This window comes from Kitasatospora sp. GP30 (assembly GCF_029892145.1).
Lineage (GTDB): Bacteria > Actinomycetota > Actinomycetes > Streptomycetales > Streptomycetaceae > Kitasatospora > Kitasatospora acidiphila.
In genome coordinates, this window is record NZ_JARZAH010000027.1 from 55,879 (window position 1) to 102,587 (window position 46,709).

General features: G+C 72.8%; 41 protein-coding genes and 3 pseudogenes (1 of these 44 running past the window's edge). 22 read left to right on the forward strand and 22 right to left on the reverse strand.

Annotated features, from left to right (window positions below; genetic code table 11):
- The 12 genes and pseudogenes from P3T35_RS28630 to P3T35_RS28685 all read left to right on the forward strand — a co-directional run.
- Positions 1–460 carry the 3' portion of a DUF5995 family protein gene (locus P3T35_RS28630; protein WP_280708323.1) on the forward strand. 266 nt of this gene lie to the left of the window's left edge, so 460 of the gene's 726 nt are visible here — the last part of the coding sequence; its start codon lies beyond the left edge, outside the window; the stop codon is at positions 458–460.
- Positions 461–497: 37 nt separating this feature from the next.
- Positions 498–1,149: pseudogene (locus P3T35_RS28635) on the forward strand (solute carrier family 23 protein); the annotation flags it as partial.
- 151 nt (positions 1,150–1,300) lie between these two features.
- On the forward strand, positions 1,301–2,152 hold the full coding sequence (locus tag P3T35_RS28640) for an NAD(P)H-binding protein (protein ID WP_101378542.1): 852 nt from the start codon (positions 1,301–1,303) through the stop codon (positions 2,150–2,152).
- 152 nt (positions 2,153–2,304) lie between these two features.
- On the forward strand, positions 2,305–2,607 hold the full coding sequence (locus P3T35_RS28645) for a GNAT family N-acetyltransferase (RefSeq protein ID WP_101378541.1): 303 nt from the start codon (positions 2,305–2,307) through the stop codon (positions 2,605–2,607).
- Between the two features lie 166 nt (positions 2,608–2,773).
- Positions 2,774–4,321: an FAD-binding oxidoreductase gene (locus P3T35_RS28650; protein ID WP_101378540.1), complete on the forward strand. Its 1,548-nt coding sequence runs from the start codon at positions 2,774–2,776 to the stop codon at positions 4,319–4,321.
- 125 nt (positions 4,322–4,446) lie between these two features.
- Positions 4,447–5,979 (forward strand): AMP-binding protein, encoded by a 1,533-nt coding sequence (locus tag P3T35_RS28655; protein ID WP_101378539.1) that lies wholly within the window; start codon positions 4,447–4,449, stop codon positions 5,977–5,979.
- A 409-nt stretch (positions 5,980–6,388) separates the two neighbouring features.
- Complete coding sequence (locus P3T35_RS28660) at positions 6,389–7,915, forward strand: IPT/TIG domain-containing protein (RefSeq protein ID WP_101378538.1); 1,527 nt, start codon at positions 6,389–6,391, stop codon at positions 7,913–7,915.
- A 17-nt stretch (positions 7,916–7,932) separates the two neighbouring features.
- Positions 7,933–8,994, forward strand: coding sequence for a 3-oxoacyl-[acyl-carrier-protein] synthase III C-terminal domain-containing protein (locus tag P3T35_RS28665; RefSeq protein WP_280708327.1), 1,062 nt, complete (start codon positions 7,933–7,935; stop codon positions 8,992–8,994).
- A 39-nt stretch (positions 8,995–9,033) separates the two neighbouring features.
- A complete protein-coding gene (locus P3T35_RS28670) occupies positions 9,034–9,330 on the forward strand; it encodes a phosphopantetheine-binding protein (RefSeq protein WP_101378536.1) in 297 nt (98 codons plus the stop codon).
- The gene (locus tag P3T35_RS28675; protein ID WP_101378535.1) at positions 9,327–10,550 is read left to right on the forward strand and encodes a beta-ketoacyl-[acyl-carrier-protein] synthase family protein; all 1,224 of its coding nucleotides are present in this window, start codon (positions 9,327–9,329) and stop codon (positions 10,548–10,550) included. Before P3T35_RS28670 ends, P3T35_RS28675 begins: the two co-directional genes overlap by 4 nt.
- Positions 10,551–11,048: 498 nt before the next feature.
- Positions 11,049–11,510 (forward strand): DIP1984 family protein, encoded by a 462-nt coding sequence (locus P3T35_RS28680; RefSeq protein WP_101378534.1) that lies wholly within the window; start codon positions 11,049–11,051, stop codon positions 11,508–11,510.
- A 366-nt stretch (positions 11,511–11,876) separates the two neighbouring features.
- Positions 11,877–12,338, forward strand: a complete 462-nt coding sequence (locus tag P3T35_RS28685; protein ID WP_101378533.1) for an SRPBCC family protein — start codon at positions 11,877–11,879, stop codon at positions 12,336–12,338.
- A 226-nt stretch (positions 12,339–12,564) separates the two neighbouring features.
- Here P3T35_RS28685 and P3T35_RS28690 read toward each other — a convergent pair.
- From P3T35_RS28690 to P3T35_RS28710, 5 genes and pseudogenes are all read right to left on the reverse strand, one after another.
- A pseudogene (locus tag P3T35_RS28690) lies at positions 12,565–12,939 on the reverse strand (class I SAM-dependent methyltransferase); the annotation flags it as partial.
- Between the two features lie 51 nt (positions 12,940–12,990).
- A complete protein-coding gene (locus P3T35_RS28695) occupies positions 12,991–15,093 on the reverse strand; it encodes an HAD-IIB family hydrolase (RefSeq protein ID WP_101378532.1) in 2,103 nt (700 codons plus the stop codon).
- A 39-nt stretch (positions 15,094–15,132) separates the two neighbouring features.
- On the reverse strand, positions 15,133–16,098 hold the full coding sequence (locus tag P3T35_RS28700) for a carbohydrate kinase family protein (RefSeq protein WP_101378531.1): 966 nt from the start codon (positions 16,096–16,098) through the stop codon (positions 15,133–15,135).
- Between the two features lie 88 nt (positions 16,099–16,186).
- Complete coding sequence (locus P3T35_RS28705) at positions 16,187–16,837, reverse strand: NAD(P)-binding domain-containing protein (RefSeq protein WP_101378530.1); 651 nt, start codon at positions 16,835–16,837, stop codon at positions 16,187–16,189.
- An 85-nt stretch (positions 16,838–16,922) separates the two neighbouring features.
- The gene (locus tag P3T35_RS28710; RefSeq protein ID WP_101378529.1) at positions 16,923–17,225 is read right to left on the reverse strand and encodes an antibiotic biosynthesis monooxygenase; all 303 of its coding nucleotides are present in this window, start codon (positions 17,223–17,225) and stop codon (positions 16,923–16,925) included.
- Positions 17,226–17,524: 299 nt separating this feature from the next.
- On the opposite strand from P3T35_RS28710, the gene P3T35_RS28715 reads away from it, so the two are divergent.
- Positions 17,525–19,354, forward strand: coding sequence for a glycoside hydrolase family 15 protein (locus P3T35_RS28715; RefSeq protein WP_101378528.1), 1,830 nt, complete (start codon positions 17,525–17,527; stop codon positions 19,352–19,354).
- Between the two features lie 26 nt (positions 19,355–19,380).
- On the opposite strand, the gene P3T35_RS28720 is transcribed toward P3T35_RS28715, so the two are convergent.
- From P3T35_RS28720 to adh, 7 genes are all read right to left on the reverse strand, one after another.
- A complete protein-coding gene (locus P3T35_RS28720; protein ID WP_101378527.1) occupies positions 19,381–19,752 on the reverse strand; it encodes a nuclear transport factor 2 family protein in 372 nt (123 codons plus the stop codon).
- Positions 19,753–19,791: 39 nt separating this feature from the next.
- The gene (locus tag P3T35_RS28725; protein ID WP_101378526.1) at positions 19,792–20,700 is read right to left on the reverse strand and encodes an oxidoreductase; all 909 of its coding nucleotides are present in this window, start codon (positions 20,698–20,700) and stop codon (positions 19,792–19,794) included.
- 15 nt (positions 20,701–20,715) lie between these two features.
- Positions 20,716–21,279, reverse strand: coding sequence for an NAD(P)H-dependent oxidoreductase (locus P3T35_RS28730; protein WP_101378525.1), 564 nt, complete (start codon positions 21,277–21,279; stop codon positions 20,716–20,718).
- A gap of 25 nt (positions 21,280–21,304) precedes the next feature.
- On the reverse strand, positions 21,305–21,832 hold the full coding sequence (locus P3T35_RS28735) for a YceI family protein (RefSeq protein ID WP_101378524.1): 528 nt from the start codon (positions 21,830–21,832) through the stop codon (positions 21,305–21,307).
- Between the two features lie 80 nt (positions 21,833–21,912).
- The gene (locus tag P3T35_RS28740) at positions 21,913–22,332 is read right to left on the reverse strand and encodes a nuclear transport factor 2 family protein (protein ID WP_101378523.1); all 420 of its coding nucleotides are present in this window, start codon (positions 22,330–22,332) and stop codon (positions 21,913–21,915) included.
- Positions 22,333–22,462: 130 nt separating this feature from the next.
- The gene (locus tag P3T35_RS28745; RefSeq protein WP_101378522.1) at positions 22,463–22,966 is read right to left on the reverse strand and encodes a MarR family transcriptional regulator; all 504 of its coding nucleotides are present in this window, start codon (positions 22,964–22,966) and stop codon (positions 22,463–22,465) included.
- Positions 22,967–23,115: 149 nt separating this feature from the next.
- A complete protein-coding gene (adh, locus tag P3T35_RS28750) occupies positions 23,116–24,633 on the reverse strand; it encodes an aldehyde dehydrogenase (protein WP_101378521.1) in 1,518 nt (505 codons plus the stop codon).
- A gap of 269 nt (positions 24,634–24,902) precedes the next feature.
- Here adh and P3T35_RS28755 point away from each other — a divergent pair, with 269 nt between their 5' ends.
- Positions 24,903–27,920 (forward strand): BTAD domain-containing putative transcriptional regulator, encoded by a 3,018-nt coding sequence (locus P3T35_RS28755; protein WP_280708336.1) that lies wholly within the window; start codon positions 24,903–24,905, stop codon positions 27,918–27,920.
- A 118-nt stretch (positions 27,921–28,038) separates the two neighbouring features.
- Here P3T35_RS28755 and P3T35_RS28760 read toward each other — a convergent pair whose 3' ends face one another.
- On the reverse strand, positions 28,039–28,245 hold the full coding sequence (locus P3T35_RS28760) for a hypothetical protein (protein WP_101378520.1): 207 nt from the start codon (positions 28,243–28,245) through the stop codon (positions 28,039–28,041).
- Positions 28,246–28,440: 195 nt separating this feature from the next.
- Between P3T35_RS28760 and P3T35_RS28765 the strand changes: the two genes are divergently transcribed.
- Both P3T35_RS28765 and P3T35_RS28770 read left to right on the forward strand, forming a co-directional pair.
- Positions 28,441–29,160, forward strand: coding sequence for a LuxR C-terminal-related transcriptional regulator (locus tag P3T35_RS28765; RefSeq protein WP_280708340.1), 720 nt, complete (start codon positions 28,441–28,443; stop codon positions 29,158–29,160).
- A gap of 257 nt (positions 29,161–29,417) precedes the next feature.
- Positions 29,418–30,692 carry a M20/M25/M40 family metallo-hydrolase gene (locus tag P3T35_RS28770; protein WP_180356265.1) on the forward strand — a complete coding sequence of 425 codons (1,275 nt, stop codon included), beginning with the start codon at positions 29,418–29,420 and terminating at the stop codon, positions 30,690–30,692.
- A gap of 129 nt (positions 30,693–30,821) precedes the next feature.
- Here the strand turns inward: P3T35_RS28770 and P3T35_RS28775 are convergent, their stop codons facing one another.
- Genes P3T35_RS28775 through P3T35_RS28785 form a run of 3 tightly spaced genes read right to left on the reverse strand, consistent with a single transcriptional unit; the run spans position 30,822 to position 33,509 of the window.
- Positions 30,822–31,898, reverse strand: a complete 1,077-nt coding sequence (locus tag P3T35_RS28775; protein ID WP_101378518.1) for an alpha/beta hydrolase — start codon at positions 31,896–31,898, stop codon at positions 30,822–30,824.
- 43 nt (positions 31,899–31,941) lie between these two features.
- The gene (locus P3T35_RS28780) at positions 31,942–33,051 is read right to left on the reverse strand and encodes a DUF5808 domain-containing protein (RefSeq protein WP_143676693.1); all 1,110 of its coding nucleotides are present in this window, start codon (positions 33,049–33,051) and stop codon (positions 31,942–31,944) included.
- A complete protein-coding gene (locus P3T35_RS28785; protein WP_101378516.1) occupies positions 33,051–33,509 on the reverse strand; it encodes a GntR family transcriptional regulator in 459 nt (152 codons plus the stop codon). The genes P3T35_RS28780 and P3T35_RS28785 overlap by 1 nt, the downstream gene beginning before the upstream one ends.
- Before the next feature lie 212 nt (positions 33,510–33,721).
- Here P3T35_RS28785 and P3T35_RS28790 point away from each other — a divergent pair, with 212 nt between their 5' ends.
- Positions 33,722–34,576: an S-methyl-5'-thioadenosine phosphorylase gene (locus tag P3T35_RS28790; protein ID WP_101378515.1), complete on the forward strand. Its 855-nt coding sequence runs from the start codon at positions 33,722–33,724 to the stop codon at positions 34,574–34,576.
- On the opposite strand, the gene P3T35_RS28795 is transcribed toward P3T35_RS28790, so the two are convergent.
- Both P3T35_RS28795 and P3T35_RS28800 read right to left on the reverse strand, forming a co-directional pair.
- Complete coding sequence (locus P3T35_RS28795) at positions 34,542–34,985, reverse strand: hypothetical protein (RefSeq protein ID WP_101378514.1); 444 nt, start codon at positions 34,983–34,985, stop codon at positions 34,542–34,544. The two genes, P3T35_RS28790 and P3T35_RS28795, sit on opposite strands and share 35 nt — an antisense overlap.
- A gap of 38 nt (positions 34,986–35,023) precedes the next feature.
- Entirely contained in the window at positions 35,024–36,151 is a 1,128-nt protein-coding gene (locus P3T35_RS28800; RefSeq protein ID WP_280708354.1) for a molybdopterin-dependent oxidoreductase, read from the reverse strand.
- A gap of 210 nt (positions 36,152–36,361) precedes the next feature.
- On the opposite strand from P3T35_RS28800, the gene P3T35_RS28805 reads away from it, so the two are divergent.
- A complete protein-coding gene (locus P3T35_RS28805; protein WP_280708344.1) occupies positions 36,362–37,801 on the forward strand; it encodes a glycosyltransferase 87 family protein in 1,440 nt (479 codons plus the stop codon).
- Positions 37,802–37,907: 106 nt separating this feature from the next.
- Here P3T35_RS28805 and P3T35_RS28810 read toward each other — a convergent pair whose 3' ends face one another.
- From P3T35_RS28810 to P3T35_RS28820, 3 genes and pseudogenes are all read right to left on the reverse strand, one after another.
- Positions 37,908–38,564: a methyltransferase domain-containing protein gene (locus P3T35_RS28810; RefSeq protein ID WP_101378513.1), complete on the reverse strand. Its 657-nt coding sequence runs from the start codon at positions 38,562–38,564 to the stop codon at positions 37,908–37,910.
- The gene (locus P3T35_RS28815) at positions 38,561–39,250 is read right to left on the reverse strand and encodes a DUF2064 domain-containing protein (protein WP_218976762.1); all 690 of its coding nucleotides are present in this window, start codon (positions 39,248–39,250) and stop codon (positions 38,561–38,563) included. The genes P3T35_RS28810 and P3T35_RS28815 overlap by 4 nt, the downstream gene beginning before the upstream one ends.
- A pseudogene (locus P3T35_RS28820) lies at positions 39,224–39,919 on the reverse strand (glycosyltransferase family 2 protein); the annotation flags it as partial. The gene P3T35_RS28815 and the pseudogene P3T35_RS28820, both read right to left, overlap by 27 nt.
- Before the next feature lie 260 nt (positions 39,920–40,179).
- Here P3T35_RS28820 and P3T35_RS28825 point away from each other — a divergent pair.
- A complete protein-coding gene (locus P3T35_RS28825; RefSeq protein WP_101378512.1) occupies positions 40,180–40,938 on the forward strand; it encodes a response regulator transcription factor in 759 nt (252 codons plus the stop codon).
- Entirely contained in the window at positions 40,935–42,071 is a 1,137-nt protein-coding gene (locus P3T35_RS28830; protein WP_101378511.1) for a HAMP domain-containing sensor histidine kinase, read from the forward strand. Before P3T35_RS28825 ends, P3T35_RS28830 begins: the two co-directional genes overlap by 4 nt.
- A gap of 110 nt (positions 42,072–42,181) precedes the next feature.
- Here P3T35_RS28830 and P3T35_RS28835 read toward each other — a convergent pair whose 3' ends face one another.
- Positions 42,182–43,237, reverse strand: coding sequence for an NAD-dependent epimerase/dehydratase family protein (locus tag P3T35_RS28835; protein ID WP_101378510.1), 1,056 nt, complete (start codon positions 43,235–43,237; stop codon positions 42,182–42,184).
- Positions 43,238–43,374: 137 nt separating this feature from the next.
- Between P3T35_RS28835 and P3T35_RS28840 the strand changes: the two genes are divergently transcribed.
- Positions 43,375–43,752, forward strand: coding sequence for a YciI family protein (locus tag P3T35_RS28840; RefSeq protein ID WP_101378509.1), 378 nt, complete (start codon positions 43,375–43,377; stop codon positions 43,750–43,752).
- Positions 43,753–43,912: 160 nt separating this feature from the next.
- Positions 43,913–46,405 carry a class III lanthionine synthetase LanKC gene (lanKC, locus tag P3T35_RS28845; protein WP_180356263.1) on the forward strand — a complete coding sequence of 831 codons (2,493 nt, stop codon included), beginning with the start codon at positions 43,913–43,915 and terminating at the stop codon, positions 46,403–46,405.
- The last annotated feature ends 304 nt before the right edge of the window (positions 46,406–46,709 follow it).

Here is a 46,709-nt window from a genome sequence, read left to right on the forward strand (position 1 = left end):
GGTCAACGCGGCCTGGCAGCCCCTCTTCGACCTGCGCGACGACCGGCGGATCCTCTCGATCCAGTACGCCCTGGCCGGAATGAACGCGCACATCAACCACGACCTCGCGCTCTCCGTGATCCTCACCTGCAAGGAGCGCCGCACCACGCCCGACACCGCGCCGGTCCACGCCGACTACCTCAAGGTCAACGAGCTGCTGGCCAGGGTGGAGGCCGAGGTGCGGGCCGAATTCGAGCCCGAACTCGTCAAGCTGACGACCGCGGACGCCGAGTCGATCAAGCACATCCTGAGCAGCTTCAGCATCGAGGCCGCGCGGGATGCCTCCTGGGTCTCGGTCCAGCTGCTCTGGCCGCAGCGGGACATTCCGTTCACCTATGACAGGGCCTGCGCCGGAATCGCGGCGAGTACGGGCACGGTGGGGCGCCTGCTGCTCACTCCGGTGCTGTCAGCGCCGAGCTGACGGGTACTCGGAAGTCGGGGCGGGCGACCGGGTGGGGATGATGCTGGTCCTGATGACCGAGAGTTCGGCCGGCATGCTCGCCGTCGGCGAGATCTGCGACCGCCCGGTGGACCGCGCCGTCATCACCCGCGGACTGCGCACCGACGGCGTCGCCACCCTGGTCGGTTCGCTCTTCGGCTCCTGCGCCACCAGCGCGTTCGCTCAGAACGTCGGGGTGGTCTCGCTGCCCAGGGTGCGCAGCCGGTTCGTGGTCGCGGTGGCCGGCGCGGTGCTGGTGGTGCTGGGTGTTCCCCAAGCTCGGCGCGGCCGTCTCGCTGGTGCCGATGCCGATGCCGATGCCGATGCCGATGCCGATGCCGGTGCTCGGGGGCGCCGGGATCGTGCTGTTCGGCACCATCGCGGTGGGCGGTATCCGCTCGCTCGCCAAGATCAACCTGGATGATGCGCGGAACATCGTGATCATCTCGGTCTCGCCGGCGATCGGCGCCATCCCGCTGGCCGCGCCCGATGTCCGGGACCCGCGCGGCCAGTTGGTCACCCCGGGCATCTACCACGACTTCCCGTCCTGGGCGCAGACCATCCTCGGCAGCGGCATCAGCGCGGGCGCTATCACCGCGGTCGTGCTCAACCTGCTCTTCCACCACCTGGGTGCGCGCCGGCGGCGGGAGCGGGTGGCGCCGGCGCCGTAGCCCGACTGCTTCTTCGTGCCTGTGCGGCAAGACACTTGGCGCTTCCGGCCGTACTTGACTCCGGGCTGATGATCCCGCAGGCTGCAGAGTGAGTGAGTATTCACCCACCTCTGCTCCCCGCCTATCGAGAGCCTGATCGAGGAGGACACCAGTGATCGTCGTCACCGGCGCCACCGGCGGCATCGGCCGCCGCCTGGTCGACCAACTGCTGGCCGAGGGCGCCCCGGTTCGCGCCCTGACCAGGAACCCCGCGACCGCCGGCCTGCCGACCGCCGCGCAGACCGTGCGGGCCGACTTCACCGCCGGGCAGCCCCTGGAGCCGCTGCTGGAGGGCGCCGAGGCGCTCTACCTCAACCTCGCGGCCACCGGCGAGCAGGGCACCCAAGCGCTGATCCGGGCCGCCGGGAGCGCCGGGGTCCGCCGGATCGTCTTCAACTCCTCGATGGCCGTCACCGGGCTGGCCGGCCGGCCCAGCCTGATCGGCCAGCTGCACGCGCCGGTCGAGGAGGCGATCCGGGCGACCGGTCTCGAATGGTGCTTCATCCGCGGCGGGATGTACGCGACCAACAGCCTGAACTGGGCGCCCGCCATCCGCGCAACCGGCACCGTGCACGCCCCCTACGGCCAGGCGGTGGTGGCCCCGGTGCACGAGGCTGACGTCGCTGACGTCACCGCCCGCGCCCTGCTCGACCGGGACGGCACCCACAACGGCACGGTGCACACCCTGACCGGCACCCAGCCGCTGACGGTCGCCCAGCAGGTGGAGCAGATCGGGCAGGCCATCGGGCGCGAGCTCGGCTTCGTCGAGGTCGGCGAGGAAGACGCCCTGGAGGCCCAGGTGGCCCATGGGGTGCCGCGCCCCCTCGCCGCCGAGCTGCTGCGGTTCCTGGCTGCCTCGGTCGGCGCGGTGCCCGAGATGACGGACACCATCGAGCAGGTGACGGGCCGGCGGGCGCGCGGCTACGCCGACTGGGCGCGCGACCACGCGGCCGACTTCCGCTGATGCGGCCCCGTGGTCCGATGGCGGTCGCCGAACTCCCGGCCGCCGACGGACCACGGGCTTCCGGCAGCCGTTGGCGCCGGTAGCGCGGCGGCACGGGGACGTCGGCGAAGATGTCCGGTGACGACCACGGCCCAGGTGAGGACGGCACATTGATGGAGATCGAGATCCGGGACGTCGAGGCGAACAGCCGGTTCGAGGCATGGGTGGGCAGCGAGCTCGCGGGCTTCGCCGAGTACGAGCGCGACGAGCGGCTCGTGGTCTACCCGCACACCGTGGTCGACCCCCGCTTCGAGGGCAAGGGCGTCGGCTCCGCGCTGGCGCGGGCGGCCCTGGACGACGCCCGCAGCCGGGGGCTGGCGGTGCGGGCCACCTGCGTGTTCATCCACGGCTGGATGGCGCGCCACCCCGAGTACGCGGATCTCGCCCGCCAGGACGGCAGCCAGGCGTCCGGCTGAGGACCGCCCTGGGCGGCCACCCGGGTGCCCGTTCGGCCCCGAAGCGCCCGGTCCACCGAAGGGCCCAGTCTGACGCGCCCTCATCCGCGCCGCGGGCGAGGATGGCGGCGTTGTCGGCCGCGCGGTGGGCGCGGCGGGATCGGGGCACCCAGGAAGAAGCAGACGCATGACGATCGATCGACGGCGGCTCCTGACCGCGTTGGGCGCCACCGGCGCCATGGTGATGACGGGGGCGCGCGGCACGCCGGCCCAGGCCGCTACCGGGACTCGCACTGGCACCGACCTGCCGCCGGGCATCGACGCCTGGCCGGTCCGGCCCCGGGGGACCGCCGCCGCACCACCCGACTGGAAGGCGCTCAAGGCCCGACTGGGCAGCCGGCTGGTGATGCCCAGCGACCCGTCCTACAGCTACGAGCGGCTCGGCTTCAACGAGTTGAACGACCAGCAGATGCCCGCCGCCGTCGCCCGGTGCGTATCGCCCGGCGATGTCCAGGCCTGCCTCGACGTGGCCCGTGGCCACGGGATCCCGATCGCGGCCCGCAGCGGCGGCCACAGCTACCTCGGCTACAGCGTCCCGAACGGCGGCCTGGTGATCGACCTGCGCTACCTGTGCCAGGTGCGGGTGCGCTCCGACGGCACCGCGCTGGTCGGGGCCGGAGCCCGGCTGATCGAGGTCTACGCGGGGCTCGCCCAGGCCGGCCGGCTGCTCCCGGCCGGCTCCTGCCCCACCGTCGGGGTCGCCGGGCTCACCCAGGGCGGCGGGATCGGCGTGCTGACCCGCAAGTACGGGCTGACCTGCGACCGCCTGACCGCCGCCCAACTGGTCACCGCAGACTCGAAGTTGCTCCTGGCTTCGGCCGAGTCCGAGCCCGACCTGCACTGGGCGCTGCGCGGCGGTGGCGGCGGCAACTTCGGCGTGGTCACCCAGTTCGCCTTCCGCACGGAGCCGGCGCCCCCGCTGACCGTCTTCATCCTGACCTTCCCGGCCGGCTCCGCCGCTGCCGCCATCGGTGCCTGGCAGAGCTGGGCGTCGGCGGCGCCCCCCGAGTTGTGGTCCAGCTGCCAGATCGCCAGCGGCACGCCGCCGACCGTGCGGATCGTCGGCTGCTACGTGGGCGACCAGAGCACCTTGACGCCGCTGATCGACCAACTGGCCAGAGCCGCCGGGGTGCAGCCCACCCGCCTCGTCGAGCCCAAGGACTACCTGGACGCCATGAAGTTCATGGCGGGCTGCGCCAACGACACCATCGAGCAGTGCCACCTGTGGTGGGAGGGCGGCATCCTGCAACGAGCGTCCTTCATCGCCGAATCCCGGATGCTGCCCGCCACTCCGGTGGACGGCGGTAAGGTGGCGGACCTGATGGTCGGGCCGAACGGAATCTCCCTGCTGCTGGACGTACTTGGCGGCGCCGTCGCCGAACTCGCCCCCGACGCAACGGCATTCCCGCACCGCCACTCCCTGGCGAGCGCCCAGATCTACGCGGGCGCCACCCGAGCCGGTTACGCCGCCACCAAGAAGGCGGTCGACGCCGTCCGCGACGGGCTCGCCGCCCTGGGCGCGACGGGCGCCTACGTCAACTACATCGACGACACCCTGCCGCACTGGGGGCAGGCGTACTACGGCAGGAACCTGCCCAAGCTGAAGAGGGTGGCGCGACACTACGACCCGGACCGGGTGTTCGCCTTCCCGCAGTCGGTGGTGAACGGCACCTGACGGTGGTCCCGCTCGTCACGGGTGGCTGAAATGCGTGCGGCAGTGGCTCGAAGTGGCCGCTGCCGTGTCGCACTGCGTGCTTCTGCCGCTACGGTCGGCCCAACGTGAGAGCCGAAGGAGCCACCGTGTACGTTCCCCTCACCGTCCGGGACTTCCTCGACCGGGCGGAGCAGGTCTACCCCGACCGCGTCGCCATCGTCGACGAACCCGAGCAACCGGCGCAACCGCTGGGCGAGCTGACCTACCGTCGGATGGCCGAGCTGGCCCGGGCCCAGGCCGCGCGGCTGGACGAACTGGGCGTGCCCGTCGGCGGACGGGTCGCGGTGATCTCGCAGAACTCGGCCCGGCTGCTCACCGCGTTCTTCGGGATCTCGGGGTGGGGCCGGGTGCTGGTGCCCGTCAACTTCCGGCTGAGCGCCCCCGAGATCGAGTACATCGTGCGGCACAGCGGCGCCGACGTGGTCTACGCCGACCCGTCCTGCGCCCACCTGCTGGACGGGCTGGATGCCGAGCACCGATTCGTGCTCGGCGACGACGCGCAGCTCTACCGCGAGGGGGTGGCACCGCGGCCGTGGGCGCAACCGGACGAGGGCGCCACCGCCACCATCAACTACACCTCCGGAACCACTGCCCGTCCCAAGGGCGTTGAGCTCACCCACCGCAACCTCTGGCTCAACGCGACAGTACTCGGGCTGCACGCGGGGCTCTCGGAGAGGGAAACGTACCTGCACGTTCTCCCTCAGTTCCATGTGAACGGCTGGGGCATGCCTTTCGGCGTGACCGGTCTGGGCGGCCGGCACATCATCCTGCGGCAGGTCGACGGCGCGGAGATCCTGCGCCGGGTCGAGCAGCACGGGGTGACGCTGCTGTGCTGCGCGCCCGCCGTGATCAACACCGTGCTGGACGCCGCCGCCGACTGGGCGGGCGAGATCCCGGGGCGCGACCGGGTGCGGGTGATCTGCGCCGGGGCGCCGCCGCCGACCCGCACCATCGAGCGGGTCGGCGAGGAGCTCGGCTGGGAGTTCCAGCAGTTGTACGGCCTCACCGAGACCGCACCGCTGCTGACCTTCAACCGCACCCGGGCCGAGTGGGACGAGCTGCCGCCCGCCGAGCGGGCCGCCCGGCTCGGCCGTGCCGGGGCGCCGGCGCTCGGGGTCCGGCTCGCGCTGGACGGCGACGGGGAGGTGCTGGCCGCCACCAACCACGCCCTCCAGGGCTACTGGCAGCAACCGGAGGAGACCGCCAAGGCGCAGGAGGGCGGCTGGTTCCACACCGGCGATGGCGGCCGGCTGGACGAGGACGGCTATCTGGTGATCTCGGACCGCAAGAAGGACGTGATCATCTCCGGTGGTGAGAACGTCTCCTCCATCGAGGTCGAGGACGCCCTCTGCGCCCACCCGGCGGTCCGGGAGGCCGCGGTGATCGGCACGCCCGACGAGAAGTGGGGCGAGCTGGTGACCGCCCTGGTGGTGGTGGCCGATGGCGCGCCGCTGACCGAGGCCGAGCTGATCGCCCACTGCCGCACCCGGCTGGCCGGGTACAAGTGCCCCAAGCGGGTCGAGTTCACCGACTCGCTGCCGCGCACGGCCACCGGCAAGCTGCAGAAGTTCAAGATCCGCGAGCCCTACTGGGTCGGCCAGGAGCGGCAGGTGCACTGACCGGGCGGGCCGCCCGGGCCGGGACGGGCCCGGGCGGCGGGCCGCCGGGGCTGGGACCGGTCGGGGCGGCCGGTCAGGACGCCGTCCCCTGGCGGCTGGGACGGCGGACGGGGGAGCGTGGCGGGTGAGCACACGATAGGTGAGCAGGATGCCTCGGATCCAGATCACCCGGCGGCCCACTCAGCCGCGCCCGCGCCCGCCACTCGACCTGCGCACGCCGTCGGGGCGCCCGCTGCCGTACTGAGGCCGGTGTTCGCCCGAACGCGTGAATCCTTGCCGTCTCCGGCTGCTGACGTGTCGTCAGGTATCTGGGCCGGCCCGCCGGGCGCGTACGGTCGACGACGGTCCGCCCCGGTTCAGCGAGCACCCCAGGAGTGAGCATGACACCCCGACCCCGCCCCAGGTCTGCATGACGCTGTCCGCGCTGGCCGCCACCGCCGCGACGCCGCGACCGTCGGGGGAGACCCTGGCACAGCAGACCTGGCGCGTCATCGGCGGCATCTCGCAGCAGCTGCGCGACACCGCGCTGGCGACCCAGGGTGCCTGGCAGGTGGCGTGGCTCGCGCTGAGCCCGGACAACGCGAACATGGCGTACATCGCCAGGACCACCGACGGCTCCAACCAGTTCGCCGTGGTCTCGCGCGGGACGATCGGCAACATCACCGACATCCTGGAGGACCTCGACGTCGGAACCGTGGTCCCGTTCACCGCGAGTGGTTCGCCGACGGCCGTCGCCGTCTCCAAGGGAGCCATGACGGCGTTCACCGAGGTCGCGACCATGGTCTCGATCCCGCCGCCGACCGCGGCCGTGCTGGGCGTGACGCTGCCGGAGAGCGCGTTCGCCTACCAGGGCACCACGCTGGCGCAGGCACTGGCCAACCTGGTCCAGGCGGCGCCCAGCACGCCGAAGCCGACGGTGTACGTGACCGGTCACAGCCTGGGCGGCTGCATCGCCACCATGCTCGCCCCCTACCTGTACACGCAGGCGCAGAGCTGGAAGAACGCACCGCAGTTCGCCGTGGAGACGTTCGCGGCCCCCACCGCCGGCCTGCAGAGCTTCGCGACCTACGTCAACGCGCTGCCGTGGCTCAGCAACACCCACCACTTCAACGCCTGGGACGTGGTGCCGCGGGCCTGGAACGACCTCAAGGAAGTGAACCAGGACAAGTGGTACCCGTCGCCCGGCCCAGCGGGCAACGCCGAGGTGCACGGCCTGTTCGACGTGCTCAACGGACTTCCGAAGGGCAGGCTCTACGTGCAGCCCGGCGTGCAGCAGCAGTGGCCCCAGGACGGGCAGTACTCGCCGCCCGACCAGGCGCCGACCAACAGCACCCTCGCGGACTTCATGTACCAGGTCGACTACCAACACGCCAACAACACCTACCTCAAGCTGCTCCAGGCCCAGTGCATCCCCGCCGGGCCGATCGTGACCGACGTGGTCCCCAACGCCGACGGGACCATGCTCGTCATCAACGGCAGCGGATTCGCCCCGGGCATCGTCGTCGACTTCGGTCCCATCCCGTGCCCCAAGTACACGATGAACCCGGCGGGCACCCAGATCGCCGCCAACGTGCCGGCCGGGGTCGGCATCGTGGACGTCCGGGTCACCAACGTCCTCGGCACCTCGCCCGTCGTGCCGCTCGGTCAGTTCGCCTACGGCGGGCCGGCACCGATGGTGGTCACCGGCATCAGCCCGAACAGCGGTCCGGCGAAGAAGACCACGGTCACCATCACCGGCTCGGGCTTCCCCAAGGACGCCGGCGTGAACTTCAAGGACCGGGCGTCGACGTCGGTCACCTGGGTCTCGGACACCCAGCTCACCGCCACCGCGCCCCTGCAGGTCGACGACAGCCAGACGGTGGACATCACCGTGACGATCGGCGACATCGCCACCCCCACCAGCCCGGCCGACGAGTTCACCTACACGGGCCTTTGAGCCGGATGCACGGGCCTTTGAGCCGACGAACCGGGCCGCCGGCGCTGCGAGCGCACCTGGCAGGCGTCTGTGCCCACCTGCCCGAGCGGTACGTCACCATGGCCGAGCGCGAGGCACAGATCGCGGCCGCCGGACCGTACGCCCCACCAGCGGGCCTGCTGACCCAGCTCACCGGCGTACGGGGCGTCCACCTGCTCGACGACGACCAGCAGGCCTCCGACCTCGCCGTGGCCGCCGCCCGCAAGCTGCTGGCCGAGCAGGGCACCGCCGCCGCCGACATCGACCTCATGATCTTCGCCGCGGCCTCCCAGGACCTGGCCGAGCCGGCCACCGCCCACCTGGTGGCCGCCAAGCTCGGCCTGTCCTGCCCGGTCTTCGACGTGAAGAACGCCTGCAACAGCGTCCTCAACGCGATGCAGACCGCCGAAGCCCTGATCGCCACCGGCCAGTACCGCAGGGTCCTCGTCGCCTGCGGCGAGGCGCTCTCGCTCGCCACTCGGCTGCACCTGCCCGATGCGCAGGCCTTCGCCCGGGCACTGCCGTCCTACGGCTTCTCGGACGCCGGCTGTGCGCTGCTCCTCACCGCCCGGGAAGCCGACCACGACGACCCGCTGCTGGCGACCGGGGTGGTCGCCAGCCGGTTCGCCGCCGACTCCACGGTCTGGTCCTCGGCCACCATTCGCGGCGGCGGAACCATCGAGGCCCGGCAGGCGCCCGATCCGCAGGCCGGCTGGTTCCAGATGGAGAGCAGCCGGATGCGCGAGACCCTGCGTGAGCTGACGTGCCGTCAGGTCCTCCCGCTGCTGGACGAACTCGGCCTGACACTGGACGACTTCGCCTTCGTCGGGGTACACCAGGTAGCCGTCGCCGACCTCGACTACATCTGCGGCCCGGAGGTCGGAGCGCCGCGCGACCGGCTGGTGGTCACCGTCGAGCAGCACGGCAACGTCGCCTCGGCCTCGCTGCCCCTCCAACTCGCCCGTGCCCTGGAAAGCGGGCTGGCCGGCCCGGGCGACCTCATCGCCCTGGTCGGCCTGGCCGCCGGCAGCAGCGCCGGCATCGTGATCATCAGACTCTGACGCCCACTGGCTCACTGGCCCACTGGTAGGGAGAACCGCATGACCGCGCTCTACGAGCCCATCAAGAGCAAGCTCGCCCAGCACTTCAACATCCCCGAAGACACCATCACCCCGGACGCCACCTTCGACGAGCTGGGCCTGGACTCCCTCGGCAAGGTGGAACTGCTCTGCGTGCTGCAGGACGAACTCGGCCTGCGGATCCCCGCCACCGACGCGCTGAGCGCCGGCGACACCACGTTCGGCCAGGCCGTCGCCGCCGTCGAAGCGGCCCAGGCCGACGGGTCCGCGGGCGATACCGCGCAACGTGGCACCACCGCACCCGTGGCCGGAGCATGACCGCCCACGACATCGCCGTCACCGGCCTCGGCCTGGTCACCCCCGGCGGGCCGGACGTCGCGACGACCTGGGAGGCGGTGTGCGAGGGCCGGGCGAGCGCGGCGCTCGATCCGGACCTGGGTGACGTACCCGTGCCGATCAGCTGCCGGGTCCCCGACTTCGAGCCCCGTGCGCTGCTCGGCCGCGAGGCGTGGCGGATGGACCGCTTCGTCCAGCTGGCCCTGGTGGCCGCCCACCAGGCCGTCGCCGACGCCGGGTTGGAGCCGGCCTCGTGGGACGGCGCCCGGGTCGCGGTGGTCGTCGGTGTCGGCGCCGAGAACCGGGAGACCGTCTTCACCGCCTCCCGCAAGATCCTCGAACACGACTACGCGACCATCTCGCCGCTGACCATCCCGAGGGCGACCACCAACGCGGCCGCCGCGGAGATCGGCATCACGCTCGGCGCACACGGCCCGAGCATGGCGGTCACCACCGCATGCGCCTCCGGTGCCACCGCGATCGGCGTCGCCAAGGACCTGCTGGCCGCCGGCCGTTGCGACATCGCGCTGGCCGGCGGAGCCGAAGCCCCGTGCCATCCGCTCGGCTCGCTCGGCTTCTCCCGGATGGGCGCCCTGTCCACCCGCCTGCACGACCCGTCCGCCGCCAGCCGCCCCTTCGACGCCGACCGCGACGGCTTCGTCCTCGCCGAGGGAGCCGGCATCCTCGTCCTGGAGCGCGCCGCCGACGCCCGAGCCCGCCGAGCCCCCGCGCAGGCCTACCTCGCCGGCTACGGCGCCTCGACCGACGGCCACCACTACGCCGCCCCGCACCCCACCGGCCTGGGCATCGAACGGGCCGTCACCGCCGCACTCTCCGACGCCGGCCTGCACCCCACGGACATCCACCACGTCAACGCCCACGGCACCGGCACGCCGATGAACGACCGCATCGAAGCAGCCACCCTCCGGCGGATCTTCCGCGGCCGTCCGCCCGCCGTCACTTCCGCCAAGGGCGCCCTCGGCCACACCCTCGGCGCCGCCGGAGCGATCGAGGCCGCGCTCGCCGTGCTGACCCTGCGGCACCAGACCATCCCACCTACCGCCAACCTGCACCGGCTCGACCCCGCCATCGACCTCGACGTCGTCGCCAAGGAAGCCCGCCACACCCGGGTCGACGCCCTGCTGAGCAACTCCTACGGCTTCGGCGGCCACAACGCCATCCTGGTCCTGAAGCGGGCCTGAAGCGGTCCTGAAGCGGCGGCGGGCCGACGGTGAGCACGGGTGTCGATGGCGCCTGGCTCAGGCGCCTGCCTCAGGACCACGACGGCGAACTGGCCGAGATCCTGCTGTAGACAGACCAGTGCTTGCCGTGATCTGCGACGACATGGACTCGCCCTCTGGGGCGACAGCGCCGGCCGGGGCCGCAATCGGACGCGGCGGCTCCTTGGACTCGTCCCCTCCGAACTGCATGCGCGGCGAGCCGGGCTTTCGGGGCTGTGACCGGACCAGGCGAGTAACTCTCGATATCCCCAGCAGTATCAAGCGCTCTGGGGCTTCAGCCGACGGGGTGCGCGGGATTCGTTCAGAGAGGCCCGAAAGCCATGCCGGATGGTGGCCTACTCGCGGTCGATTGGATCACTCGGGCTGAGCGTCGCAGGGTCAGCTTCGCGAAATGCGGATGCGGGTACGCGGGTCAGTTCCCCATACTTGCCGGGACCGAAGAGGGTGGAGGTGGAAGCGATGAAGCTGGCCGAAGCGCTGACGCAGCGCGCGGACGCGACGCGACGGGTGGAACAGCTGCGGGCGCGGATTGTCGGGAGCGCGCGGTACCAGGAGGGTGAGGTTCCGCCGGAGGACGCGGCGCGGTTGCTGGTGGAGACCGGCGAGGTACTGGACAGCCTGGAGTCGCTGATCCGCCGGATCAACCGGACCAACGCCACGGTGGGGATGCGTGGTGGTGGCTCGCTCACGGACGCGCTGGCCCGCCGGGACGTGCTGCGGCTGCGGCACGCGGTCGTGACCGCGGCAGCGGACGCCTCCGCCGGACGGGGCGGCGGGCGGCAGCTGCGGTCCGAGCTGAAGATGCTCTCCGCCCTGCCGGTCGCCGAGCTTCGCGCGCAGGCGGATCTGCTTGCGCGTGAGATCCGCGAGGTCGACGTCGAGATCCAGCGCACCAACTGGGAGGCGGACCTTCTGGACTGACCGACCGGAGGATGTGGAGCAGGTAGTCGTCACGGAGGCGTGCGCACACCGAGGGTCGGCGGTCAATCCGATCCCTTTCTTGGCGCGCGGAGAGCAGCGCGGGGTTCGACTCCCCGAATGACAGTGCAGCTCTGCACGGCGTACAGGTAACGGTGCACACCGAACAGCACACCACCACGCGCAGATCCGCAACGACGAGGGCGGGAACGGGGCATCCACATCAACCACGAACCGACGGCAGCCGAGGAACCCCATGCCGAGGAGCTTCTCGCATGGCCTGGCGGAACCGGCAGGATGGTGCGATCATCCACCGATCGTTCTCGGTAGCCGACGACGACCCAACCCGGACCGGACAGGGGAGTTGGAGTGCCTAGCACCGAACTGAGCCACAGCTACGACATCGCGGCGACGCCCGCCGCTGTGCTTGCCCATCTGGCGGACCCCGCGAACTACATCGGGCTCTCCCCGCTGCTCGTGGATGTGCGGGACGTGCGGCGCGAGGGCGGGGTCACGCACTATGCGGCCGTCGAACGCTTCCGGTTCTTCGGACTGGTCCGGCACGACAACGTCATCCAGGTCAGCCTGCGCACCGAGGACGCCCGGCTGCCGGATGAGGCGACGGTCAGCGGCGAGGTGGTCAGTCCCGGCGGCGTGCGGATGGACTACCTCTTCGCCGTCACGACCCGGGGCGACGGCGGCTCCCTGGTGGTCGATCGACTGCGCCTGCACGCGCCCTTCGGCCTGCTCCACTATGCGGCCGGGAAGGCCGGAGCAGTGCAAGCCGAGCGCGGCCGAGTACTGGCCCGGCGCCTGGACGGTGGCAACTGAGGCGGGCGGGCCTATGAACCTCGCCAAGCAGGTGCGTGGCCTCATTCGGCCGGTGGCCAAGAGCGTCGAGTAGAACGGCCCGATGGCCGACCAAAGGGCCGGCTGAGACTGTGGTTGAGACTACGAGCGACGTCGGCCCCGACCGCAGCACGGTCTGGGCCGACGTGTGCCCAGGTGGGCAGCGGCGGAGGATACGAGGTTCGAGTAGTCCTGGTTGCCGTCCCGAGTCGTCCAGGTGCATCAGGACGCCGTGGCAGCAGAGCGCGTCGAACACGCCGAGGTCCGTGGGCAGAGTCGCGATGTCCGCCTGCAGGAGACGGACCCGGCCGGCGGTTTCAGGACGCGTCCCGAGTCGCTCGGCGGCGGATGCGAGCATGCCGGCCGACGGGTCGACCCCGGTGACGCGGTGCCCTGCGGAGGCCAGACGGAGCGTCATCTCGCCATCCCCGCAGCCGAGATCCAGGACGCCGGCCGGGGTCCGAGGCAGGTCGGCCCGGAGGCGGCGAGTGACGAGATCGTGCCGCAGCCGACCGCGTCCGGAGGTGTTGTAGTGCGCGTAGGAGCCGCCTACCGCCCCGAAGTCCGTAGTCGGTGACGTCATTCGGGAACCGTACAGAGCAGCGGGAAGCGTTGCAACTGCATATGTGACATTTTATATGCACGGCGTGGTGCGGGCGTTGCGGATTTCGTCGATGATCCGTGCCGCCCAGTCCGCGGGGCGTTCGTGTCCGATGAGGCCGGCGAGGCGGTCCATGCGGGTGCGGCGCTCGGCGGGGGAGAGGTCGAGGGCTCGGGACAGGATGGTGGTGAGGTCCTCAGGGCAGTTCGGGTCGGTGAGCAGGGCCGCGTCGCCCAGTTGGGCTGCGGCTCCCGCGTGGCGGGAGAGCACCAGGGCGCCGGGCGGGTGCGCGCGGTGGCGGAGGAGGGCGGCCTGGGCTGCGATGAACTCCTTTGCCGTGAGGTTCATTCCGTCCTGGAGGGAGGCCACCCAGAGCACGTCGGCTGCGAGGTACTCGTCGATGACCGCCGTGACGGGCAGGTTGCGGGGAACGTACTCCACCGGCTTCCAAGTGGCTTGCTGCCAGGTGCTGTTGACCTGGTTGATGCGCTGTTCGAGGAGGTCGCGGGTGGCGTCGTAGGCGGTGATGCCCGGCTCGGGCGGCGGGCAGACCAGGCGGAAGGTGAGCCGCCCCCGCAGTTCGGGCCGGCAGGCGAGCAACCGGGCGACGGCGTCGACCTTCTGGACAGGGGCCTTGGCGTAGTCGAGGCGTTCGACGGAGAGCACCCGCAGGCCGATCGCCGGCGGTGCCAGCGGCGCGCGGTCGCGGGCCAGCGCCTCGATGGCGGGCCGGTCGATGCCGAGCGGATGGACCGCGGTGTGCGGTCGGCCCGGCTGGTCGGCCAGGGTGTGCCGGAACCGGTCGGCGAAGGCGGCGGTGTGGAACCCCGCCCAGTCCAGGCAGGCCAGTGAGGCCCGTATCTCGGTGGCGGCGGGCAGGGTGGCGAAGACCTCCGGGGGCGGGAACGGTGTGTGGTGGAACAGCCCGGTCCGCAGGTCCGGCCGGGTGGCGCGCAGCAGGCCGGGCACCAGCCAGAGGTTGTAGTCGTGGAGCCAGACGGTGGCGCCGGGGGCCGCGTGGGCGCTGATCCGCTCGGCGAAGCGCGCGTTGACCGCACGGTAGTGGGCCCAGGTGCGTTCGTCATGGACCGAGCGGTCGGGCGCGGACATCAGTACCGGCCACAGCGTCTCCTTGCAGGCCCGGTGGAAGTAGCCGGTCCACTCGGCGGAGGTGAACGGCACGAGGGACAGGGGGAGCCCGGCGGGCGGCGGCGTGTGGGTGGAGCCGGCGTGGCTGCCTGCCAGGGCGGCGACCCAGACACCCGGCAGCCCGTCGGTGAAGGCGCTGGTCAGGGTGGGCAGGATGCCGTTGGGACTGGCGGGCGGACGCCAGTGCGTCCCGGTCCAGCGCAGTGGTGGGCGGTGGTAGCCCACCACGAGCGAGTGCCGCTGCCGGGCGGTGGCGCCGCCGGTGGCGGGCGGCGGCAGCCAACCCATGGCGCGAAGGGCGGTGAGGATACCGGCCGCGCCGTACCCCTCCGGTCGGTGGACGTGCGGGCTGTCCGCAAGGGCGGTGAGCAGGGCGGATTCGGCGCCCTTGACGACGACCGCGTGGGTGCCGAGGCGGAACAGCGACAGGTCGTTCAGGGAGTCCCCGGCGACCAGGACCTCCTCCGCCGCCCAGCCCAGCTTGCGCGCGAGCAGCCGCAGGGCGTTGCCCTTGGAGGCACCCGGGGGCAGGACGTCGAAGTAGCGGGCGGCGGAATACTCCCAGGTGCAGCCCAGCGCCCGGACGGCGTCGGTGAGTTCGGGGGTGAGCGCGGACGGGGTGAGGTGGTAGGAGCACCGGCCGTCCTGGACCACGCCCTCCTGGTAGCGGAGTGCGGGGAAGCGGCGCAGGGCCGCGCGTACCTGCGCCGCGCCCGGCCAGCCGGTGCGCAGCTGTTCCTGCAGGGGGTCCACGGGCGTGAAGTCGGTGCCGTCGATCACGGTTGCGCCCACGTCCGCGATGATCCACCGCGGTCTCGGGACCAGTGGGTCCCGGAGCAGTTCCCGGACGGAGTCCAGGGCGCGGCCGGTGGCGAAGACCACCGTCACTTCGGGATGCCGTTCCAGGGCGTCCCGTAACCGGCGCCGGCTGTCCGGGGAACCGCCGAGTAACGTGCCGTCCAGATCGGTGACCAGAATCCTCGACATCCGATTGACGGTAGCATGACCATCTGCGGTGGCGGGGCGTTAGTGTGACGGTTGGTCAGACATGGGAAGCGTCCCGGGTAGCTCGGTGGAGCGCCCGAGCCGGCGGTCGAGGTCGTCGGCCCGCAGGGCGGCGCTGGAGCCCGGGCCGGTGGTCGCCGCGGCCCCGCAGACCACCGCGGCAGTGAGGCAGTCCGGCAGGCTCCAGCCCGCGAGGAGGCCGTGCACGAATCCGGCGTTGAAGCAGTCGCCCGCCCCGGTGGTATCCACGACCCGGGAGGGAACGGCGGGAACGTCATGGCGCTTGCCGCCCTGGACGGCGGTCGCGCCGTTCGCACCGCGCTTGACGACGAGGACGGGAACCAGCGCGGCGAGCTCCGTGACGGCGTCCTCCACGTCCCCGGCGCCCGTCAGACGAACGGCCTCGGCCGCGTTCGGCGTGAAGACGTCCACCTCGGCCAGGGTCCGGCGGACCGCCGGGTCGCTCAGGGCCGCGGCGGTGTCGTGGCAGTCCATCACCACCACCGTGCCCAGCTCCCGGGCCACCCGCAGCGCCCCGAGTACCGCATCGTCGCACCGGAGTTGGGGCAGTACCAGGAACCGGGGCCGATGCCGGCGCAGCAGCAGCGCGAGCTGCTCGGGAGCGACCGGATCCTGGAAGCTGACCATGGACCGCTCGCCGTCCGCCGCCAGGGCGACCGTCAGACTGCGCACCGGGAAGGGGTGATGACGGAAAGCCGCCTCGTCCAACCCCTCGTGCCTGGCGGCGGCCAGCACCTGCGCGCTGAACGCGTCCGTACCGAAATCGGTGCTCCACACCACGTCACGCCCCAGCCGGCGCAGCGCCATCGCGGGCGAGTACGCCCCGCCGGGCACCAGCGCGAAGCCCTCGGCGAACACCTCGCCCCCCGGGCGCAGCGCATCCGTCAGGCCGTGGAACACCAGGTCGGCGAAGTATGCTCCCACCACGAGCACATCCGGGCGTCGCAGCGCATCGTTGGTCTCCATCCGCTGAGCATCGGCCGCTCGACGGCGGTCAAAACCTCTCCCGGGCGTCCAGGCGAGGCCGGGGGCTGCCGCGGTCGCGCGAGATCCGCTAACTGGCATCCACCGCGGCGCGCGCCTGGGCCAGGTCGACCACCTCGCCGTCGGGCCCGGCCTGATGCAGGTCGCCGCCGGGCGACTCGATGCGGCCGGCGGCGGCCAGGCCGCCGGCCTTGACGGGGTCGAACCCGGCCACGCGGATCAGCCGCTCGGCCGTCGCCGCGGCACTGCCGTCGTCGGTGGCGTAGAAGAGCGCCGCCCGCCGCGGCGCGCGGTTCGCGCTCGCCGCCAGCACGCCCGCGCCGAGGGTGCCGAACGCCTTGACGTAGTGGGCGCCTTCCGGCAGCAGCGCGGCGGCCACCGACCCGGCCGACTGCCCCTCGGGCAGCGACCGCACGATCCGGCCCTTCTCGTCGAACGCGACCGGGTTCGACGGGTCGATCACGACCTTGCCCGCGAGCAGCGGTCGGACCTGCGGGATCAGCTCCCGCATGGCGTCCAGCCAGATGGCGAACACGACCGTGTCCGCGCCCGTGATCGAGTCCGCCACGGTGGCGGCGCGTGCGAGCGGCCCGAGCTCGGCTGCCAGCTCCTCGGCGCGCGACGCGCCCTTCCCCGCCAGGACGACGCTCTCGCCCCCGGCCACCAGCTGCCGGGCGAGCACACCTCCGATGTTGCCGACGCCCACGATTGCGGTGGTCATCTCCAGCCTTCCTCATCCGTTGTCTCAGAGCCTGTGACCAGGCGATTCCCCGGGGGCTACCTTGGTGCTGGAGCAGGTGTGCCGGCTACAGCGGGGTGGCGGCCAGGATGTCGACGTGATCGATGCGCGGCGGGGCGGCGAGCAGGGTGGCGGCGGCCTCGCCCAGGGCTGCGGCGATGCGGCCTCTCAGGTGGTCGTCTCGGCCCTGCTCGTCGGCGAAGGTGTCGAAGATGCCGAAAGCCGTAGGACCGAGTCTGAAAGCGAACCAGGTCACGGTGCCGCTCTCCTGACGTGCCGGCTCCACGGCGTCGGTGAGCATCCGCTCGACCGCTTCGGCGTGTTCGGGGCGTGCTTCGATGCGGGCCAACAGGCCCAGCCGCGAGGTCATGTGCGCTCCAGGACGTCTGAACTGCCCGGTTCGGTACGGCCGGGCCGGTCACGGACGCTACGCCGCCGGACAGGCCTCGGACGGTGCGCCGCGCGCTGCGGGTCGACCGGGTCCGCTGATTCGGACCAACGACGGACCGCCCGCCGCCTGCGCCGCCCGGAGGCGGAGTGGAGCGCCTCCGGACGGGTCCGAGCGTCTGCTCATGGCGCTCCGGGACGGCACCCCGCCTCGCGTAGCGATCTAGTATGAAGAGCAAGCCTTCATCTCCAGGCCCGCGCCGCAGCGGCGGGGAGGCCGACATGGTGTTCGACATGAGTGGTTTCGAGCAGGCGGACAGCAGCCGCTACACACCGATCTCCGAGCACGGCCTGATCGGCGATCTTCGTACGACCGCCCTGGTCGGCACGAACGGCACCATCGACTGGTACTGCTGCCCGCGCTTCGATGCGCCCAGTGTGTTCGGATCCATCCTCGACGCCGATCGGGGCGGGTCGTTCGAGCTGGCCGCCGAGGTCCCGACCCGCACCCGGCAGTTCTACTTCCCCGACACGAACGTGCTGATCACACGGTTCTTCGCGGCGGACGGCGTGGCGGAGATCCAGGACTTCATGCCCGTGACCGACGAGTCGAGCGAGGTGGCCCGGCACCGGCTGATCCGGCGGGTGATCTGCGTGCGGGGAGTCCTCCCGTTCAAGGCACGGATCGCCCCGCGCTTCGGCTACGGCGCCGAAACGCACACCGTGCACCTCGAAGGCCACCAGGCGGTGTTCCGCTCCCCGTCACTGACGCTCGGGCTGACCACCACCGCACCGCTGGAGTGCGACGGCCTGGACGTGTGGTCGCACTTCAAGCTCCTTGAGGGCGAGTCCCACGTGTTCGCCCTCGACCACATCACCGACGAGGTCCCGACCCGGTCGTGTCCGCGTGCCGAGGCGCAGGAGCAGGCTGAGGCGACCATCCGGTTCTGGCGCCGCTGGCTGGCCGGTTCGCGCTACCACGGGCGGTGGCGGGAGATGGTGAACCGCTCCGCGCTGGTGCTGAAGCTGCTCACCTACGCGCCGACCGGTGCGATCGTCGCCGCACCGACCACCAGCCTGCCCGAGCGGGTCGGCGGCGAGCGCAACTGGGACTACCGGTACGTGTGGGTCCGCGACGCCGCGTTCTGCGTCTACGCCTTGCTGCGCCTGGGGTTCACCTCGGAGGCCGAGGCGTTCATGCGGTTTCTCGGCGACCGCATGCGCGGCACCGATGCGACCGGCCCGCTGCAGATCATGTACGGCATCGATGGGCGCAGCGAGCTGCCCGAATACGAGTTGCCGCACCTGGAGGGCCACCTCGGCTCCGCACCGGTCCGGGTCGGCAACGCCGCCACCGGCCAGCTCCAGCTGGACATCTACGGAGCCGTGATCGACTGCGTCTACCTGTACGACAAGTGGGGGCAGCCGATCAGCAGCGCCACCTGGGAGGAGGTCGGCGCGGTGGCGGACTGGCTCTGCGAGCACTGGGACCAGCCCGACGAGGGAATCTGGGAGACCCGCGCGGGCCGCAGGAACTTCGTGTACTCGCGGCTGATGTGCTGGGTGGCGCTGGAGCGGGCGATGCGGATGGCGACCCGCCGCGGCCTGCCGGCGGACCTGCCCCGCTGGCGGGAGTCCCGCGATGCGATCTACCGGCAGATCATGCAGCGCGGCTGGTCGACCGAGCGGGGGGCGTTCGTCCAGTCCCTGGATGACGGTGAGCTGGACGCCTCGCTGCTGATGATGCCGATGGCCAAGTTCATCTCGCCCACCGACCCCAAGTGGCTCTCCACCCTGGACGCGCTCACCACGGACCTGGTCTCCGACTCGCTGGTCTACCGCTACAACCCGACGGCCAGCCCGGACGGCCTGAGCGGCCCGGAGGGCACCTTCTCGATCTGCTCCTTCTGGTACGTGGAGGCACTGGCCCGCGCGGGCCGGCTGGAGGAGGCCCGGCTCGCCTTCGAGAAGATGCTCACCTACGCCAACCACCTCGGCCTGTTCGCCGAAGAGATCGGTCCGACCGGCGAACAACTCGGCAACTTCCCGCAGGCCTTCACCCACCTCTCGTTGATCAGCGCCGCCTTCAACCTCGACCGCGCGCTGGGCTGACGTCCCGCCGGCAGGCATGGCACCGGTCAGGACGGCGGGGGGACCTCGGCGACGATGGTGTAGAGCTCGACGATGACGCCGTCCTTGCAGTGGGCGATGTCCATACCGCTCACGACCGGCGGTCGGCCCGAGGGCCCGTACCGGAAGCCGAGGTGGCCGAGGTCGTCATTGACCGAGACGGGGCCGTCCGGTTGATAGACCCAGCCCGGGTTCTGCTCCTGCAGCTCCTCGGCGCGGCGCGCGAGAGCCTCGCGCCCGCGGACGATGCGGTCGGGCTCGTGCCAGACGACGTCCTGGGCGTAGGTCTCAGCGATCGCCCTGGCCCGGCGGCCGGGGTCGGGTTCGTTGAAGACGTCGAGGAGGTTGCGGCGCATCAGGTCGGCGACGGTGTTGCTCATGAGTGGTCCTCCAGGTCGTGCCGTGGCGGGGGCGGGCGTTCAGGCTCGCCGGTTCGGCGGTGGGAACTCCCGGGCCAGTTCCTTGCGTGACGCCTCGTCGAGCCGCACCGACGCGGTGCCGAGGTTCTCGGCCAGGTGTGTGCGGGTGCGGGTGCCGGGGATGAGCAGGATGTTGGGCGCGAGGTCGAGCAGCCAGGCGAGGGTGAGCTGCGCCGGGGTGGCCCCCAGGCGTCGACCGAGGTCGGCGAGGACGGGGCTGGAGAGGATCCGGTTCTGGACGCCGCGCGGCCACCCGAGCGGGCAGAACGGGACGAACGCGATCCCTCTGCTCGTGCACTCCTGGAGCACGTCGAGGGAGCCGTGGTCCGCGAGGTTGAAGAGGTTCTGGACGCAGGCGATCTCGGTCTGGCCGACGGCCCGCAGCAGGTGCTCCCGCGAGATGTTGCTGAGGCCGATGCCGTCGATCAGGCCCTCCTCGCGGGCCCGGACCAGCTCCGCCAGCTGGGCGTCGAAGCGCGGGCCTGGAGCGGCCGTTCCGTCGACCATGCGCAGGTTCACCGCGGCCAGGCGGTCGGTGCCGAGGGTGGCGAGGTTCTCCTCGATGCCCTCGCGCAGCTGGTGCGGCTCGTCGTAGGGCAGGACGGCGCCCGTCTCGTCACGACGGGCGGCGACCTTGCTGACGATGGCCAGGCCGTCCGGGTAGGGGTGCAGCGCCTCGCGGATCAACTCGTTGACGACGCCGGGGCCGTAGTACTGGGCGGTGTCGATGTGGTTGACGCCGCCGGCGACCGCGGCGCGCAGCACGCGCAGTGCCTCGTCGCGGTCGCGGGGCGGGCCGAAGACGTTGTCGCCGGCCAGTTGCATCGCGCCGTAGCCGATCCGACGCACCCGCCAGGGGCCGAGGGCGTACGAACCTGCGGATGCGGGAGGGGGGTTCTGCTCTGGCATGGCGTCTCCAGCCACTCAGTCGCGCAGCGTCTTCATCGCAGTCGACCAGGCCTCGAGCTCGTCGAACAGCTTGGTGGCCCCGGCGTCGTGGTGCTCGCTGGGCTTGAAGAGCGAGAGGTTCTCGAAGTCGGTGAACAGTGAGAAGGCCAACTGCTGGTGGATGTGCGCGAGTTGGACCGCACTCGCGATGGTGCGCAGGTGCTCGGCGGCGCGGATGCCGCCGACGGTGCCGTACGAGACGAAGGCGGCGGCCTTGTTGTTCCACTCGGCGTAGGCGAAGTCGATCGCGTCCTTCAGCGCGCCGGGGATGGAGTGGTTGTACTCGGGGGTGACGAAGACGTAGCCGTCGAACTCGGCGACCTTGGCCGCCCAGGCCTTGGTGTGCTCGCCCTGGTACCGGCCCATGGACGGTGGCAGCGGCTCGTCCAGGTGGGGCAGCGACCAGTCGGCGAGGTCGACCAGCTCGTACTCGGCGGCGGTGCGGGCGCCCGCGCGGTCGATGACCCAGTCGGCGACCGCCTTGCCGTTGCGGCCGGGGCGGGTGCTGCCGAGGATCACTGCGATCTTGAGAGTGCTCATGGTGTCCACTCCTTCCGCGACTCCGCTAGACGGGGACGTCGCCGGTGCGGCGGGCGCGGATGCTCGCGGTCAGCCGCAGGCGGCGTCCGGCCACGCCCTTGAGCCTGGTCACGCCGTGGGCGTAGCGGTCGACGGTCGCGGTGGCCTCGACGTCGATCTCGTCGCCGTCGACCCCAGCCCTCGCCACGGTGAAGGTGACGGGTGCGCGGACACCGTGGGCGGTAAGCAGCCCCTGCAGGGCCCAGGCGCCGGCCTCGGTCAGCTCGGCCCCGGTCGAGCTGAACGCGATGTCGGGGTAGCCGGCGGTGTCCAGCAGCGCCTTGGACAGGACCTTGCGGTCCCGGTTGCTGTTGCCGGTGTCGAAGCTGGCCGCGTCGGCAACGGCGTCCACCCGGCTGCCGGTGAGCGGCTCGGTGACGGAGACCGTGCCGCCGCGCAGCCGGAAGCTGCCGCGCACGGTACCGAGCCCGAACATGTGCTTGGTGACGAAGGTGATCTCGGAACGGGGGACGTCGATGGCGTAGCATCCCGGCGCCGGCGTTGCGGTGGTCATGATGACCTCCTGTATAACTTGAGCCTTCAAGTCACACTCTAGCCCTTTCGACTTGAAGGCTCAAGTCATCACTCAGCCTTTCAGGCGAGGCCGAGCTGCGCGGCGATGACCGTGCCGGAGGGGTAGCAGTCAAACCGCTTGATCTTGCCGTCGACCAGCTCGAACACGTCGCAGCACGGGGCGTCCATGCGCTTGCCGGTGGGCGGGACGGTGCCGGCGGGCAGCTCCAGCGGGCCGAGGTGGGTGCCCTGCAGGCGCAGCTGCACGACCACCATGTTGTCGGTGACGTAGACCCGCTCCAGCTCGCGGTGCATGTCGGGGAAGGCCTTGGCGTAGACCTCGACCGTCTTCCCGAGCTCCTCGGGACCGCGGTAGGTGAGCGGGATCGACATGTCGGTGAAGGTCCCGTCCTCGGTGAACGCCGCGACCCAGCCGGCGACGTCCTGCTCCTCGGCGACCTGGTAGGCGGCGCGGACGCTCTTCTCGTTGTCCAGTGACATTTCGGTTCTCCTCCACTCGGTGGGGTACCTTGTGAGTTGACTTTAGCATTCAAGTCACTGTCCGGCGCAAGCCCTTGGAGGGGAATGGTTTCGCCGGAGTTGGCTCTAGAAGATCGCTTGATGCATCAAGTCAGCGTGCGGGCGAGTCGATGCGCTGCAGGATCCGCTCGGCGTCCTGGCCGAGCCGGCGCAGGCGCTCACCGGAGAGGTTGTCGACGACCAGGCGGCGGACGTAGGCCACGTGCGCGGGGGCGGCCGATTCGAGCTTGCTCATGCCGGCGGGCAGGAGGATGGCGTTGGTGAACCGTCCGTCGGCCGGATCGGGCTCGCGGCGGACGTATCCGCGGCTCTCCAGCCGCTTGATCATGTGCGAGAGGCGGGACAGCGACGTGCTGGTGTTCTCGGCCAGCACGCTCATGCGCAGGGACCGCTCGGGGGCCTCGGACAGCATCGCCAGGGCCATGTACTCGACCATGCTCAGGTCGGCGTCGCGCTGCAGCTGCGCGTCGATGGCCCATGGCAGCCGGGTCATCAGGCGGACCACCGACAGCCAGGAGGCCAGCTCGCCGGGGTCGAGCCACAGGTCCGCCTGCTCGTCTATCCGCGCCTGGGGCGGCTCGTTCTGGCCGGTCATCCTGAAAGCTTATCAGCCACGCCGTGCGGATGACATGAGTCGGGCTTGCGGCTCCCCAGCTGGCTTTGTCACTTGAATCTTCATGCAGTGTGGGGAGGGCGATGGCGCGGCTCCGGGGATGGAGTCGCCGGAGCCGCGGGGTCGGGTGTCTAGAAGAAGCCGAGCTTCTTGGCGGAGTAGCTGACCAGGAGGTTCTTGGTCTGCTGGTAGTGGTCGAGCATCATCTTGTGGGTCTCGCGGCCGAAGCCGGACTTCTTGTAGCCGCCGAAGGCTGCTGCTGCGGGGTAGGCGTGGTAGCAGTTGGTCCAGACGCGGCCGGCCTTGATTTCGCGGCCCATGCGGTAGGCGGTGTTGCCGTCGCGGGTCCAGACGCCGGCGCCGAGGCCGAAGGGCGTGTCATTGGCGATCTTGAGGGCCTCGTCGACGGAGTCGAACGTGGCGACGGAGACGACCGGGCCGAAGATCTCCTCCTGGAAGATGCGCATCTCGTTGCTGCCGCGGAAGATGGTCGGCTCGATGTAGTAGCCGCCCGGCAGGCCGTCCACGGTGCGGGCGTTGCCGCCGGTCAGGAGCTCGGCGCCCTCGCGCTTGCCGATGTCGATGTACGAGAGGATCTTGCGGAACTGCTCGTCGCTGGCCTGTGCGCCGATCATGGTGGCCGGGTCCAGCGGGCTGCCGGCGGTGATGGCCTTGGTGCGCTCGACGCAGCGGGCCATGAACTCGTCGTAGATCGAGGAGTGGATCAGGGCCCGGGAGGGGCAGGTGCAGACCTCGCCCTGGTTGAGGGCGAACATCACGAAGCCCTCGACGGCCTTGTCCAGGAAGTCGTCGTCGGCGGCGGTGACGTCGGGCAGGAAGATGTTGGGGCTCTTGCCACCCAGTTCCAGCGTGACGGGGATGATGTTCTCGCTGGCGTACTGCATGATGAGGCGTCCGGTGCCGGTCTCGCCGGTGAAGGCGATCTTGGCGATCCGCGGGCTGGAGGCGAGCGGCTTGCCGGCCTCGATGCCGAAGCCGTTGACGACGTTGAGCACACCGGGTGGCAGCAGGTCGGCGATCAGCTCGATGAACACCAGCACGCTGACGGGGGTCTGCTCAGCGGGCTTGATGATCACGCAGTTGCCGGCCGCCAGCGCCGGGGCGAGCTTCCAGGCGGCCATCAGCAGCGGGAAGTTCCACGGGATGATCTGGCCGACCACGCCCAGCGGCTCATGGAAGTGGTACGCCACGGTGTCCTGGTCGATCTCGGCGATGCTGCCCTCCTGGCCGCGGACCACGCCGGCGAAGTACCGGAAGTGGTCGACGGCGAGCGGCAGATCGGCGGCCAGCGATTCACGGATCGGCTTGCCGTTGTCGAAGGTCTCGATGACCGCCAGGCGTTCGAGGTTGGCCTCGATCCGGTCGGCGATCCGGTTCAGCAGGTTGGCCCGCTCGGTGATCGGGGTGCGGCCCCAGGCGTCGGCGGCGCGGTGGGCGGCGTCGAGGGCGAGCTCGATGTCGGCCGCCTGCGAGCGCGCCACCTGGCAGTAGACCTGGCCGTCGACGGGGGAGGTGTTGTCGAAGTACCGGCCGTCGACCGGAGCGACCCAGTCGCCGCCGATGAAGTTGTCGTACGTGGACTTGAGGGAGACCGGGCTGCCTTCGGCGCCGGGCTTTGCGTAGACCATCGCGGCTCTCCTGCACGGGGAGTGACGGGGGATCGACGGCTCGGGCCGTCGCGGGGCGGCGGTCAGTGTGGCGCACGGAGGTTGGTGAAACGTTGGTGCGGAGGGGCGGACAAATCGGCCTTTTCGAACTCCAGTCCGGGCGGCTGCGACCAAAGGGCAGCGGTGACCCGTAAGAGAGAGGGGGGCGGCGGCGCCTGCCGGGATGGTATGAAGCGCAGTACGAACACGCACGGTACGGGGGCTGACGGTTGACGGGGGGTGGCATCGGCGTGGATGAACTGCGCTTTTGCGTGCTGGGGCGGATGCTGGGGGAGCGGGGCGGCGTTCCCGTGGTGCTGGGCAGTCCGCAGCAGCGGGCCGTCCTCGCGGTGCTGCTGCTCACGCCGGGGCACACGGCCAGCACGTCCGACCTGATCGACGCGCTGTGGCCCGACGACCCGCCGAGTCACGCCCGGACCACCGTGCGCACCTACGTGTGGCGGTTGCGCCGGAGCCTGGCCGTCGGAGCGGAACCGGTGGACCAGACGGAGGGGCGGCTGAGCTCCGTCCCCGGCGGCTACCACCTGGACGTGCCCACGGGCTGCGTGGACGCGCTCCGGGCGGAGCGGCTGGTGGCCGAGGCGGGCGGCGCCTCGGCGGGCGGCGCGCCGGAGCGGGCCCGAGCGCTGCTCGGGGAGGCGCTCGCGCTCTGGCAGGGCGAGCCACTGGTCGGCATTCCGGGGCCGTTCGCGGCGCGCCAGCGCAGCCGGCTCGGCGACCTGCGCCTGACGCTGCTGGAGGAGCGCGTCGCGCTCGACATCGCATTGGGTCGCGCCGCCCTGTGCGTCTCGGAACTGACCGCGCTCACCCAGGAGTTCCCGCTGCGGGAGCGGTTCCACGAGCTGCTGATGCGCGCGCTCTGCCAGGCCGGGCGCCAGACCGAGGCCCTGGAGGTGTTCCGGAGCGCGCGCCGGCTGCTGGTCCGGGAACTGGGCGTGGAACCCGGGCGCGACCTGGCCGCCCTGCACGGCCGGATCCTGGACGGCGATCCGGAGCTGACCGGGCGGGCGCCCGCGGTCCGGCCGGGCGGCGGCTCGGGTGCACCGACCGGCCCCGGCGAACCCGAGCCCACCCCGGATCCGGAACGCCCCGATGCGCTCCCCAGACCCGCGCAACTCCCGCCGGACGATGCGGACTTCACCGGACGTGAGGCGGCCGTCGAGGCGCTGTGCGCGGCGCTGACCGCGGCGGCCCCCGGGCGGGACGCGCTGCGGATCGGCGCGGTGGCCGGCATGGGCGGCGTGGGCAAGACCGCCCTGGCGGTGCACGTCGCCCACCGGGTGAAGGAGCACTTCCCCGCCGGGCAGCTCTACGCGGACCTGCGCGGCGACGGCGGGCCGGTCACCCCGGAGGCCGTGCTCACCGCGTTCCTGCGGGCGCTGGGTACCGCGCCCGAGGCGCTGCCCGACGGCCTGGCCGCCAAGTCCGCCCTGTTCCGCTCGCTCACCGATGGCCGGCGGCTCCTGGTGGTGCTGGACAACGCGGTGGACAGCGCGCAGATCCGGCCGCTGCTGCCGGGCGCCGCGGGCTGCGCGGTCCTGGTCACCAGCCGGGCCTGGCTGGCCGGGCTGCCCGGAGCCCGGCAGATCGGGCTGACCGTCTTCGCACCGCAGGAGGCACAGGACCTGCTGGAGCGGATGATCGGCGCCGAGCGGCTGGCCGGCGAGTCCGCCGCCGCCCTGGAACTGGTCACGGCCTGCGGATTCCTGCCGCTCGCCGTCAGGATCGTCGCGGCCCGGCTGGCGGCCCGGCCCAGCTGGACGGTCCGGGTGATGGTCGACCGGCTCAGCGACGAACGGCGCCGGCTCGACGAGTTGCGGGTCGGGGACCTCGCGGTGCAGGCGACCTTCGAGCTGGGCTACCGCCAGCTGACGCCGTACCAGGTGCGGGCGTTCCGGCTGGTCGCCGCGGTGGACTGCAAAGACCTGGGGACCGCCGCCGCGGCCGCGCTGCTCGGCCTGGACGAGCACATCGCCGACGAGCTGCTGGAGTCGCTGGCGGACGTCGCGATGCTGGAGTCGCCGGCCGCCGGGCGGTACCGGTCGCACGAGCTGCTCCGGGCCTTCGCCCGCCGCAAGTCCGAGGCCGGCCACCCGGCGGACACGGTCGCCGGGCGGACCCGGCTGCTGGAGTTCCAACTGGCCACGGCCTGCGCGGCGTTCGAGCAGGTGGTCCCGGGCGACCCGATCCGCGACGCGCTGGACCTGCGCGCCCCCGGGCCGGCCTTCGCTGGTCCGGAGGCCGCCCGGAGCTGGGCGGCACAGGAGACGGACTCGCTCCTGAGCCTGGCCACCCAGGTGGCGACGGCCGTCGCGGGCCGGCCGCCGGGCGAGCAGCAGGCGACCGAGGAACTGCACGCGGCGGTCGGTCTGCTCATCGCGCTGACACCGTTCAACCGCGGTGCCTGGCAGGGCCAGTGGGCGGCGGCCCGGGCCCTGCTGCAGGCGGCCGAACGGCGGGCGGACCGCTGGGCCGAGGGCCGGGCCCGGTTCCTGTGCGGCAACGCCGCCCTGGCAGCCGCCCGGTTGGACGAGGCCGAGCAGCTGACCCGGTCGGCGGCGCAGGCCTGCCGGGAGACCGGCGACACCGTGATCCTGCGTCAGTCCCTCAACGACCTCGGCATGATGGCCCAGTACCGGGGCCACTACGACGAGGCGGCCCGCTGCTACGACGAGGCGATCCTGCTGGCCCGCGCGCTCGGCCACGAGACGGGGGAGAGCGCGACCGTGTTCAACGCCGCCGTCGCCTGGGTGCGCAGCGGGCAGCCCGACCGGGCGGTGCGCGCCTGTCTGGGCGAGCTGGACAAACCGCGGCTGCGCACGGCGGGCGCCGGCCGGGCCCAAGCGCTCTACGTGCTCGGGTTCAGCCTGCACGCCTCGCAGCGGTACGACGAGGCGGCCGAGCGGCTGAGCGAGGCGTTGGCGCTCTGGACCGGGCTGGACCAGACCGGCTGGGTGGCGGCCACCCGCTACCGGTTGGCGGACACCCTGCGCGCGCTGGGCCGCGCCGAGGAGGCACTGCCGCTGGCGCGCGCGGCCGTCGAGGCCTGCCAGGAGGGCCGCAGCGAACGGGAGTCGGGCCAGGCGCTGATGGTGCTGGGGCGGGTGCTGTCGGCGCTCGGCCGGCGTGCCGAGGCGCTGGACTGCGTCGAGCGCGCCCATGGCCTGTTCGCCCGTCTGGGGCTGCCGGAGGAGCGGACCGCTGCGGCCCAACTGGCCGCTGGCGAGCCGGACTTGTCGGCTTACTGAGCCGGCTCGGCGCGCCGGCGTCGAGCGGCCTCAGCCCGCCCCGCGAGGCGGGCCGTCGGACGTTCCGCGCTGCCCGTCCCAGCCGCTCGGTCCCGCAGGGTCGTCACGGCCTAGGAGCTCACCCCGTGGTGCCGCTGTTCCATTCGTCCGTCGGCTGCGGCGACCTGCCGCCGGGGCCCTGCACCATGGCCGTCGCGTGCCCGCTGGGGGCGTGCGCCGAGGCCGCCGCGAGGCTGCCGCCACCGATCAGGACGGCGCCCGCCAGGGCGAAGCCGGCCAGCAGCCGTATGACGCGGGCGGACCTGCGAGGGGTGGTCGACGGCATCGAGAACTCCTTCTCGTTCGGGGGTGCCTGTCGCCGGACCCGTGGGCCCCGGTCGACGTTCCGGAGTCTGGCAGCCCACCCGTCAACGCGCTGTCAACGACAGGCGGCCGGCGCAACCGGGCCGCGTAGACGTGGCACTGACGACCAGCGGCGACTCTTGGTCCAGGCGAGACCGGACTGAAGGAGTGTGAGCACGTGCTGAGTCACGAGCTGGGCCACGCGACCGATGGTGAACAGGCGATGTCCCCGCTGCGGGCGGGCACCAGCGCGAGCAGGGGATCGAGCGTGCTCGTCGAGATCCAGGCGGCCGACCCGATCTCACGGGCCGGCCTGGTGCACCAGCTGCTCCAGCACCCCGCCATCCGCCTCGCCGCGGAGCACACCCCGCCGCCGGCGCGGGCCGCGGCGGTGGCGGTGGTGCTCGTCGACGTCGTCGACGGCCCCGCCGTGGAGGCGATGCGGCGGCTGAGCCAGGAGCGGGCGGGCCGGGTGGTGCTGGTGGCCGGCCGGCTCGGCGAGGTGGGGGCACTGGACGTGGTCGAGTGCGGGGTCGCCGTGGTGCTGTGGCGGCGGCAGGCCGACGCGGAGCAGCTGGCTCGCGGCGTGCTCGCCGCCGCCCGGGGCAACCGGGAGCTGCCCAGCGACCTGCTGAACCAGGTGATCGCCGAGGTCGGTCGGGTGCGGCGCGGCGGTGTTGCCGACTGCCCGGCGACGGACGCCCCGGAGCAGCTGACCGAGCGTGAGGCGGACATCCTGCGGATGGTCGCGGACGGCCTCGACACCGCGCAGATCGCCGCGCGGATGGCCTACTCGGAGCGGACCATCAAGAACATCCTGGCCGGCCTGACCAGCCGGTTCCAGCTGCGCAACCGCGCCCACGCGGTGGCCTACGCGCTGCGCGCCGGCCACATCTGAGCGCGGCCGGCACAGCGGGACCGCGTCCGCGGTGAACCGACCCTGCTCTCGCGCAGCTTCCGCCCCTGCCCGCTTCGCGGGACGAAGGTGAGGGCCTGGCCGTGAGCAGCACCGAACGCGGTCACGAGTACTTCAAAGCCGGCGCAGTGGGAGCGGGCGGCCGGACGGGCCGTGAGGACTCTGGAGTGCAAGAAGGGACAACCGATGGACAGCGCGACGAGCCGGCCCGGCAGCGGGTTGCGGGAGTCGCTCGGCGAGTGGCACCGGTGACCGGCGCGGCGGCGTCGGCGCGGCGGCAGGTGCGGCTCTGGAGCGAGCGGCACCGGGACCGGATCGCCGAGGCGATCGGCACGCTGGTCCGGGTGCCCACCGTGGCACCGGATGAGCCGCTGGCCGCCGGCCTGCTGACGGGCTACCTGCAAGGTGCCCGGTTCACCGTGCGCAGCGAGCCACCGCATTCCGGCCTGCTCGGCCACCCCGACCACACCCCGTCCGCCCTGCCGGAGCCGGCCCCGGCCCGCCCCAACCTGCGCGCTGCGCTGCCGCGGGTGCCCGGGCTGCCCACGGTGCTCTTCTCGGCCCACACCGACGTGCTGCCCGCGCAGCGCCACCCGGAGCCGTGGAGCGGGCGGTTCGACGGCGTGCGGGTGCACGGCCGGGGGAGCGCCGACACCAAGGGCAACATCGTGATGCTGGTGGAGGCCGTGCGCTGCCTGCACGAACTCGGCCTGCCGATGCGGGCCAACGTCGAACTGGACCTGGTGAGCGACGAGCAGGCCGGCGGCAACGGAGCGCTCTCCACCCTGCTGCACGGTGTGCACGCACAGGAGGTGGTGGTCCTCAAACCCACCGGGCTGACGGTGCACCACGGCCACCCCGGCTGCCTGGGCTTCGAGGTCGAGGCCCAGGCGGCCGCCGACGGGCAGGCTCACCGGGTGGACGCGGTGGACGCCTGCCTGGCCGCCCTGGACCGGCTGCGCGCGCTGGAGCGCCGCTGGCTGGAGCAGGCGGCCGGCTGCCCCGGCTTCGAGCGGGCGGCCCGCCCCCTCGAACTCGACGTCAGCGCGCTGGCAGCCGACGCCTCCCACTGGTCCACCCCCGACCGCTGCGGCTTCCGGGCAACCCTGGGCTTCCTGCCCGACCGCACCCGGGCCGAGGCCGCAGCCGAGATCGAGCGGACCGTGCTGACCGGCGCCGACGCCGAGCGGCTGCGGCTCTCCTGGCGCGGCATCCGCCACGACGCCTACCTCGGCGCGAGCGACGGGCCCGCCGCCGAGCAGCTGCGCGCCGCCGTTCGCTGGGCCGGCGGGGCCCCGGGTAACGCGGCCGCCTGGCAGGCGAGTTGTGATGCACGGCTCTACCACCGCTGGTCCCCGGCCGAGACGCTGGTCTTCGGCTGCGGAGACCAGCGGGACGCGCACAGCGACCATGAGTCGATCGATGTCGGCCAGGTCCTCGACGGCCTGGCCACCCTGGTCGGCCACCTGTCCGGAGCGGCGCAGCTGAGCCGCAGCAGCCGCGCCGGCACCTGAACCGGGTTCGGCGGCGCGGCGGCGACCAGCGGCGCCGGCAACTGCCGGTGACCTCACGAGAGAGCAGCGGCCCCGCCGGCCCCCAGGGGTCGGCGGGGCCCGTCGTGCAGCGGACCGAGGACGGGCCGGCTATTCGCCCGACTTCCAGGGGCGGGCGAACTCGTGCAGCGCCGCGACGGCGGCCGGGGCGAGCATCCGGTCGTTCACCGGTGTGCCGGCCGGGTGCAGGAAGTGGTCCAGGCCGTCCAGGGTGCGCAGGCCCGGGCCGGTGGCGTGGGCGCGGGCGAGTGCGGTGAGCAGCGGCGCCGTGGTCGCGCAGGGCACGTTGGCGTCGGCGGTGCCGCAGGTGACGGTGACCCGGGTGCCGGGGCGGATCGCCCGGGCGGCGTCCGGCGGGGAGACGGCGTCGTCGCTGCGGACGAAGCGGGCATTGTTCGGGCCGAAGAGCGCGTTCAGCAGCGAGGCGAGCGGCGGCAGCAGAGCACTCGTGTCGGTGGGGCGCCCGGCCCGGAAGTCGGCGATGGCGGTGGCAATGCCCGCCCTGTTCGCCTGGGCCACCGGCTCGGTCAACTGCCCGGCCGTCACGGCCTCGTCGAGTTGGCCGTCGAGCTGGGCGGCCAGCAGGTCCAGCAGGCGCTCGTCCTGCGGGGCCAGCAGTGCGAGGCCGGCCGGTGCGGGCCGCACCGTCCGGGCGAGGAGCAGTGCCTGCAGTCCGCCCTCGCTGTGGCCGACGACCAGCAGGGCGTGCGGGTCGGCCTCCGGCTGGTCGCGCAGGGTGGTGTAGGCGGCCGTGGCCTGGCGGGTGAAGGCGGCCAGGTCCAGCCGGCCGGGGTCGCCCTGGTAGGCGCCGGCTCCGGTGCGGCCGGTGAAGTACTTGTCGAAGCGCAGCGTCATCACGCCGTCGGCGCCGAGGGTGTCGGCGATCAGCGCCAGGGTGCCGGGGGTGAGGGCGGGCGGCTCGTTGCCGTCGCGGTCCGTCGGGCCGCTGCCGGGCAGCAGCAGGGCGGCGGCCAGGTGGTGTCCGGCCCGGTGGGCGGGCACGTGCAGGGTGCCGTAGGCGGTGGTGCCGTCCACCGTGAACTGCACGTCGCGGTCGGCGGCGGGGACGAGCGCGGCCGGTGCGGCCGCGTTCGCGGTGGGTGCGCCCAGCCCTGTCGCGGTGACCGCGGCCAGCAGGGCAGCGGTCGCTAAGGTGCGCCAACGCATGTGTTTCTCCTGTGAGTTGGGACTGATTTCGGGTTCTGGTAGCTCAGCGGCCGATCAATTGCAGGGTGACGATGAAGACTGCCAGCCCCGCGACCAGTAGCAGGCACCGCGGGTTGCCGAAGTTGATGGTCCAGCCGATGCCGAACCGCTTGGCGACGAAGAGGGACGGGTCCTGCCGGTTGACGTAGAACAGCCCGCCGGCGCGCCAGTAGCGGTCGTCGTCCGGGGCCACCACCCGCGGGTCGGCGGGTTCGCCCGCCGCGCCGTCCCGGGCACCTGTCGCCAGGCGGCTGCCGCCCTGCCCGGTGCGCGCCGCGATCGCGACGACGATGAGCAGGCCGGCCATGATCGGCGCCAGCACGGGGAACGGGGAGAACGAGAGGTCGCCGTGCCAGCTCTGCCAGGCCGCGGCCAGTATGCCCAGGTTGACGCAGGCCCCCAGCACCATGACCGACCCCGCGGTCCGGACGACGAACCGCCGGTGCCGCGCGGCGCTCGCCGCCGGCCGCGCCGGGTCGAGCTCGGCCCGGGAGCGGAGGACCAGCCAGGTCACCAGCAGGAGCAGCCCGGTGAGCGCGAGTTGGATGAAGACCGGCGCGAAGGCGGTGCCGATCGACTTCTCCGCCAACCGGTCGGCGTTCCCGCGGGTGGCGTAGTGCATCGGCAGCCGGTCCGGCATCGACGGGTACTCCACTGCGGCCAGCACCGCGGTGACCGCGGTGACCAGCAGCGCGGGCACGGCCCACCGCCAGGGGTAGCGCACCGGCTCGGTCCGCAGCGAGGTGTCCACGGCGACCACCTGGCGCAGGCCCCCGTACCAGTCCTCGCCGCGCTTGACCGCCCGGATCGCGCGACGAGCACGCAGGTACCCGACCGTGGACACCGCCGCGATCGCCGTCGACGCGCCGGCGAACAGCGGCTTGCTCGGGAACGCGAGGCAGCAGACGAGGTCGGCCACGAGCACCGCCCCGCCGACGCCGCCCACCCACCAGCGGTACGCGCGCCGCTGCTCGGCGACCACCGGGGCGTCGGCGTGCGCGGGCGGGGTCCGCACCCCGAAGGGCAGGGTCGGCCCGGTGAGGGCGGGCATCAGCCACGCCGTCAGCAGGATGACGAAGGGTATGACCACCTGAACGACAGCTGTTCCGGACATCATGCCGGCTCTCCTAGGCCTCTCTGTTCCATGCCGAGCTCTCCACCGCGCCGCTCGCCGACCTGCCCGCCGGGCTGGGCCCCGAAGGAGCCGACCACCCGACCGCACATCGTCAGCACGGCCGCCGCGTCCACCCCTTGCGCCGCCGCCTCGGCGAGCAGCGTCCGCAGCCTGGCCGACCACTCGTCGGCGAAGCCGGGAGGCGGCGGCCCGGAGTGCGGGTCCCGCTGCACCACCGCGCCGCTCTTGCGGTTCAGCCGTAGCAGGCCCTCCTGGCGCAGCAGGTCGTAGGCCTTGTTGACGGTGTGGAAGTTGATGCCGAGGTCGCCGGCCAGCTGCCGGGTCGACGGCAGGGCACTTCCCTCCACCAACTCGCCCACCGCGATGGCCTCGACGACCTGGTCCCGGATCTGCTGGTAGATCGGGACGGCGCTGCTCAGGTCGATGCTCAGGATCACGCCTGACTCCCTGGGGTGTATCTGCTCTATTACTTATAGAACAGACCGTCAGGTGCCTGCAAGGAGGGGAGCGTCAGTGAAGCGTCAAGACGGCCAGGACGGCGGGCGGGCTCCGGCGTTCCGGAACCGTAAGGTCCCGGCACCCGAGTTCCGTTCTGCCCGGCTTCTACAGTGACCTGGATATTCGCCGAGGATGGAGAGGGGCAGAGACGATGGCCGATCAGGATGCGGCACCGCGGGCCGAGCTCGGGGTGATCGGCGGTTCGGGGCTGTACGCGCTGCTGGACGACATGGCCGAGGTGCGGGTGGACACTCCCTACGGGCCGCCGAGCGATGCGCTGTTCGTGGGAGAGGTGGCCGGGCGGCGAGTGGCGTTCCTGCCGCGCCACGGGCGCGGGCACGGCCTGCCGCCGCACCGGATCAACTACCGCGCCAACCTGTGGGCGCTGCACTCCCTAGGGGTGCGCCAGGTGCTCGGCCCGTGCGCGGTGGGCGGCTTGCGGCCGGAGTACGGACCGGGCACGCTGCTGGTGCCCGACCAGTTCGTGGACCGCACCTCGGGGCGGGTGCAGACCTACTACGACGGGCTGCCGCTGCCGGACGGCTCGGTGCCCGAGGTGGTGCACGTGTCGATGGCGGATCCCTACTGTCCGCAGGGGCGCGCGGCGGTCCTGGCGGCTGCCGGCGAGGAGGCCTGGGCGCCGGTGGACGGCGGGACGCTGGTGGTCATCGAGGGCCCGCGGTTCTCCACTCGCGCCGAATCCCGCTGGTTCACCGCCAACGGCTGGTCGGTGGTCGGCATGACCGGCCACCCGGAGGCCGTACTCGCCCGCGAACTCGGCCTCTGCTACACCTCGTTGGCCCTGGTCACCGACCACGACGCGGGCGTGGAGAGCGGCCAGGGCGTCACCCACGCCGAGGTCCTGGAGGTCTTCGCCCGCAACGTCGACCGGCTGCGCACCGTGCTCTTCAAGGCGATCGAGCTGCTGCCGGCGGACCGCGACTGCCCGTGCGGGCATGCGCTGGACGGCCTCACCACCGGCCTGCCCGGGGTGGCGGGTCACTGACCGGTCCGCGCCCGCGCCGCCGCCACCACTGGGCCGCCGCTCCCAGCAGGCCCAGGGCGGCGCAGGCGGCCAGGGCCAGCAGCCAGTTCCGCAGGTAGGGCAGCGGCAGCAGTGACCGGTTGGCGCGCTGAACTCCGGAGCGCAGCACGGCGGGCAGCCCGACCGCGGTGACGGCGGCCGCGACGATCAGCCAGCCGCGCAGCAGCGGCCGCCGCGCCAGCGGGGCGCCCAGGGCGGTGAGCGCCGGCACCCACAGGCCGTCGTGCAGCACCAGCGCACCCACCGCCCAGATCAGGACGTCCAACGGGTCGGTGATGTAAGGGTCGTTGAGCAGGCCGTGCAAGCCGAAACCGATCAGCGCGAGGCCGGCGGTCAGCAGCGTGCCGCGCAGCACGCGCGCCGCAGGCATCCGATGCTTGGACTGATGGAACGTCAAAAAGCGTGCCATCAGAGCACCTCGATCCGGGCGACCCACTTGGTCTGCAGCACACCGGGCCGGTCCGGAGCGATGATCCGGGCCGGGAAGCCATGGTCGGCCGACAGCACCTCACCGTCAACTCCCAGAGCCAGCAAGGTCAGTGGATCATCGGCGTACTGGGCGGGCATCTCCATCACCCGGTACGGTCCGTCGGCCTCCAGTGAGCTGACCCGGATCGCCGAGCCGGGCGGCGCACCGGTCAGCGCGAGCAGGTCGGCCACCCGGACCCCGTGCCAGCGGGCGCTCACGCTCCAGCCCTCCACACAGGCGATCGGCAGGACCGCTTCGTGCTGGGGCAGTTGGCGGAGGTCGGCGAGGGTGAGGCGCAACGGCCGTGGGCCGTCGACCTGGAGGCGCCAGTCGGCGGGAACGGTGACCGTGCCGGCCTGCGCGGCCGTCCGGTTGACCGGCAGGCCGCGCAGGCCGGCACCCGGGCGGCGCGGGGCCAGCAGGTCCAGCGGGCGCAGCCAGGGCACGCTCTGCCCGGCCGTGGTGACGGTCACCGCGCCGACCGCCGTGCCGACGGCGACCAGGAACGCCCGGCGCCCCGGCACCACGGCACGGGCCCGCCGCCAGTGCTCGCCGATCACCGGGGCCTTGACGGCGACGTGCACCAGCAGGCCGCCGGTCGCCAGCCAGCCCAGCCAGAAGTGGGTCTGCCGGAACGGGAACGGCCACGGGTACCACTGCAGCGTGTTGAGCAGACCGGTGAACAGTTCGAGCAGGGTCGCCGCGACCAGGACCGCGATGCCCAGCCGCTCCAGCGCGTGCAACACGCCGCGCACCGGAGGCCACTCGAACAGTCGCGGGTAGACGGTCCAGAGCTTCGCCCCGGCCAGCGGGATCGCGGCGATGCCGCTGGCCACGTGCAGCCCCTGGGTGACCCGGTAGCCGTCCACCGGGCGGGTGGGCAGCAAGTGGGCCAGCCCGTGCGGCGGTTGCTGCAGCACATGGCTGACCAGACCGGTCAGGAAGCAGGTCAGCAGCGCCGCGCCCAGCCAGCGGCCGAGCACCACCGCCGTGCGCGGCTCGTGCAGGGACGAGCGGAACGCCCCGGCGCGGAACGGGCCGCGGCGCGCGGCGGCGGGCCAGGACAGCCGTCGCGGGAGGGACCAGGACAGCCGGCGCGGAACGGACCACGGCGGACGTCGGAGGGCAGGGCGGCGCGGGGCACCGGAAGGCTTGGAATCCACGCTCTCATCGAAGCGCTCCCGGGGCGCCCAAGGGCACTTCGGCGTGCTTACGGATTGCGAACGGCACTCGGGCCGACGGCGCTGCGGCGCCCATCCCGGTGGCAGGGTGGGCCCGTGCCCACTCCACCCACACCCCCTGCGACCAGCCCGCTCGCCCCGGTCACCCCGCTCGCCCCGACCCGCAGCGCGCTGCCCGGCGCCCTCGTCGTCGCCGCGCTCGCCGCCCTGGCCGCCGCGCTGGCCCTGACGATCACCGGGCGCGGCACGCTCGCCCATCCCGCGCCGCTCTACCGCTGGTACACCGTCGACGCGGCGCTGTTCGCCCTCGCGCTGCTGCTGCTCCGGCGGGTGCCGGACCGTCAGGTGGTGCCGCTGGTCCTGGCGGGCAGCGTGGTCGTCGCCGCGCTGGGGCTGCTGGCACCGCCGCGCACCAGCGACGACGCCTACCGCTACGTCTGGGACGGCCGGGTCCAGGCCGCCGGCATCTCACCGTACGCTTACCCGCCCGACGACCCCGCGCTCGCCCGGCTGCGCGATCCGCAGCTGTTCCCGGTCGGCGGCCGGTGCGACGAATGGGACGAGCGGCGCACCGCAGCCGGGGACTGCACCCGGATCAACCGCCCTGCCGTGCACACGATCTACCCGCCGGTGGCGGAGGCCTGGTTCCTGGCCGTGCACCCGTGGGGCGGCGGGATCCGCGGGGCACAGGCGGCCGGCGCGCTGCTCGCCGTCGCGACCACGGGCGGGCTGCTGTGGGCGGGCCGGGGGAGCCGGCGGGCGGCGCTGTGGGGGTGGTGTCCGGGCGTCACCGTGTGGTCGGTCAACGATGCGCACGTCGACACGCTCGGCGCGCTGCTGCTGGTCGCCGGACTGGGCTGCGCGGCCCGGCGTCGGGCCGGGCCCGCCGGTGCGCTGGTCGGGGCGGCGATCGCCACCAAGCTGCTGCCGGGGCTCGCGCTGCCGGGCGCGCTCTCCGGGGCGCTGGCCCGCCGGCCGACCCGGCGCGACCTGGTGCTCCTCGCCGCCGCCGTGGGGACGTTCGCGCTGACCTACGTGCCGTACCTGCTCGCCTCGGGCGTGGGCGTCCTGGGGTACCTGCCGGGCTACCTGCAGGAGGAGGGTTACGAGCAGGGCGGCCTCGACCGGTTCGGGCTGCTCCGCGCGGTGGTGCCGGACCGGTGGGTGCCGTGGGCGGCGGGGGTGCTGCTGACCGGGGTGGTGCTCCGGGTGCTGCGCCGCGGTGACGCCGAACGCCCTTGGCGGGGTGCGCTGTTGGTGACGGGCAGCGCCCTGCTGATCGTGGCGCCGAGCTACCCGTGGTACGGGCTGCTGGTGGTGGCCCTGGTCGCGCTGGACGGCCGCTGGGAGTGGCTGGCCGTCCCGGCGGCGGGGGAGGCGCTGTACCTGGTCGGCGGCGATGCCGCGCAGCGGGCGGCGTACGGGGTTGCGCTGGGGTGCGTGCTGGCGGGGCCGGCGCTGCGGGGGCTGGCCCGGGCGTCCCGGTCGCGCCGGTCAACTGGGCGACCGGGACCCCTCGTTGTGCGTGAGCGGTGATGGCGGCCGCGGGCGGCTCGGGTGTTCTTACGCGTGGCGGCCGGCCCGGCTGTTCCGCCCGGCACTGGTCCTGCGCCCGGTCCGGCTGTTGTGCCAGGCTCGGCTTCTACGCCCGGCGCAGGGCCAGGAACCGGCGGCCGTGGGAGGACCAGCGCTCCGCCTCGGCCAGCCCCGCGCCGCGCGCCCGCCGCACCGCGGCCGCGGCGCCCAACCGGGCCCAGGGGAAGGGCGGGCCGAGGCGCCCATCGGGGCCTTCGAGCCGGACGATGAGCCGATCGTCGAGCTCGTGACGGTCGACCTCGACCAGCAACAGGCCGTTCGGCGCCAGGAGTTCGGCGCTGCGGTGGAGCAGGGCGTCCGGGTCGCCGCCGATGCCGAGATTGCCGTCGGCGAGCAGCACGCCGCCCCAGCGGCCCTCGGCGGGCAGCCGCTGGAAGACCGAGCGACGCAGCGCCAGGCCGCCGAGGCGGCAGGTCCTGGCCACCGCCGCGCCGGTGATGTCGATGCCGAGCGCCGGGACGCCGAGGGCGAGCAGGGCCGCCACCAGCCGCCCCGGCCCGCAACCCAGGTCCACCACCGGCGCGTTCAGCACGGAGCAGCGTCGCAGCAGGCTGTGGTCGGCGCCCGCGGCGGGCGCGCACCAGCGTTCGATGTCGAGCCGGATCCGCCGGCCGTCGTCCTGCCGCAGCCAGAGCGGGCCGCGCTCGGTGCGGACGGCCTCGGCGAACGGGTCGTCGACCCAAGCGGCGACCGGGGCGGTCATCCCGCCGCCTCGCCGGTCGCGTGGCTGGACCGCAGCCGCGCCGCGAACCGGCTGCCCGGGGCCTCGGCGGCGACCTGCTCGGCGTCCCGGATGGTGTCCACATCGGTGAGCAACGGAAGTTGACGTATCGTCAGATCGAGACGGGCGAGTCGCTCCAGGAGCGCGGCACCGGTCCCGGCCGTGGACATCGGCACCCCCAGCAGCAGTCGTCGGGCCAGCTTCTCCGTCGGCCGGGCCAGCCCGAACGCCCAGAAACCACCATCGGCGGCCGGCCCGTACCAGGCGTCCACGCCCGTCCGCTCGACGGCCGACAGCGGCTCGGCCAGCGCGGCCGCGGGCAACTGCGGGGTGTCCATGCCGACCAGCAGCGCGGGGGCGTGCGGAGCCAGCCGGGCGGCGAGCGTGAAGGCGGCGGCCAGGCGCTCGTCGAGTCCGCCGGCGCACTGCGGCACGACCTGCCAGCCGGGCGGCAGCCACCGGCCCGGCTCGCCGTCCAGGACGAGCAGGCGCCGGCCTGCGGGGACGGTGGCGAGGGTGTGCAGGGTGTCGGTCAGCGCGGCCTCGGCGAGCGCGGCGGCCTGCTCGGGGGAGCACGACGGAGTGAGTCGCGTCTTCACCCGGCCCGGCACCGGCGCCTTGGCGATCACCAGCAGGGTCGGCGGCGGAGCGGCCAGCACCGCCCGCATGTCGCGGACAGCCTGCCGGGTGCCGCGCACCGTGCCGGTGACCTTGGAGCGGCCCGCGCGCGGCAGGTAGTCGACCGGCGTCTCGGCGATCCGCATCCCGGCCGCCGCACCCGCCAGCACCATCTCCAGGGGGTAGCCGGAGCGGCGGTCCCCGAGACCCAGGGCGAGCAGGCGCTCCCGGCGGGCGGCCCGCATCGGGCCGAGGTCGTGCAGTGGCGCGCCGGTGCGGGCGCGCAACCGGCGGGCCAGCACGGCGTTGGCGAACCGGGCGTGCGCCGGCCAGGCCCCGACGGCGGTCGGCCGGCGCCGGCCCAGCACCAGGTCGGCCGTCCCGTCCAGCACCGGCCCGGTGACGCGCGGCAGTTGGGCCGGGTCCAGCGAGCCGTCGCAGTCCAGGAAGCAGACCAGCTCGGCGGTGGCCGCGAGCAGGCCGGCGTGGCAGGCGGCGCCGAAGCCGCGCCGGGGCTCGCTGACCACGGTCGCACCGAGGGAGCGGGCCAGCTCGGCGGAGCCGTCCCGGGAGCCGTTGTCCACGACGATCGCCCGCCACCCGGACGGGATCCGGCCGAGCACCCAGGGCAGCGCGGCGGCCTCGTCGAGGCAGGGGAGGACGACGTCGACATCGACCGCGTGGGCGGGCGGGGGAGGTGGATTCGGAGGTGGAGTCACAGTCACGTCGGTCACGTTAGGGGCGCGGGGGCGGCCCGAGGCGGCAATCGCGCCTTACGGAAGTCGTACGGCGGCGGGGCGGCCGGTCGTCGGGTGGCGGGCGGCGCGGCGCGGCGGTCGTCCGGTGGCCATGACGAGCGGCGGGGCGAGCGCCGTGACGACGACCGGCGAGCGAAGGCGGGGCCGAGCGGACCTTACGGATTGCGAACGGGGCGCCCGACCGGCAGTCGGGACCGGCTCGGGCGCCTATCCTCGGCGGGATGAACGAGAGTCCTGCCACCGCCGGAGCGCCGCCGCGTCCTGGCCGCATCCTGGTGATCGACGACGACCCGACCGTGGCCGAGGTCGTCGCCGGCTACCTGACCCGGGCCGGCCACCAGGTGGACCTGGCCGCCGACGGCACCCAGGGCCTCGCGCTGGCCCGCGCGCACCGCCCCTCGCTCGTGGTGCTCGACCTGATGCTGCCCGGCATCGACGGCCTGGAGGTGCTGCGCCGGCTGCGTGCCGCCGAGGACGGCGCCGACCTGCCCGTGGTGCTGCTCACAGCCAAGGGCGACGAGGCCGACCGCATCCTCGGCCTGGAGCTGGGTGCGGACGACTACGTCACCAAGCCGTTCAGCCCGCGCGAACTGGTGCTGCGCGTGCAGTCCGTACTGCGGCGCGCCCGGGCCGCCGCACCCGGGGCCGCGCCTGGCGCTCCGCTGCGCTCGGGGGACATCACGCTCGACCCGCAGGCCCGCCGGGCCAGCCGGGGCGAGGCCGAACTGTCGCTGACACTACGGGAGTTCGACCTGCTCGCGTTCCTGATCCAGCACCCGGGCGCGGTGTTCTCCCGGCAGGAGCTGATGCAGCGAGTGTGGGGCTGGGACTTCGGCGACCTGTCCACCGTCACCGTGCACATCCGCCGCCTGCGCGAGAAGGTCGAGGACGACCCCGGCGCCCCGGCCTTGATCACCACCGTCTGGGGCGTCGGCTACCGCTACGACCCGGCGGCGACGGGGCAGGGCGGTGCCCGGTGAAGGACCTGCTGCTGATCGCCCTGTTCGCCGCGCTCGGTGCGGGCGGTGCCGGCCTGCTCGGCTGGGCGGCCGTGCGGTGGCTGCGCCGGCGGTCGATGGCGCTGTCGCTGTTCTGCGTCGCGGCCGTCACCGTGCTGGCGGTCACCTCCGGCACCTTCGCCGTGGCGCAGGCGATGTTCCTCTCCCACCACGACCTCGGGGTGGTGATCACCGTGCTCGCCATGGCCTCGGTGGTGGCGCTGGCGACGGCCGCGCTGCTCGGGCGCCAGGTGGTCGCCGGCAGCCGCGCGCTCGCCACCGCCGCACGTACCGTCGGCAGTGACACCGGCTTCACCGCGCCGGACCACCCGCTCGGCCGCGAGCTGGCCCAGCTCAGCGAGGAACTCGCCGCCACCAGCGCCCGGTTGGCCGAGTCCAGGGCCCGCGCCAAGGCGCTGGACGCCTCGCGCCGCGAGCTGATCGCCTGGATCTCGCACGACCTGCGCACGCCGCTGGCAGGCCTGCGGGCGATGGCGGAGGCGCTGGAGGACGGCGTCGCCGACCAGCCGGAGCGCTACCTGCAGCGGATCCGCACCGAGGTCGAGCGACTCACCGGGATGGTGGACGACCTCTTCGAGCTCTCCCGGATCCAGGCCGGCGCGCTCTCCCTCTCGCTCGCCCGGGTCTCGGTCTACGACCTGGTCGACGACGCGCTGGCCGGCGCCCACCCGCTGGCCCGGGAGCGCGGGGTGCGCCTGGAGGGCCGCCAGGTGGCGGCGGAGCCGGTGGAGGTGGACAGCAGGGAGATCACCCGGGTGCTGGGCAACCTGCTGGTCAACGCGATCCGCTCGACCCCGCAGGACGGGGTGGTCGCCGTGTCCGCCCGCCGGGAGGCCGACGAGGTGGTGCTCTCGGTCACCGACGGCTGCGGTGGCATTCCGGAGCAGGACCTCACCCGGGTCTTCGAGACCGGCTGGCGGGGCAGCGCCGCCCGCACCCCGCGGCGCGATCCCGGCGAGGGCGGGGACAGCGGCGCGGGGCTCGGGCTGGCCATCGTGCGCGGCATCGTCGAGGCCCACGCCGGGCGCGCCCGGGTGCACAACGTGGTCGGCGGCTGCTGCTTCGAGATCGCCCTCCCAGCGGCGCGGGCGTAGCCGGCCCGGGGCCGGCGCGGCCGGGGACCCGCCGGGGACCGTCCCGCGCCCCGCCGCAGCACCCGTTGGTCGGGCGGCCAGCGCCCGGCCGGCCGCCCCGGCTCGCCCGCTCAGGCCCGCTGTGGTGCCGCCGCGAACTCGGCCATGCCCGCCAGGAACGGCACCCGGGGCCGCCAGCCGAGCTCTGCGCGCAGGCGGCCGGAGTCGGCGGTGATGTGCCGGACGTCGCCGAGCCGGTACCGGCCGGTCACCACCGGCGCGGGGCCGCCGCAGGCGTCCGCCAGCGCCGTGGCCAGCTCGCCGACCGTACGCACCTCGCCGCTGCCGACGTTGTACGCCCGCACGCTGCCCACCGGCCGGCCGTCGAGGGCCGCGAGCGCGGCCAGGTTGGCCGCCGCGACATCGTCGACGTGGACGAAGTCCCGGCGCTGGCCGCCGTCCTCGAACACCTGCGGGGCCTCGCCCCTGGCGAGCGCGGAGCGGAACAGCGAGGCGACCCCGGCGTACGGGGTGTCGCGGGGCATGCCGGGGCCGTACACGTTGTGGTAACGCAGCGTCAGGACCACTCCGCCGCAGGCGCGGGCCCAGGCGGCGGCGAGGTGCTCCTGGGCGAGCTTGCTGGCCGCGTACACATTGCGCGGGTCGCCGGGCGCGTCCTCGCCCACCAGCCCGGGCCGCAGCGCCGCGCCGCACACCGGGCACGGCGGCTCGAACCGCCCGGCGTCCAGCTCGGCCGGGCGTCGGGGGCCCGGGGCGACATCGCCGTGTGCGGGGCAGCGGTACCGGCCCTCGCCGTAGACCACCATCGACCCGGCGAGCACCAGCCGCCGCCCGCCCGTGCGGGCCATGGCGGCCAGCAGCACCGCCGTGCCGAGATCGTTGCAGCCCACGTAGTCGGGCGCGTCCGCCAGGTCGACGCCCAGCCCGACCATCGCCGCCTGGTGGCAGACCGCATCCACCCCGGCCAGTGCCCGCTCGACCGTCTCGGCGTCCCGCACATCGCCGCGCCGGAACTCCACGCCGCCCGGTAGCCGGGGCACCGCACCCGAGGGGTGTGCCGCGGGCAGCAGCGCGTCCAGCACCCGGACCTCGTGGCCCGCCGCGACCAGCCCCCGAGTGACCGCCGAACCGATGAACCCGGCGCCGCCGGTGACCAGAATCCTCATGCCCGGCGACGCTACCGGCCGCAACCGGCGCGGAGTGGGACGGCGGGCACCCCGTCAGGGTTCGGTAAGGACGACGGCCGCGCGGCGCGGGTTGAGAACGAGGTCCCGTCGGGTGGTCCGGGTGCGAGCATCGGGACATGAAGTACATGGTGCTGATGTATGCCGATCCAGCCGCGACGGAAGCGATGACCAAGGAGCAGCGAGCCGAGGTGTTCCGCAGGCACGAGGCGCTCCACCAGGACCTGGAGGGCTCGGGTGAGCTGCTGAACGGAGCAGGTCTGGCCTACCCCAGGGACTCCACGACCCTCCGGTGGCATCCTGCGGCCGACCCGAGCGCCACGGACGGGCCGCTCATCGGAGCGGCCGAGCAGCTGACCGCACTGACCGCCTACTACGTGATCGACTGCGCAACCCCGGAGCGGGCCCGCGAGATCGCGGAACGGGTGCTCGACTTCCATGTCGTCGCGGTCGAACTGCGGCCGATCCATGACGCGTTCGGGATGTCCGGCACCTGACCGTCGGTCATGGCGCCGGCCGCGTCCGCATGGCCGGACGAACCGCCGGTCCATGTCGATGCGACGTTGTCGATGCGACGTTCATCGGTCGTAGATCCAGGCCTTCCAGACTGTTTCTCAATGCAGGCGATGGAAGGCAGCTCACGTCATGGTCGACCAGATGAACTACACGCTTATGGAGGGTGATTTCTTCCTTCCGAGCGCGCTGACTCCCGACACGGGAAGCCGCTATTCCGTCCAGCTGCCGGCCGGATGGGAAACGGGCTCGGAGAGCGTCTGGTCGTATTACTCGCCGCTGGGCTTCGACTGGCCGGAACAGGGGTGGAAGATCCATGTTTCCAGCAGGATCGCCGATGTGGAGAAGGTCTTCGGCATAGCCGCCGGGATATGTTCCGCGAGCGGGATCCCGTTCAAGCACATCGCTGCGAAGAACTTCTACCTGCTGCTCAGCCACAAGCACGGATCACGAGTGCAGGCGGGCAAGTGCTTCGTCGCCTATCCGGCATCCGAATCCGCTGCCAAGCCCCTCCTGGACGAACTGGCGGAGGCGCTGGCCGGGTTCGTCGGGCCGTACGTCCTCACCGACCGCCGCTACGGCGACAGCAGGACCGTCTACTACCGGTACGGCGCCATCAAGCCCCGGTTCCGGCTGCTGGGCGACGGCTCGAAGCAGTGGCTGATCCGTGACGCACAGGGCGTCGACGTCGAAGACCGCCGGCTTCCCTTCTTCACTCTGCCCGCGGGAATCGAGGACCCGTTCGCACCGCCCCAGGACTCCCCGCAGGACGACGGCCCCCCGACCGTCGGCGGTTTCCAGATCGTCAAGGCCGTCCAGCACAGCAACGCGGGCGGCACCTACCAGGCGATCCACCCGGCCACCGGGAAGACGGTCATCCTCAAGGAGGCGCGACCCGGCACCGGGGTCTCGTGGGACGGGGTCGAGGCCCAGGAGCGACTGCACCGCGAATACCGCACCTTGCAGGACATTTCGGCGCGCGCTCCGGGGCTCTGCCCCGAGCCCTACGACCTGTTCAGCGAGTGGGAGCACGAATTCCTGGCCGAGGAACTCGTGGACGGAGTCGGCCTGACCCGATGGATCGCCACCAACTGCCCGATCATCCAAGCCAATCGCTCCACCGATGACTTCGCGGAGTACTACCGGAGATGCGAGCGGATCCTCGCGGACCTCGGCGCCGCACTCGACCGCCTGCACGCCCTCGGCTATGTGTTCAGCGACGTGGCGCCGGGCAACATCCTGGTCCGCGACGACGACACGGTCAGGCTCATCGACTTCGAAACCGCACACCGGGTGGGCGAGACCGTCCCGTTGCTGGGCACCGACGGATACGCTCCGCCCCCGGAGTCGGACGACGGCGACCCGTATCTGCGCGACCACTACGGCCTGTCGGCCGTGGCGCTCGCGCTGTTGTTCCCGTTCCACCAGGTCGCAGGCCGGTCGCCGCGGAATCTCCAGCTGCTCCACAACGCCCTGTCGGAGCGGGCTCCGGTCCCGCCGGCCCTCTGGCATCGCGCCATCCGCTACCACGAGTTGGGTGCCCCGGCCGCTCGGCCGACCGTGGACGAGTTGCTGGCCTCGGTCGCCGACGGGCTGCTCGCCGACGCCGACGCGGGCCGCCCCGAGTGGATGTTCCCCCCGCCGTCTCGGGCATACGAGACCAACTTCCTTTCCGCCGCGCACGGTTCGGCCGGAATCCTGCACGCACTCCACCACGCCCGGGTCAGGATCCCGGACGCCATCGAGCAGCGGTTCCTCGCTGAAGTCGACAAGCAGCACACCGCCCTCCCGCCAGGGCTGCACGCGGGCACCGCGGGAATCGCCTGGGTCCTCGACGAACTCGGCCACACCGAACGGTCGTTGTCGCTCCTGAAGTTCTCCGCCGCGCATCCGCTGACCCAGGACGGTGATGACCTGGGAAACGGTGCAGCAGGAGTGGGCCTCGCGCTGCTGGCCGTCCACCGCAGCACCGGCGAGGACCGGCTGCTGGACATCGCCGCCTTGTTGGGCGAGCGGATCGTGACGGAGCCGAAGCGCACGAAGGCTGCCCCCGGGCTGGCCAAGGGCCTCGCGGGCATCTCCTACTTCCTGTTCCATCTGGCCAGGGCCACGGGCAACGACCGGTACCACGACGCCGGTTCGCGCCTGCTCCGTGCCGAACTGGAGCGGACCGTCAGGCTGCCGGACGGATCCCTCTCGGTCTGCGACGACCCCGCACGCCCACGGGCCCTGCCCTACCTCGCGGACGGGTCGGCCGGCATCGGCATGGCCCTGACCCGTTACGCGTCCCTCGAGAGCGGCGCCGACCTCAGGCCCGTGCTGGACGGGATCCTCGCCGACGCCACCAAGAAGGTCACGATCCAGGCGGGGCTGCACCAAGGGCTGGCCGGTCTGGTGGTCTTCCGAGCCGACCACGCCAGGTGGGCAGGCTCGCCCGCCGACGACATCACGGCGCGCCAACTGGCCGACGGCCTGGCCATGCACGCCATCCCCTATGAGCGCGGAGGAGTCCGCATCCTCGGACACGGCCTGTCCCGCTTCAGCGCGGACCTGGCCACCGGTTCCGCTGGAGTGCTCGCCGCCCTGAGCCGACTCGCCTTCGGCGGCGACGGCCAAGGGTTCGTGCTCAACCCCTGAGCTGCGCAGGCCGGAATTCGCCTTTCGTTCCTGCGCTTTCCCCCGCCCCGCCACATGCGAGAGGAGGTGAATTGAAATGACCAACGTTCTTGCTCTGCAGGTTCTTTCCGCCGACGTCGACACCGACGACGCGCCGTGGAGCTCCCTCAGCCTCGCCGGCTGCTGGGATGTCGAGGCTGTGTGATGAGACTGCTGAACCGATGTCCCTTGCCACATGCGAGAGGAGGTGAATTGAAATGACCAACGTTCTTGCTCTGCAGGTTCTTTCCGCCGACGTCGACACCGACGACGCGCCGTGGAGCTC

What these genes read in the sequence shown, in the direction of transcription:
- P3T35_RS28645 (WP_101378541.1), top strand. Translation starts at nt 2,305, where the DNA reads ATGGAGATCGAGATCCGGGACGTCGAGGCGAACAGCCGGTTCGAGGCA.
- P3T35_RS28650 (WP_101378540.1), top strand. Translation starts at nt 2,774, where the DNA reads ATGACGATCGATCGACGGCGGCTCCTGACCGCGTTGGGCGCCACCGGC.
- P3T35_RS28660 (WP_101378538.1), top strand. Translation starts at nt 6,389, where the DNA reads ATGACGCTGTCCGCGCTGGCCGCCACCGCCGCGACGCCGCGACCGTCG.
- P3T35_RS28670 (WP_101378536.1), top strand. Translation starts at nt 9,034, where the DNA reads ATGACCGCGCTCTACGAGCCCATCAAGAGCAAGCTCGCCCAGCACTTC.
- P3T35_RS28675 (WP_101378535.1), top strand. Translation starts at nt 9,327, where the DNA reads ATGACCGCCCACGACATCGCCGTCACCGGCCTCGGCCTGGTCACCCCC.
- P3T35_RS28680 (WP_101378534.1), top strand. Translation starts at nt 11,049, where the DNA reads ATGAAGCTGGCCGAAGCGCTGACGCAGCGCGCGGACGCGACGCGACGG.
- P3T35_RS28695 (WP_101378532.1), bottom strand. Translation starts at nt 15,093, where the DNA reads ATGTCGAGGATTCTGGTCACCGATCTGGACGGCACGTTACTCGGCGGT.
- P3T35_RS28700 (WP_101378531.1), bottom strand. Translation starts at nt 16,098, where the DNA reads ATGGAGACCAACGATGCGCTGCGACGCCCGGATGTGCTCGTGGTGGGA.
- P3T35_RS28705 (WP_101378530.1), bottom strand. Translation starts at nt 16,837, where the DNA reads ATGACCACCGCAATCGTGGGCGTCGGCAACATCGGAGGTGTGCTCGCC.
- P3T35_RS28710 (WP_101378529.1), bottom strand. Translation starts at nt 17,225, where the DNA reads ATGACCTCGCGGCTGGGCCTGTTGGCCCGCATCGAAGCACGCCCCGAA.
- P3T35_RS28715 (WP_101378528.1), top strand. Translation starts at nt 17,525, where the DNA reads ATGGTGTTCGACATGAGTGGTTTCGAGCAGGCGGACAGCAGCCGCTAC.
- P3T35_RS28720 (WP_101378527.1), bottom strand. Translation starts at nt 19,752, where the DNA reads ATGAGCAACACCGTCGCCGACCTGATGCGCCGCAACCTCCTCGACGTC.
- P3T35_RS28725 (WP_101378526.1), bottom strand. Translation starts at nt 20,700, where the DNA reads ATGCCAGAGCAGAACCCCCCTCCCGCATCCGCAGGTTCGTACGCCCTC.
- P3T35_RS28730 (WP_101378525.1), bottom strand. Translation starts at nt 21,279, where the DNA reads ATGAGCACTCTCAAGATCGCAGTGATCCTCGGCAGCACCCGCCCCGGC.
- P3T35_RS28735 (WP_101378524.1), bottom strand. Translation starts at nt 21,832, where the DNA reads ATGACCACCGCAACGCCGGCGCCGGGATGCTACGCCATCGACGTCCCC.
- P3T35_RS28740 (WP_101378523.1), bottom strand. Translation starts at nt 22,332, where the DNA reads ATGTCACTGGACAACGAGAAGAGCGTCCGCGCCGCCTACCAGGTCGCC.
- P3T35_RS28745 (WP_101378522.1), bottom strand. Translation starts at nt 22,966, where the DNA reads ATGACCGGCCAGAACGAGCCGCCCCAGGCGCGGATAGACGAGCAGGCG.
- adh (WP_101378521.1), bottom strand. Translation starts at nt 24,633, where the DNA reads ATGGTCTACGCAAAGCCCGGCGCCGAAGGCAGCCCGGTCTCCCTCAAG.
- P3T35_RS28760 (WP_101378520.1), bottom strand. Translation starts at nt 28,245, where the DNA reads ATGCCGTCGACCACCCCTCGCAGGTCCGCCCGCGTCATACGGCTGCTG.
- P3T35_RS28775 (WP_101378518.1), bottom strand. Translation starts at nt 31,898, where the DNA reads ATGCGTTGGCGCACCTTAGCGACCGCTGCCCTGCTGGCCGCGGTCACC.
- P3T35_RS28780 (WP_143676693.1), bottom strand. Translation starts at nt 33,051, where the DNA reads ATGTCCGGAACAGCTGTCGTTCAGGTGGTCATACCCTTCGTCATCCTG.
- P3T35_RS28790 (WP_101378515.1), top strand. Translation starts at nt 33,722, where the DNA reads ATGGCCGATCAGGATGCGGCACCGCGGGCCGAGCTCGGGGTGATCGGC.
- P3T35_RS28795 (WP_101378514.1), bottom strand. Translation starts at nt 34,985, where the DNA reads ATGCCTGCGGCGCGCGTGCTGCGCGGCACGCTGCTGACCGCCGGCCTC.
- P3T35_RS28810 (WP_101378513.1), bottom strand. Translation starts at nt 38,564, where the DNA reads ATGACCGCCCCGGTCGCCGCTTGGGTCGACGACCCGTTCGCCGAGGCC.
- P3T35_RS28815 (WP_218976762.1), bottom strand. Translation starts at nt 39,250, where the DNA reads ATGCGGGCGGTGCTGGCCGCTCCGCCGCCGACCCTGCTGGTGATCGCC.
- P3T35_RS28825 (WP_101378512.1), top strand. Translation starts at nt 40,180, where the DNA reads ATGAACGAGAGTCCTGCCACCGCCGGAGCGCCGCCGCGTCCTGGCCGC.
- P3T35_RS28835 (WP_101378510.1), bottom strand. Translation starts at nt 43,237, where the DNA reads ATGAGGATTCTGGTCACCGGCGGCGCCGGGTTCATCGGTTCGGCGGTC.
- P3T35_RS28840 (WP_101378509.1), top strand. Translation starts at nt 43,375, where the DNA reads ATGAAGTACATGGTGCTGATGTATGCCGATCCAGCCGCGACGGAAGCG.
- lanKC (WP_180356263.1), top strand. Translation starts at nt 43,913, where the DNA reads ATGAACTACACGCTTATGGAGGGTGATTTCTTCCTTCCGAGCGCGCTG.